General features: G+C 68.5%; 46 protein-coding genes and 1 pseudogene. 20 read left to right on the top strand and 27 right to left on the bottom strand.

Annotated features, from left to right (window positions below):
* Positions 1 to 512, bottom strand: a 512-nt coding sequence (locus tag DQP57_RS16815) for a hypothetical protein (protein ID WP_112633973.1), incomplete at its 3' end; no start/stop codon positions are given.
* Positions 513 to 531: 19 nt separating this feature from the next.
* Between DQP57_RS16815 and DQP57_RS16810 the strand changes: the two genes are divergently transcribed.
* Positions 532 to 1,506 carry a quinone oxidoreductase family protein gene (locus DQP57_RS16810; protein ID WP_112633972.1) on the top strand — a complete coding sequence of 325 codons (975 nt, stop codon included), beginning with the start codon at positions 532 to 534 and terminating at the stop codon, positions 1,504 to 1,506.
* A gap of 13 nt (positions 1,507 to 1,519) precedes the next feature.
* Here the strand turns inward: DQP57_RS16810 and DQP57_RS16805 are convergent, their stop codons facing one another.
* Positions 1,520 to 1,921, bottom strand: a complete 402-nt coding sequence (locus tag DQP57_RS16805; RefSeq protein WP_112633971.1) for a hypothetical protein — start codon at positions 1,919 to 1,921, stop codon at positions 1,520 to 1,522.
* Between the two features lie 89 nt (positions 1,922 to 2,010).
* Positions 2,011 to 2,937 (bottom strand): heme o synthase, encoded by a 927-nt coding sequence (locus tag DQP57_RS16800; RefSeq protein ID WP_112633970.1) that lies wholly within the window; start codon positions 2,935 to 2,937, stop codon positions 2,011 to 2,013.
* 256 nt (positions 2,938 to 3,193) lie between these two features.
* On the opposite strand from DQP57_RS16800, the gene tkt reads away from it, so the two are divergent.
* Genes tkt through DQP57_RS16765 form a run of 7 tightly spaced genes read left to right on the top strand, consistent with a single transcriptional unit; the run spans position 3,194 to position 11,019 of the window.
* Positions 3,194 to 5,293: a transketolase gene (gene tkt / locus DQP57_RS16795; protein ID WP_112633969.1), complete on the top strand. Its 2,100-nt coding sequence runs from the start codon at positions 3,194 to 3,196 to the stop codon at positions 5,291 to 5,293.
* 16 nt (positions 5,294 to 5,309) lie between these two features.
* Positions 5,310 to 6,428 (top strand): transaldolase, encoded by a 1,119-nt coding sequence (gene tal, locus DQP57_RS16790; protein ID WP_112633968.1) that lies wholly within the window; start codon positions 5,310 to 5,312, stop codon positions 6,426 to 6,428.
* The gene (gene zwf / locus DQP57_RS16785) at positions 6,425 to 7,969 is read left to right on the top strand and encodes a glucose-6-phosphate dehydrogenase (protein ID WP_112633967.1); all 1,545 of its coding nucleotides are present in this window, start codon (positions 6,425 to 6,427) and stop codon (positions 7,967 to 7,969) included. Before tal ends, zwf begins: the two co-directional genes overlap by 4 nt.
* Positions 7,966 to 8,877, top strand: coding sequence for a glucose-6-phosphate dehydrogenase assembly protein OpcA (gene opcA / locus DQP57_RS16780; RefSeq protein ID WP_112633977.1), 912 nt, complete (start codon positions 7,966 to 7,968; stop codon positions 8,875 to 8,877). The genes zwf and opcA overlap by 4 nt, the downstream gene beginning before the upstream one ends.
* The gene (gene pgl, locus DQP57_RS16775) at positions 8,874 to 9,629 is read left to right on the top strand and encodes a 6-phosphogluconolactonase (RefSeq protein WP_112633966.1); all 756 of its coding nucleotides are present in this window, start codon (positions 8,874 to 8,876) and stop codon (positions 9,627 to 9,629) included. Before opcA ends, pgl begins: the two co-directional genes overlap by 4 nt.
* Before the next feature lie 42 nt (positions 9,630 to 9,671).
* Positions 9,672 to 10,070, top strand: coding sequence for an ATPase (locus DQP57_RS16770; protein ID WP_112633965.1), 399 nt, complete (start codon positions 9,672 to 9,674; stop codon positions 10,068 to 10,070).
* A 19-nt stretch (positions 10,071 to 10,089) separates the two neighbouring features.
* Positions 10,090 to 11,019 carry a histone deacetylase family protein gene (locus tag DQP57_RS16765; protein ID WP_112633964.1) on the top strand — a complete coding sequence of 310 codons (930 nt, stop codon included), beginning with the start codon at positions 10,090 to 10,092 and terminating at the stop codon, positions 11,017 to 11,019.
* Between the two features lie 11 nt (positions 11,020 to 11,030).
* Here the strand turns inward: DQP57_RS16765 and DQP57_RS16760 are convergent, their stop codons facing one another.
* The 9 genes and pseudogenes from DQP57_RS16760 to DQP57_RS16720 form a co-directional block, all read right to left on the bottom strand.
* Positions 11,031 to 11,822, bottom strand: a complete 792-nt coding sequence (locus DQP57_RS16760; protein ID WP_112633963.1) for a DUF4239 domain-containing protein — start codon at positions 11,820 to 11,822, stop codon at positions 11,031 to 11,033.
* Between the two features lie 74 nt (positions 11,823 to 11,896).
* Entirely contained in the window at positions 11,897 to 14,704 is a 2,808-nt protein-coding gene (gene ppc / locus DQP57_RS16755) for a phosphoenolpyruvate carboxylase (RefSeq protein ID WP_112633962.1), read from the bottom strand.
* Between the two features lie 51 nt (positions 14,705 to 14,755).
* Positions 14,756 to 14,989, bottom strand: coding sequence for a preprotein translocase subunit SecG (gene secG, locus DQP57_RS16750; RefSeq protein WP_066864507.1), 234 nt, complete (start codon positions 14,987 to 14,989; stop codon positions 14,756 to 14,758).
* Between the two features lie 30 nt (positions 14,990 to 15,019).
* Complete coding sequence (tpiA, locus tag DQP57_RS16745) at positions 15,020 to 15,805, bottom strand: triose-phosphate isomerase (protein ID WP_112633961.1); 786 nt, start codon at positions 15,803 to 15,805, stop codon at positions 15,020 to 15,022.
* 16 nt (positions 15,806 to 15,821) lie between these two features.
* Positions 15,822 to 17,051, bottom strand: a complete 1,230-nt coding sequence (locus DQP57_RS16740) for a phosphoglycerate kinase (protein WP_112633960.1) — start codon at positions 17,049 to 17,051, stop codon at positions 15,822 to 15,824.
* A gap of 4 nt (positions 17,052 to 17,055) precedes the next feature.
* Positions 17,056 to 18,075 (bottom strand): type I glyceraldehyde-3-phosphate dehydrogenase, encoded by a 1,020-nt coding sequence (gene gap / locus DQP57_RS16735; protein WP_064950380.1) that lies wholly within the window; start codon positions 18,073 to 18,075, stop codon positions 17,056 to 17,058.
* 133 nt (positions 18,076 to 18,208) lie between these two features.
* A pseudogene (locus DQP57_RS16730) lies at positions 18,209 to 19,624 on the bottom strand (phytoene desaturase family protein); the annotation flags it as partial.
* Positions 19,621 to 21,378 (bottom strand): DUF3556 domain-containing protein, encoded by a 1,758-nt coding sequence (locus DQP57_RS16725; protein WP_112633959.1) that lies wholly within the window; start codon positions 21,376 to 21,378, stop codon positions 19,621 to 19,623. The pseudogene DQP57_RS16730 and the gene DQP57_RS16725, both read right to left, overlap by 4 nt.
* Before the next feature lie 147 nt (positions 21,379 to 21,525).
* Positions 21,526 to 22,005, bottom strand: a complete 480-nt coding sequence (locus DQP57_RS16720) for a hypothetical protein (protein WP_240631788.1) — start codon at positions 22,003 to 22,005, stop codon at positions 21,526 to 21,528.
* Between the two features lie 248 nt (positions 22,006 to 22,253).
* Here DQP57_RS16720 and DQP57_RS16715 point away from each other — a divergent pair, with 248 nt between their 5' ends.
* From DQP57_RS16715 to DQP57_RS16700, 4 genes are all read left to right on the top strand, one after another.
* Positions 22,254 to 22,994, top strand: coding sequence for a lysophospholipid acyltransferase family protein (locus tag DQP57_RS16715; RefSeq protein ID WP_240631789.1), 741 nt, complete (start codon positions 22,254 to 22,256; stop codon positions 22,992 to 22,994).
* A 3-nt stretch (positions 22,995 to 22,997) separates the two neighbouring features.
* A complete protein-coding gene (fadD12, locus tag DQP57_RS16710) occupies positions 22,998 to 24,629 on the top strand; it encodes an acyl-CoA ligase FadD12 (RefSeq protein WP_112633957.1) in 1,632 nt (543 codons plus the stop codon).
* Positions 24,629 to 25,900, top strand: a complete 1,272-nt coding sequence (locus tag DQP57_RS16705; RefSeq protein ID WP_112633956.1) for an alpha/beta hydrolase — start codon at positions 24,629 to 24,631, stop codon at positions 25,898 to 25,900. Before fadD12 ends, DQP57_RS16705 begins: the two co-directional genes overlap by 1 nt.
* Before the next feature lie 130 nt (positions 25,901 to 26,030).
* Positions 26,031 to 27,419, top strand: a complete 1,389-nt coding sequence (locus DQP57_RS16700) for an HNH endonuclease signature motif containing protein (protein ID WP_112633955.1) — start codon at positions 26,031 to 26,033, stop codon at positions 27,417 to 27,419.
* 38 nt (positions 27,420 to 27,457) lie between these two features.
* On the opposite strand, the gene DQP57_RS16695 is transcribed toward DQP57_RS16700, so the two are convergent.
* Together DQP57_RS16695 and DQP57_RS16690 are read right to left on the bottom strand one after the other, a co-directional pair.
* Positions 27,458 to 27,889 (bottom strand): PPOX class F420-dependent oxidoreductase, encoded by a 432-nt coding sequence (locus DQP57_RS16695; protein ID WP_112633954.1) that lies wholly within the window; start codon positions 27,887 to 27,889, stop codon positions 27,458 to 27,460.
* 127 nt (positions 27,890 to 28,016) lie between these two features.
* Entirely contained in the window at positions 28,017 to 28,817 is an 801-nt protein-coding gene (locus DQP57_RS16690) for an SOS response-associated peptidase (protein ID WP_112633953.1), read from the bottom strand.
* Positions 28,818 to 28,861: 44 nt separating this feature from the next.
* Here DQP57_RS16690 and aroA point away from each other — a divergent pair, with 44 nt between their 5' ends.
* Together aroA and rsgA are read left to right on the top strand one after the other, a co-directional pair.
* Entirely contained in the window at positions 28,862 to 30,181 is a 1,320-nt protein-coding gene (gene aroA, locus DQP57_RS16685) for a 3-phosphoshikimate 1-carboxyvinyltransferase (RefSeq protein ID WP_112633952.1), read from the top strand.
* Positions 30,178 to 31,173: a ribosome small subunit-dependent GTPase A gene (rsgA, locus tag DQP57_RS16680; RefSeq protein WP_112633951.1), complete on the top strand. Its 996-nt coding sequence runs from the start codon at positions 30,178 to 30,180 to the stop codon at positions 31,171 to 31,173. The genes aroA and rsgA overlap by 4 nt, the downstream gene beginning before the upstream one ends.
* Here rsgA and DQP57_RS16675 read toward each other — a convergent pair.
* Positions 31,157 to 31,633, bottom strand: coding sequence for a winged helix-turn-helix transcriptional regulator (locus DQP57_RS16675; RefSeq protein WP_112633950.1), 477 nt, complete (start codon positions 31,631 to 31,633; stop codon positions 31,157 to 31,159). The two genes, rsgA and DQP57_RS16675, sit on opposite strands and share 17 nt — an antisense overlap.
* Positions 31,634 to 31,729: 96 nt before the next feature.
* Between DQP57_RS16675 and DQP57_RS16670 the strand changes: the two genes are divergently transcribed.
* The 3 genes from DQP57_RS16670 to DQP57_RS16660 are packed head-to-tail and all read left to right on the top strand — an operon-like array spanning position 31,730 to position 34,511.
* Positions 31,730 to 32,917 (top strand): thiolase family protein, encoded by a 1,188-nt coding sequence (locus DQP57_RS16670; protein WP_112633949.1) that lies wholly within the window; start codon positions 31,730 to 31,732, stop codon positions 32,915 to 32,917.
* Between the two features lie 5 nt (positions 32,918 to 32,922).
* Positions 32,923 to 34,026 carry an NmrA family NAD(P)-binding protein gene (locus DQP57_RS16665; protein WP_112633948.1) on the top strand — a complete coding sequence of 368 codons (1,104 nt, stop codon included), beginning with the start codon at positions 32,923 to 32,925 and terminating at the stop codon, positions 34,024 to 34,026.
* The gene (locus tag DQP57_RS16660; protein ID WP_112633947.1) at positions 34,023 to 34,511 is read left to right on the top strand and encodes a DUF302 domain-containing protein; all 489 of its coding nucleotides are present in this window, start codon (positions 34,023 to 34,025) and stop codon (positions 34,509 to 34,511) included. The genes DQP57_RS16665 and DQP57_RS16660 overlap by 4 nt, the downstream gene beginning before the upstream one ends.
* Before the next feature lie 6 nt (positions 34,512 to 34,517).
* Here the strand turns inward: DQP57_RS16660 and DQP57_RS16655 are convergent, their stop codons facing one another.
* On the bottom strand, positions 34,518 to 35,657 hold the full coding sequence (locus DQP57_RS16655; protein ID WP_112633946.1) for a hypothetical protein: 1,140 nt from the start codon (positions 35,655 to 35,657) through the stop codon (positions 34,518 to 34,520).
* A gap of 159 nt (positions 35,658 to 35,816) precedes the next feature.
* Between DQP57_RS16655 and DQP57_RS16650 the strand changes: the two genes are divergently transcribed.
* Positions 35,817 to 36,422 carry a TetR family transcriptional regulator gene (locus DQP57_RS16650; protein ID WP_112633945.1) on the top strand — a complete coding sequence of 202 codons (606 nt, stop codon included), beginning with the start codon at positions 35,817 to 35,819 and terminating at the stop codon, positions 36,420 to 36,422.
* Positions 36,419 to 37,243 (top strand): hypothetical protein, encoded by an 825-nt coding sequence (locus DQP57_RS16645; protein ID WP_112633944.1) that lies wholly within the window; start codon positions 36,419 to 36,421, stop codon positions 37,241 to 37,243. The genes DQP57_RS16650 and DQP57_RS16645 overlap by 4 nt, the downstream gene beginning before the upstream one ends.
* A gap of 12 nt (positions 37,244 to 37,255) precedes the next feature.
* Here DQP57_RS16645 and DQP57_RS16640 read toward each other — a convergent pair whose 3' ends face one another.
* The 5 genes from DQP57_RS16640 to DQP57_RS16620 all read right to left on the bottom strand — a co-directional run bounded on the left by DQP57_RS16640 (position 37,256) and on the right by DQP57_RS16620 (position 42,771).
* A complete protein-coding gene (locus DQP57_RS16640) occupies positions 37,256 to 38,539 on the bottom strand; it encodes a fatty acid desaturase family protein (RefSeq protein WP_112633943.1) in 1,284 nt (427 codons plus the stop codon).
* Positions 38,540 to 38,623: 84 nt separating this feature from the next.
* Positions 38,624 to 39,784, bottom strand: a complete 1,161-nt coding sequence (locus DQP57_RS16635; RefSeq protein WP_112633975.1) for a ferredoxin reductase — start codon at positions 39,782 to 39,784, stop codon at positions 38,624 to 38,626.
* Between the two features lie 137 nt (positions 39,785 to 39,921).
* Positions 39,922 to 40,434: a DUF6912 family protein gene (locus tag DQP57_RS16630; protein ID WP_112633942.1), complete on the bottom strand. Its 513-nt coding sequence runs from the start codon at positions 40,432 to 40,434 to the stop codon at positions 39,922 to 39,924.
* A 16-nt stretch (positions 40,435 to 40,450) separates the two neighbouring features.
* Complete coding sequence (gene ppk2, locus DQP57_RS16625) at positions 40,451 to 41,308, bottom strand: polyphosphate kinase 2 (protein WP_112633941.1); 858 nt, start codon at positions 41,306 to 41,308, stop codon at positions 40,451 to 40,453.
* 41 nt (positions 41,309 to 41,349) lie between these two features.
* Positions 41,350 to 42,771 carry a WS/DGAT/MGAT family O-acyltransferase gene (locus tag DQP57_RS16620; protein WP_112633940.1) on the bottom strand — a complete coding sequence of 474 codons (1,422 nt, stop codon included), beginning with the start codon at positions 42,769 to 42,771 and terminating at the stop codon, positions 41,350 to 41,352.
* A 210-nt stretch (positions 42,772 to 42,981) separates the two neighbouring features.
* Here DQP57_RS16620 and DQP57_RS16615 point away from each other — a divergent pair, with 210 nt between their 5' ends.
* Positions 42,982 to 43,548 (top strand): Rv3235 family protein, encoded by a 567-nt coding sequence (locus DQP57_RS16615; RefSeq protein ID WP_240631787.1) that lies wholly within the window; start codon positions 42,982 to 42,984, stop codon positions 43,546 to 43,548.
* 15 nt (positions 43,549 to 43,563) lie between these two features.
* Here DQP57_RS16615 and DQP57_RS16610 read toward each other — a convergent pair whose 3' ends face one another.
* From DQP57_RS16610 to DQP57_RS16580, 6 genes are all read right to left on the bottom strand, one after another.
* Complete coding sequence (locus DQP57_RS16610) at positions 43,564 to 44,721, bottom strand: cation:proton antiporter (protein WP_112633939.1); 1,158 nt, start codon at positions 44,719 to 44,721, stop codon at positions 43,564 to 43,566.
* Between the two features lie 4 nt (positions 44,722 to 44,725).
* The gene (locus DQP57_RS16605) at positions 44,726 to 45,208 is read right to left on the bottom strand and encodes a cation:proton antiporter regulatory subunit (protein ID WP_112633938.1); all 483 of its coding nucleotides are present in this window, start codon (positions 45,206 to 45,208) and stop codon (positions 44,726 to 44,728) included.
* Between the two features lie 68 nt (positions 45,209 to 45,276).
* The gene (gene mddA, locus DQP57_RS16600; RefSeq protein WP_205869148.1) at positions 45,277 to 46,041 is read right to left on the bottom strand and encodes a methanethiol S-methyltransferase; all 765 of its coding nucleotides are present in this window, start codon (positions 46,039 to 46,041) and stop codon (positions 45,277 to 45,279) included.
* 184 nt (positions 46,042 to 46,225) lie between these two features.
* Positions 46,226 to 49,054, bottom strand: coding sequence for a preprotein translocase subunit SecA (gene secA / locus DQP57_RS16595; protein WP_112633936.1), 2,829 nt, complete (start codon positions 49,052 to 49,054; stop codon positions 46,226 to 46,228).
* A 221-nt stretch (positions 49,055 to 49,275) separates the two neighbouring features.
* Complete coding sequence (gene hpf / locus DQP57_RS16585) at positions 49,276 to 49,944, bottom strand: ribosome hibernation-promoting factor, HPF/YfiA family (RefSeq protein ID WP_112633934.1); 669 nt, start codon at positions 49,942 to 49,944, stop codon at positions 49,276 to 49,278.
* Positions 49,945 to 50,277: 333 nt separating this feature from the next.
* Positions 50,278 to 50,507: ComF family protein (locus tag DQP57_RS16580; protein WP_133259253.1), on the bottom strand; the 230-nt coding region annotated here is incomplete at its 5' end.

Raw genomic sequence — 50,507 nt, 5'->3', positions numbered from 1 at the left:
ACCAGGTCGAGCGCGGCCACCCTTTCGCCCGCCAGGTCCACGCGGGCGTAGAGCAGCTCCCCCGGGGATATACCGGCACGGCGCGCGGCCGATGCGAGCGCGGCGTGGCCGAGGTCCCACGCTTCGAACTCCGCCTCGACCGGCCAGGCGTGCGATTGCTTCCCGCCGAGAAAGATCAACGTCGTCCGACCCGTCGCGCCAGGTGCCGTCGGGACTCCGTCGTCCGCGAGATCGCGCAGATAGCGCTCATCGAAATTCCACGCGATCGCGGCGGGCGGGTTGAGCAGGTGGCGCACTTGGCGCGTCCAGGCCAGGAATTCGTCGCGGCGGCCCCGCTCGTGCGGCGCGGCCCGCAGGATCACCAGATCGGCCTGGGCGGCGTCCGGGTCGTCCCAGGACAGCCAGCGCGCGTGCAGCCCGCGCCGGCGCAGCGCGGCCACCAGGCCGGCGTCGTCGGCCGACCCCGCCAGCACGATGCGGGGATGGAAGACGTCCGGGCGAGCGAGTTTCATGCCCGGGCATGATAAGCGGATGCACGCTATCGAAGTCAGCGAGACCGGCGGCCCCGAGGTGCTGCGCTACGTCGAGGCGCCCCAGCCGGCTCCCGGGCCCGGCGAGGTACTGATCAAGGCCGAGGCCATCGGCGTCAACTACATCGACACCTATTTCCGCTCCGGGCAGTACCCGCGCGAGTTGCCGTTCGTCCTCGGTTCGGAGCTGGCCGGCACCGTCGAAGCCCTCGGCGACGGCGTGGACGGGTTCGGCGTCGGCGACCGGGTTGTCAGCGCCGCGGCGTCCGGCGGTTATGCCGAATATGCCACGGCCCCAGCGCAATTGACCGCCGAGGTGCCCGACGGTGTGAGCGCCGACGTGGCGGCCTCGGCGCTGCTGAAGGGCCTGACCGCCCACTACCTGCTCAAGTCGGTGTATCCGGTGCAGGCGGGTGACACGGTGCTGGTGCACGCCGGTGCCGGGGGCGTCGGCCTGATCCTGACGCAGTGGGCCAACCTGCTCGGGGCGCGGGTGATCACCACGGTCTCGACGCCGGAGAAGGAGCGGATGTCCCGGCGGGCGGGCGCCGACGAGGTGCTCCCCTACCCCGAGGACGCCGCGGCGTTCGGCGAGCGGATCCGCTCGCTGACCGACGGCGCCGGGGTGGCCGCGGTGTACGACGGCGTGGGCGCGAGCACCTTCGACGCGAGCCTGGCCAGCCTGGCCGTCCGGGGGACGCTGGCGCTGTTCGGCGCGGCCAGCGGGCCCGTTCCGCCGTTCGACCCGCAGCGCCTCAACGCCGCCGGTTCGGTGTTCTTGACCCGGCCGTCGCTGGCGCACTTCGTCCGCACCGGCCAGGAATTCAGTTGGCGGGCAGAGGAATTATTGACCGCGATCGCCGGCGGCGACATCACCGTCGAGGTCGGCGGCCGCTATCCGCTGGCCGACGCGGCGCGCGCCCACCAGGATCTGCAGGGCCGCAAGACGGCCGGCTCGATCGTGCTGCTGCCCTAGCTATTTCGAGCCGCTACGCGTGGGGACAGAAGATGCCCAGAAGCTGCTGGCAATTGTCTCTATTGATGAGGCCCGGCGGCGGTGGTGGTGGCGGTGCCGGCGGGTCGTCGCCGTCCCAGATGTTTTGGGCGACATTGCCCTGTCCGAACCAGACGTAGTAGTAGGTGTGGCAGACGTTGTTGTCCCAGACGACGGGGTTGGTGACATGGTTGCCGGTCGGCGGCAACGGTTGCCCGGGGCACCAGCGGCACGGCCCCTGGGGGTGGTCGTTGGGACAGCCGGGCCACGCGTCCAGCGGCATCGGCCCGGGTCGGGCTTCGGCGATACCCGTGGTGATCCCCATGTCGCAGAAGGACAGGCCGGCCGAAAGCAGCGTTGCGGCGGCCAACGTCCTGACGATGCGGTTAGTTGCCATGCCTGAAGTGTGATCCGGTGGACCGGCTACCGATCCCAGATAAGAAATCAGTTCTTGAGTTCGCCGGGCGACGTGAGTCGACGACCGGCTCAGAACAGGTGCGGCAGCCCGATGGCGGAGTCGATGGCCAACGCGCAGAACACCACCGCCAGATAGTTATTCGACTGCAGGAACAACCGCAGCGGCTTGACCGGCTCGCCGGCGCGGACCCCCGCGTAGAGCTGGTGGGCCATCGCCAGGAACCACACCCCGGCCGCCAGGGCGACCGCGGCGTACAGCCAGCCGGTCGCCAGCGCCAGCGCCAGCGTGGCCAGGACCGTCAGCCAGGTGTAGATCAGGATCTGCTTGGTCACCTGACGCTCGGTCGCCACGGCCGGCAGCATCGGCACGCCCGCCGCCTTGTAGTCGTCCTTGTAGCGCATCGCCAGCGCCCAGGTGTGCGGCGGCGTCCAGAAGAAGATGATCGCGAACATCACCAGCGCGGGCCAGCCGATGGTGCCCGTGACCGCCGACCAGCCGATCATCACCGGCATGCAGCCGGCCGCGCCGCCCCACACCACGTTCTGCGAGGTGCGGCGCTTGAGCAGCAGGGTGTAGACGAACACGTAGAACGCGATCGTCGCCAGGGCCAGCAGCCCGGACAACAGGTTGCTCGTCCACCACAGCCAGAAGAACGACGCCACCGTCAGCACCAGGCCGAACACCAGGGCATTGCGGGTGGGCACCGCCGCGCGGGCCAGCGGCCGGCGGGCCGTGCGCTTCATCACCTTGTCGATGTCGGCGTCGGCCACGCAGTTCAGCGTGTTGGCGCCGCCGGCGGCCAGCATCCCGCCGATCAGCGTGTTGACGATCAGCAGCGGGTTCACCGTGCCCCGCTGGGCCAGCAGCATGGCCGGGATCGCGGTCACGAGCAGCAGTTCGATGACCCGCGGCTTGGTCAGCGCGAGATAAGCCAGCACCGTGCCTTGTATCCGGCTTGGCAATCGGCTCGGCGCGACGCGCCCGCGAACGCTCACGCAATAACTCCTTGGGGTCGCAGCGGCGCGCAGCATCTACTACACACGATGGTAGACCGCGCTGTGGGGATGGCCCGCCCACGGGTCCGTTCCCGCAGCCTTTTCCCAGATTCGGCGAACTGAATGTTAGCGGGTTTCGACGGGCGCGTAATTTTCACATCTGCCGGCCGTGGGTACCCGAAATCCTGCGCTGCAAGAGCCGGCCCTCCCGCACTAGGGTGGGATTGATCAGCTCGATGACCCAAGGACTGAGTCTGTGACGACACTCGAAGAGATCTCCACGCTGACCCAACCGCACCTTCCCGACGACTGGTCCGAGCTCGACTCGGCCGCCGTCGACACCATTCGGGTGCTGGCCGCCGACGCGGTGCAGAAGGTCGGCAACGGCCATCCCGGGACGGCGATGAGCCTGGCGCCGCTGGCTTACACCCTGTTTCAGCGGACGATGCGCCACGATCCCAGCGACACCTACTGGCTGGGCCGCGACCGGTTCGTCCTGTCCTGCGGGCACAGCAGCCTGACGCTGTACCTGCAGCTGTACCTGGGCGGTTTCGGGCTGGAGCTGTCCGACATCGAGTCGCTGCGCACCTGGGGGTCCAAGACCCCCGGGCACCCGGAGTTCCGGCACACCAAGGGCGTTGAGATCACCACCGGCCCGCTGGGCCAGGGCCTGGCCTCCGCGGTGGGCATGGCGATGGCCGCGCGCTACGAGCGCGGGCTGTTCGATCCGGACGCCGCCCCGGGCACCAGCCCGTTCGACCACTTCATCTACGTGATCGCCTCCGACGGCGACATCGAGGAGGGCGTCACCTCCGAGGCCTCGTCGCTGGCGGCCGTCCAGCAGCTGGGCAACCTGATCGTCTTCTACGACCACAACGAGATCTCCATCGAGGACGACACCAACATCGCGCTGTGCGAGGACACCGCCGCGCGGTACCGCGCCTACGGCTGGCACGTGCAGGAGATCGAGGGCGGCGAGAACGTCGTCGCGATCGAGGAGGCCATCGCCAACGCCAAGGCCGCCACCGACCGGCCGTCGTTCATCTCGCTGCGCACCATCATCGGCTATCCCGCGCCCAAGCTGATGAACACCGGCAAGGCGCACGGCGCGGCCCTGGGCGACGAGGAAGTCGCCGCCGTCAAGAAGGTCCTCGGCTTCGACCCGGACAAGACGTTCGAGGTGCGCGACGACGTGATCGCCCACACCCGCAAGCTGGTGGACCGCGGCAAGGAGGCCCACGAGAAGTGGCAGGCCGACTTCGACGCCTGGGCGCAAGCGCAGCCCGAACGCAAGGCGCTGCTGGACCGGTTGACCGCCGAAGAGCTGCCCGACGGCTGGGACGCCGACCTGCCGCACTGGGAGCCCGGCTCCGACGCGGTGGCGACCCGCAAGGCCTCCAACGAGGTGCTCAACGCGATCGGGCCAAAACTACCGGAGCTGTGGGGCGGTTCGGCCGACCTGGCGGGCAGCAACAACACCACCATCAAGGGCGCTGATTCCTTTGGGCCGCCGTCGATTTCGACCAAGGACTACACGGCGCACTGGTATGGCCGCACCCTGCACTTCGGTGTGCGCGAGCACGCGATGGGCGCCATCCTGTCCGGCATCGTGCTGCACGGCCCGACCCGGGCGTACGGTGGCACGTTCCTGCAGTTCTCCGACTACATGCGCCCGGCCGTCCGGTTGGCCTCGTTGATGGACATCGACACCATCTACGTGTGGACCCACGACTCGATCGGTCTGGGCGAGGACGGCCCGACCCACCAGCCGATCGAGCACCTCGCGGCGTTGCGGGCCATTCCGAACCTCTCGGTGGTGCGCCCGGCCGATGCCAACGAGACCGCCTATGCCTGGCGCACCGTCCTGGCCCGCGGCAACGGCAGCGGCCCGGTCGGCCTGTGTCTGACCCGCCAGGGTGTGCCGGTGCTGGAGGGCACCAGCGCCGACGGCGTCGCCCGGGGCGGCTACATCCTGGGCTCGGACGGCGAGGAGGCCGGCCAGGATCCCGACGTGGTGCTGATCGCCACCGGCTCGGAGGTCCAGCTCGCGGTGGACGCACAGAAGCTGTTGGCGGACAAGGAGATTGTGGCGCGGGTGGTTTCCATGCCGTGCGTCGAATGGTTCGAGTCGCAGCCCGAGGACTACCGCGACAGCGTGCTGCCGCCGACCGTGTCGGCCCGGGTGGCCGTCGAGGCCGGCGTCGCGCAGTCCTGGCACAAGCTCGTCGGCGACACCGGCAGGATCGTCTCGATCGAGCACTACGGCGAATCCGCCGATTACAAAACGCTGTTCCGGGAATTCGGTTTCACGGCAGAAGCCGTCGCGGCCGCCGCGGAACAAGTAGTTGATAACTGAGAAAGGGCGTTTGGAGATGACTCAGAACCCCAACCTCGCGGCGCTGTCCGCCGCGGGAGTTTCCGTCTGGCTAGATGACCTGTCGCGCCAGCGGCTGCAGTCGGGCAACCTGCAGGAGCTGATCGACACGAAAAGCGTTGTCGGCGTGACCACCAACCCGTCGATCTTCCAGAAGGCGCTGGCCGAGGGCGACGCCTACGAGGGGCAGATCGCCGAGCTGGCCGAGCGCGGCGCCGATGTGGACGCCACCATCCGCACCGTCACCACGGACGACGTCCGCAAGGCGTGCGACGTGCTCAAGCGCGAGTGGGAGGCCTCCGACGGCGTCGACGGACGGGTGTCCATCGAGGTCGACCCGCGGCTGGCCGCCGAGACCGACAAGACGATCGCGCAGGCCGTCGAGCTGTGGAAGATCGTCGACCGGCCCAACCTGTTCATCAAGATCCCGGCGACCAAGGCCGGCATCCCGGCGATCACTGCCGTTCTTGCGGAAGGCATTTCGGTCAACGTCACGTTGATCTTCTCCGTCGAGCGGCACCGTCAGGTGATGGACGCCTACCTGGCCGGCCTGGAGAAGGCACGCGAGGCCGGGCATGACATCTCCAAGATCCACTCCGTCGCATCGTTTTTCGTGTCCCGGGTGGACACCGAGGTGGACAAGCGGCTGGAGAAGATCGGGTCGGACGACGCCAAGGCGCTGCTGGGCAAGGCCGGCGTGGCCAACGCGCGGCTGGCCTACGCGGCCTACCAGGAGGTCTTCGAGGGCGGCGACCGCTACCAGTCGCTCAAGGCCGACGGCGCCCGGGTGCAGCGTCCGCTGTGGGCGTCCACCGGTGTCAAGAACCCCGACTACTCCGACACCCTCTACGTCACCGAGCTGGTGGCGCCCAACACGGTGAACACCATGCCGGAGAAGACGATTGACGCCGTCGCCGACCACGGTGAGATCAAGGGCGACACGGTCAGCGGCACCGCCGGGGACGCCCAGGCGGTGTTCGACAAGCTGGACCAGATCGGCATCGATTTGACCGACGTCTTCAAGGTGCTCGAGGACGAGGGTGTGGAGAAGTTTGTGGATTCGTGGACCGAGCTGCTGGAAGAAACGCAGAAGCAGCTGGGTTCCGCCTCCAAATGAGCCCAGCCCGCACCGCGCAACTATGGCATAACCCGTTACGGGACAAGCGCGACAAGCGGCTGCCGCGGATCGCGGGGCCGTGCGGGATGGTGATCTTCGGCGTCACCGGCGACCTGGCCCGCAAGAAGGTCATGCCGGCCATCTACGACCTGGCCAATCGGGGTCTGCTGCCGCCGAGCTTCTCGCTGGTGGGCTTCGCCCGCCGCGATTGGAGCACCCAGGATTTCGGCAAGGTGGTGCACGAGGCCGTCAAGGAACACTGCCGCACCCCGTTCCGGCAGGAGAACTGGGACCGGCTGGCCGAGGGATTCCGTTTCGTGCCGGGCGCTTTCGACGACGACGAGGCGTTCGGGCGGCTGGCCGAGACCCTGGACAAGCTGGACGCCGAACGCGGCACCGGCGGCAACCACGCCTTCTATCTGGCGATCCCGCCGAAATCGTTCCCGGTGGTGTGCGAGCAGCTGCACAAGTCGGGCCTGGCTCGCCCGCAGGGCGATCGGTGGAGCCGGGTGGTGATCGAGAAGCCGTTCGGGCACGACCTGGAAAGCGCGCAGGCGCTGAACAAGTCCGTCAACGCGGTGTTTCCGGAGGAGTCGGTGTTCCGGATCGACCACTACCTGGGCAAGGAGACGGTCCGCAACATCCTGGCGCTGCGGTTCGCCAACCAGCTGTTCGACCCCATCTGGAACGCGCACTACGTCGACCATGTGCAGATCACCATGGCCGAGGACATCGGGCTGGGCGGGCGGGCCGGCTACTACGACGGCATCGGCGCGGCGCGCGACGTGATCCAGAACCACCTGATGCAGCTGCTCGCGCTGACCGCGATGGAGGAGCCGGTCAGCTTCAGCCCGTCGGCGCTGCAGGCCGAGAAGATCAAGGTGCTCTCGGCCACCCAGCTCGCCGAGCCCCTCGACGAGACTACCAGCCGCGGCCAGTACGCCGCGGGCTGGCAGGGCGGCGAGAAGGTCGTCGGGCTGCTCGACGAAGAGGGGTTCGCCAAGGATTCGATCACCGAGACGTTCGCCGCCATCACGCTCGAGGTGGACACCCGCCGCTGGGCGGGCGTGCCGTTCTACCTGCGAACCGGAAAGCGCCTGGGCCGCAGGGTGACCGAGATCGCCCTGGTCTTCAAGCGGGCGCCGCACCTGCCGTTCGATGCGACCATGACCGACGAGCTGGGCGCCAACGCCATGGTGATCCGGGTGCAGCCCGACGAGGGCGTCACGCTGCGGTTCGGCTCCAAGGTGCCGGGCACCGCGATGGAGGTCCGCGACGTCAACATGGACTTCTCCTACGGCTCGGCGTTCGCCGAGGAATCCCCGGAGGCCTACGAACAGTTGATCCTCGATGTGCTGCTCGGGGAGCCGTCCCTGTTTCCGGTCAACGAAGAGGTCGAACTGGCTTGGGACATACTCGATCCCGTGCTCACCAATTGGGCAGCGGGCGGTAAGCCCGAACCGTACGAGTCGGGCACCTGGGGCCCGGACTCGGCGTTCGAGATGCTGCGGCGCACCGGCCGGGAATGGCGGCGGCCGTGATCATCGACATGGAAGACACCACCACCACGGCGGTCAACAAGAGGCTCGACGAGCTGCGCGAACGGGTCGGCGCCGTCGCGATGGGCCGGGTGCTGACGCTGATCGTCGCGCCCGACAGCGAGGAGATCTTCGAAGAGTCGCTGCAGGCGGCCAACGACGCCAGCCATGAGCATCCCAGCCGGATCATCGTGACGATGCGGGGCAATCCGTACGCGGACAAGCCGCGCCTGGATGCGCAGCTGCGCGCCGGCGGCGACACCGGCGCCAGCGAAGTCGTGGTGCTGCGGCTGTCCGGCGCGCTGTCCGGACACGCCGCCAGCGTGGTCACCCCCTTCCTGCTGCCCGACATCCCGGTGGTGGTCTGGTGGCCCGACGTGGCGCCGGCGGTGCCCGCGCACGATCCGTTGGGGCGGTTGGCGATTCGTCGCATCACCGACGCGACCAACGGGGTGGACCCGTTGGCGGCCATCAAGAGCCGGCTGCCCGGCTACACCGCGGGCGACACCGACCTCGCCTGGGCGCGCATCACCTACTGGCGCGCGCTGCTCGCCTCGGCCGTCGACCTGGCGCCGCACGAACCGATCGAGTCGGCGCTGGTGTCCGGCCTGGCGACCGAGCCCGCCCTGGACGTGCTGGCCGGGTGGCTGGCCAGCCGGATCGACGGCCCGGTGCGGCGGGCGGTCGGCGAACTCAAGATCGAACTGGAGCGCAAGAGCGAAACGATCGTCTTGAGCCGGCCGCAGCAGGGAAGGACGGCCACGTTGAGCCGGACTTCCCGGCCGGACGCCCTACTCCCCTTGGCGCGCAGGGAAACCGGCGAGTGCCTCGCCGAAGATCTGCGCCGGCTGGACGCCGACGAGGTTTACCAATCAGCGCTCGAAGGCATCGAGAAAGTGCAATACGTGTGAGCACCAACATCGAAATTTTCCCGGACAGCCAGACCATGGTCGAGGCCGCCGCCGCGCGGCTGACCGACACCATCGCGAACGCCGTGGCGGCCCGTGGCCGAGCGCTCATCGTGCTCACCGGCGGCGGCAACGGCATCGGGCTGCTGCAGTCGCTGGTGGGGCGCGAGATCGACTGGGCACGCGTGCATCTGTTCTGGGGCGACGAACGCTACGTCCCCGAGGACGACGACGAGCGCAACGACAAACAGGCGCGGGCCGCGCTGCTCTCCCACGTCGACATCCCGTCGAGCCAGGTGCACCCGATGCCGGCCAGCGACGGCGAATTCGGCAACGATCTGGCCGCGGCGGCACTGGCCTACGAGCAGTTGCTGGCCGCCAACGCCGAACCGGGCGAACCCGTTCCGAATTTCGACGTGCACCTGCTGGGCATGGGACCCGAGGGCCACATCAACTCGCTGTTCCCCGACACCCCGGCCGTGCTCGAAACCACCCGGATGGTGGTGTCGGTCGACGACTCCCCCAAGCCGCCGCCGCAACGGATCACGTTGACGCTGCCCGCCATTGCGCGTTCCCGCGAAGTCTGGCTGCTGGTGTCCGGCGGCGGCAAGGCCGACGCGGTGGCCGCCGCCATCGGCGGGGCCGCACCGGTTTCGGTGCCGGCCGCCGGGGCGGTGGGGCTGGACACCACGCTGTGGCTGCTCGACGAGGACGCCGCGGCCAAGCTGCCGTCGCGGGCCGGGGAGCAGAGCTAGCCGTCGGCGTTCGGGCTCGCGCCCGCGCCCCGCCGGGTCATAATGACGGTCATGGCAGACAGAACCGCGCGCGGGGGACAAGAGCGAAGCCGGATCAAGACGCTCACCCAGGCCGCCTTGAACGCCGACAAGACCGTGGAGCAGGTCGAAGACGTCCTCGACGGGTTGAGCCACACCATGAAGGAGCTCAGCAGCTCCCTGTCGGCCCTCAACGCCACGGTGGAGCGTCTGGAACAGGGCCTGGATCACCTGGATGGCACCATGGCCAGCCTGGACGATCTGGCCAAGCGGTTGATCGTGCTGGTCGAGCCGGTGGAGGCCATCGTCGCGCGGGTCGACGACATGGTGCGGGTGGGCGAGACCATGATGTCCCCGCTGGCGATCACCGAGCACGCGGTGCGCGGCCTGGTGGACAGGCTGCGCAACCGGACCGTGCAGTAGGCGCCCGGCGGGACGTTCGATGGCCACGTTGCTGCTGCACCATTCCGCGTTCGCGGACCACCGGACCGCTCCCGGTCATCCGGAGCGGCCGGACCGCTACCGCGCGGTGGCGGCGGCGCTGAGCCGGCCACAGTTCGAGGCGCTGATGCGCCAGGAGGCAGAGCCGGCCGACCTCGCGACGACTCGGTACGTGCACTCGAACCGGTACGTGGACGCGCTGGAAGCCGCGCGGCCCGACGACGGCTACGTCTACCTCGACGGCGGCGACACCATGATGGAACCCTCGACCTGGCAGACCGCGCTGCGCGGGGTGGGCGCCACGCTGCAGGCCGTGGACGCGGTGCTGGCCGGTGATGCGCAGAACGCGTTCGTCGCGTGCCGGCCGCCGGGCCACCACGCCGAGACCGAGCGCGCGATGGGCTTCTGCCTGTTCAACAACATCAGCATCGGCGCGCGGCACGCGCAGAACAAACACGGCCTGACGCGGGTCGCCATCGTCGATTTCGACGTCCACCACGGCAACGGCACCCAGCAGATCTTCTACTCCGACCCCAGTGTGCTCTACGCGTCCACGCATCAGATGCCGCTGTTCCCCGGCACCGGCGCGGTACGAGAAACCGGCGTCGGCAACATCTTCAACGCGCCGCTTGCACCCGGTGACGGCGGGACCGAGCTGCGCGCGGCCTTTCAGGATCGGATACTGCCTGCGCTGCAAGGCTTTTCGCCCGAGCTGATCATCGTGTCCGCCGGCTTCGATGCCCACGAGCGCGATCCACTGGGCTCGCTGACCATGACGGCCGACGACTTCGCCTGGGTCACCCGGGAATTGATGACGTCGGCCGAAAGGCTATGCGACGGGCGGCTGGTCGCGGTGCTCGAAGGCGGTTATGACCTGCAGGGCCTCACCGAATCGGTCACCGCGCACGTCGGGGAGCTGCTGAAGGGCTGAACCCGTAACGCTCAGCGCGGGAAGTACCGGCTGTCGTTGTCGACCGAATCGAAGATGTCCAGCGCGTGCTGGAACGGCCCCGACGTGATCCGCTGATCGGTCGCATACGAGTGGTCGAGCTGGGACACGACGCACAGCAGCAGGCCCAGGAGCACCGCGACCGTGCTGGACACGATGACGTGACCGACGGTGCTGCCCAGCCGCAGTAAGCCCGTAAACGCAACCAGCACAACGGCTCCGAAGATCAACCCCGCCCACATCAGGGGCGGGATGCGTGGCTTGGTGCCGACGATGCGCTCGTTGCGGTCGGAGGCCAACTCGCTCAGCTGGTTGAGGAATTGCTGATTGATCGGCTTCGCCGCGACGTTGGGCTGCTGGCGCCCGACCGTGCGATACATCCGGGTGATCGCGGCGCGCGCCCCGTCGTTGCGCTGCTTGTTCCACTCCGGGCCCGCCACCGCGCCGGCGTACTTGCGCAACAGCTCCTGGATCTCGGTCCGTTCCGGTTCGGGCATGGCGACGGTTTGGCGGTACATCGTCGTCAGCGCCGACGCCTCACCGGAGACGACGACCTGCGTGGACGAGAAGTGCTCCCAGGTGGCCACCACGGTGAAGCCCAGCAGCGCGCCGTAGATGAAGCCGACGACGGTGAGAAACGAGGCGATCGCCGGGTTGTGCTCTTTGCCGTAGCGCCGGCTCGGCAGGATGCGATTGCCCAGCCAGATGAAGCCCACCGCGGTCGCGATCGCCACGGCGGTGACCGAAACCAGAAAGAGCCACAGGGGTAGTCCGGATCCGCTCACTGGTCTCCTCGGTCGACGTCGCGTCCATCAGGGTATTCGCGCCGGGGCCGCCCGGGGAGGCGAATCGCGGGTTATCAGCCGCTGTTTCGCAGCGCGCTGGCCAGCCCGTTCATCGTCAGCAAAATGCCGCGCTGCACCAATTCGTCGTCGTCGCCGGAGCGGTAGCGGCGCAGCAACTCCACCTGCAGGTGGTTGAGTGGCTCGAGGTAGGGGAAGCGGTTGAACACCGACCGCGCCAGCGCGGGGTTGTCGGCGAGCAGGTTGTCCTGACCGGTGATGAGCTTGTGCATGGCGATGGTTCGCCGGTGCTCGTCGACGATCTTGTCGAACACCCGGTGCCGCAGTTCCTCGTCGTCGACCAATCCGGCGTAGCGCGCGGCCAGCCCGAGGTCGCTTTTGGCCAGCACCTGAGCCAGGTTGGACAGCACGCTGCGGAAAAACGGCCAGCGCTGGTACAAGTCGTGCAGGGTGTTCACCCGCTGGCTTTCGCCGTCCGGGCCCGCGGCGATCCACTGCTCGAATGCCGAGCCGGTGCCATACCAGCCGGGCAGCATGACCCGCGACTGGCTCCACGCCAGCACCCACGGGATGGCGCGCAGGTCCGAGATGGACTGGGTGGGCTTGCGTGAGGTGGGGCGGCTGCCGATGTTCAGCGAGCCGATCTCGCTGACGGGCGTGGAGGCCATGAAGTAATCGACGAAACCCGGTGTCTCGTGCACTAATTCGGAGTAGGCGCGCTGCGCCAGCACGGCCACTTCGTCGAGCACCGCGTACGCCGGTTCGGCGGCGTCGCCCAGGCCCTCCACATCCAGCAGCGTGGATTCCAGCGTGGCGGCCAGCAGGCTCTCCAAATTGCGTTGCGCCGCTTGCGGTTCGGCGTACTTGGCGGCGATCACCTCGCCCTGTTCGGTGAGCCGCAGCGAACCGTTCACCGCGCCCGGCGGCTGCGCCAGGATGGCTTCGTAGCTCGGACCGCCGCCGCGGCCGACGGTGCCGCCGCGACCGTGGAAGAGCCGCAACCGGATTCCGGTCTTGCGGGCCACCTCGACCAGGGCCAGCTCGGCCCGGTACACCGCCCAGCTGGACGCCAGGTAGCCGCCGTCCTTGTTGGAATCGGAATACCCGAGCATCACTTCCTGGCTGTCGTCGCGGGCGGCCACCAGGGCGCGGTAGATCGGGAGTTCGAGCATGGCGTGCAGGATGGTGGCGCCGTTGTGCAGATCGTCGATGGTCTCGAACAGCGGTGAGATGCCGACCGGGCAGTACGGCGCGTCGCCGGACGCGTCGATCAGGCCCGCCTCTTTGAGCAGGATCGCGGCCTCGAGGATGTCGGAGACCGAACGGCACATGGAGATCACGTAATTGGGCACCGCCGACGGTCCGTAGCGCTTGATGGCATGCGCTGCCGCCCGCACCACGCCCAGCTCCTTGCGGGCCAGCTCCGACAGCTCGGCGCGCTCACCGACCAGCGGCCGGCGGGTGGCGAGCTCACCGGCCAGGAGCTCGACCCGCTCGTCTTCGGCCAGCGAACCGTAATCCGGGTGCACCCCGGACCACGCGAGCAGCTCGGCGACCACCTCCTCGTGCACGTCGGAGTTTTGCCGCATGTCCAGGCCGCACAGGTGAAACCCGAAGACTCGCACGCCTTCTCGCAGTAGCGCGACGCGGTCGTCGGCCAGCAGCGCGCTGCCGTGCGAGCGCAGTGACGCATCGATGGTGTCGAGGTCGGCCTGCAGTTCGCCCGGGGCGGCATAAGGCGGCAGCCCCAGGTCCAGCTCGTGCTGGGGTCGGCGGTCCAAGATCTCGGCGCCGGTCGCGGTGAGGCGGGCGCGGATCACCCGGACCGCGCGACGGTACGGCTCGTCGGCGCGGGCCTTCTCCCCGCAGCCCTGGGCCAGCTCGGTCAGCTCCGGGGTGACCGTGACCAGGCGCGCCGACATGGACAGCTCCTGCTCCAAGGCGGTCAGTTCGGCCAGGTAGTGCGCCAGCGCGGTGAACGCGGCGTTGCCCGTGGCCTGGCGCACCACGTCGGCCGTCACGTTCGGATTGCCGTCGCGGTCCCCGCCGATCCACGAGCCGGGCTCCACGATCGGCTGCGCGAGCAGGGCGGCGTCGGGCCAGCGCGACCGCAGGGCGTCGCGCACCTCCGCGTTGACCTGCGGGATCACCTTGAAGAAGGCGGCGGCATAGTAGCGCAGCCCGACCTCGATCTCGTCGGTGATCTGCAGCCGGGACAACCGGATGAGCGCGGTCTGCCACAGCGTGAGGACCTGGCGGCGTAACTCGCGTTCGATGTTGGCGCCGTCGTCGGTTTCTTCGTGCCCCTCGGCGTGCAGCCGCATCAGTTCGGTGATCCGGTGCTGGGTGACGAACACGGTGCGGCGGCGGGTCTCGGTGGGATGCGCGGTGATCACCGGCGCCACCACGGCACCCTGGAGCGCGCCGGCGACGGTGGCCGAATCCAGTTGCGCCCGATCGAGTTTGGCGTAGGTCGCGGCCAGACTGCTGTCCTGCGGCGCCTCGCCGGCGGCGACGTGAATCGCCCGGCGACGCTCCCGGTGGATGTCCTCGGCGACGTTGGCCAGCAAGGCGAAGTGGCTGAACGCCCGGATGACCGGGATCGCCTGGTGGATGTCGATGCCGTCGAACATGCGCGCCAGCTCGGCGCGGTCGATCTCGGAGCGGCGCACCCGAAACGATTCGACCCGGGCCCGCTCGACGAGCTCGAACACCTCGTTTCCGTTCTGCTCGCGCACCGTGTCACCCAGAATGGCGCCCAGCAGCCTGATGTCGGCCCGCATCGGCTCGGTCGCCTCGCGCCCCACCAGGGTGCGCTGCACGGCACCGATCGGTTCCAGCGTGCCCTCGGATGCCTCAGCCATAGCACTCAGTATCGACGGCGATGCCGGGGCCCGCCCGTCGAGCGTCCGGCGTCAGCGGTACTTGATCATCAGCGCCATGCCGATGATGCACACCAGCCAGATGGCGGTGATGAAATAGGTCAGCCGGTCCAGGTTCTTCTCCACCACCGTGGAACCCGACAGGCTGGACTGCACGCCGCCACCGAACAACGTGGACAGGCCGCCACCCTTGGCGCGGTGCAGCAGCACCAGCAGCACCACCAGGATGCTGGTGACGACCAGGGTGATCTGCAAAGCCAACTGCATGACGGCCAGCCTACCGGGGCGCGGCCGCGCTCAGGGCAGTGGCCCGCCGGCGGCGATGGCCGCCAGCGTGGCGAACTGCTCGCCGTCCAGGGAGGCGCCGCCGACCAAGCCGCCGTCGATGTCGTCGCGGGCGATCAGCTCGCCGATGTTCTTGGCGTTCACCGATCCGCCGTAGAGCACCCGCACCGAGTCGGCGATCTCCGAGGAGGCGAGGGACGCCAGCTGCTTGCGGATCGCCGCGCACACCTCTTGGGCGTCACCCGCGCTGGCCACCCGCCCGGTGCCGATCGCCCACACCGGTTCGTAGGCGATGACGACCTTGCCGATCTGTTCGGCGGACAGCCCGGCCAGCGATCCGCGCAGCTGCTCCTCGCAGTGCGGGACGTGGTTTCCCGCCTCCCGGACGTCGAGCTGCTCGCCGATGCAGACGATCGGGGTCAGTTCGTGCTTGAGCGCCGCGGCGGCCTTGGCGGCCACCACCGCGTCGTCCTCGTGGTGGTAGGTCCGTCGCTCGGAGTGCCCGACGACGACGAACGTGCAGCCCAGCTTGGCCAGGAACGCGCCGCTGATGTCGCCGGTGTAGGCACCCGAGTCGTGCTCGGACAGGTCCTGCCCGCCGTAGGTCAACCGCAGCTTGTCACCGTCGACCAGGGTCTGCACGCTGCGCAGATCCGTGAACGGCGGCAGCACCGTGACGTCCACCTTGTCGTAGTACTTGTCCGGCAACGCGAACGCGATCTTTTGCACCAGCGCGATGGCCTCGAAATGGTTGAGGTTCATCTTCCAGTTGCCGGCGATCAGCGGTTTGCGGCTCACGTCTCTGGGGACCTTTCTAGTTGGGGTCGGGCTGGGGTTGGCTCAACACCTCGATACCCGGAAGCGTCTTGCCCTCAAGGTATTCCAGCGACGCTCCCCCACCGGTCGAGATGTGCGAGAAGTCGCCCTCCGGGATGCCCAGCGCGCGCACCGCGGCCGCGGAGTCCCCGCCGCCCACCACGCTGAACGCGCCCTTGCCGGTGGCCGCGGCGATCGCCTCGGCGACGCCCTTGGTGCCCGCGGCGAAGGCCGGGAATTCGAACACGCCCATCGGCCCGTTCCAGAACACGGTTTCGGCGTTGGACAGCAACGTGGTGAAGCGTTTGACCGAGCCCGGCCCGATGTCCAGGCCCATCTGGTCGTCTCCGATGGCGTCGGCCGCGACGGTCTGCGGCGTCGCGTCGGCGGCGAACTTGTCACCCACCACGATGTCGACCGGCAGCCGCAGCACGTCGTGGTAGGTGTCCAGCAGCCGGCGGCAGGTGTCCACCATCTCGGTCTCCAGCAGCGACTTGCCGACCGAGAAACCTTGGGCGGCAAGGAAGGTGAAGCACATGCCGCCGCCGATGACGATGCTGTCGGCCTTGGTGGCCAGCGATTCGATGACACCGAGCTTGTCGGACACCTTCGACCCGCCGAGCACCACCGCATACGGGCGTTTGGTGGAGCTGGTCAGCTGCTCCAGCACCGCGATCTCCTCGGCCACCAGCGTGCCGGCGTAGTGCGGCAGCAGGGTGGCGATGTCGTACACCGAGGCCTGCTTGCGGTGCACCACGCCGAAGCCGTCGGAGACGAAAGCCCCTGTCGGCCCGACCAACTCGGCCAACTGCCGGGCCAGCGCCAGGCGCTCACCGTCGTCCTTGCTGGTTTCGCGGACGTCGAAGCGGATGTTCTCGAGCAGCAGGACGTCGCCGTCGGTCAGGCCCTCGGCGCGGGCCAAGGCGTCGGTGCCCACGACGTCGCCGGCCAGCTGGACGTGCCGGCCGAGCTGCTCACCGAGCGCCGCGGCCACGGGCGCCAGCGAGAGCTTCGGGTCGGCTCCGCCCTTGGGCCGGCCGAGGTGCGCGGTGACGACCACCTTGGCGCCGGCCTCGACCAGCGCCCGCAGCGTCGGCACCGAGGCGGTGATGCGGCCGGCGTCGGTGATCTTCCCGTCGTCGAGCGGCACGTTCAGATCGGAGCGCACCAGCACGCCGCGTCCGGAAACCCCTTCGGCGAGAAGGTCTTTCAGAGTCTGGACGGCCACGGGTTTACAGCGACTTGCCGACCAGGGCGACCAGGTCGACGAGGCGGTTGGAGTAGCCCCATTCGTTGTCGTACCAGGAGACGACCTTGGCTTGGTCGTCGATCACCTTGGTCAGGCCGGAGTCGAAGATCGAGCTGTGCGGGTCGGTGACGATGTCGCTGGACACGATCGGCGCGTCGTAGTACTTCAGGATGCCCTTCATGGGTCCCTCGGCGGCGGCCTTCATCGCGGCGTTGATTTCGTCGGCGGTGGCCGACTTCTTCAGCTCGGCGGTCAGGTCGGTGACCGAGCCGGTGGGGATCGGCACCCGCAGCGCGTACCCGTCCAGCTTGCCCTTCAGCTCGGGCAGCACCAGGCCGATGGCCTTGGCCGCGCCGGTGGAGGTCGGCACGATGTTCAGCGCGGCGGCGCGGGCCCGGCGCAGGTCCTTGTGCGGGCCGTCCTGCAGGTTCTGGTCCTGGGTGTAGGCGTGGATGGTGGTCATCAGACCCTTGACGATGCCGAACTCGTCGTTGAGCACCTTGGCGATCGGGCCGAGGCAGTTCGTGGTGCACGACGCGTTAGAGATGATGTTCTGGCTGCCGTCGTACTTGTCGTCGTTGACGCCCAGCACGATGGTGATGTCCTCATCCGTGGCGGGCGCGGAGATGATCACCTTCTTGGCGCCGGCGTCCAGGTGGCCCTTGGCCTTGGCGGCGTTGGTGAAGATGCCGGTGGACTCGACGACGACGTCGACGCCCAGGTCGCCCCAGGGCAGCGCGGCCGGGCCTTCCTTGACCTCGAGCGCCTTGATCTTCTTGCTGCCGACGACGATGGTGTCGTCGCCTTCGAGGCTGACGTCGTGCGGCAGGCGGCCCAGGATGGAGTCGAATTTCAGCAGGTGCGCCAGGCTGGCGTTGTCGGTGAGGTCGTTGACCGCGACCACCTCGATGTCAGCGGTGCCCTGCTCCTGTTGAGCCAGCAAGGCCCGGTAGAAGTTCCGCCCGATGCGACCGAAGCCGTTGATACCTACTCGGACCGTCACTTGTCTCTCCTGTCGTCTTTCTTTCCTGTGTCCGCTGATTTGCGCTCGTCGCCAGCCTAGATCAGTGGCGCCTACCATTGCCGCGCTGGTATATCCCCCGTGACGTCGGCCACACGCGGTCCGGGCTAGCGCCACGCTTGCGCAGCCAAGCCAGCGCCGCCCCGGTGGCGTAGTAGCCACAGAGCCCGTGGATCCCGGCTCCCGGCGGTGTCGATTGCGAGCACAAATAGACGCCGGGCGCCCCGGTCGCATACGGGTTGGCGGAGACGCGGGGCCGCAGGATGACCTGGAGCCCGTCGTTGGCGCCGCCGAGGATGTCCCCGCCGATGTAGTTGGGGTTGTAGGCCGCCAGGTCCGCGGTGCCGGTGCTGACGGTCGCGACGACGCGGTCGCGGAACCCCGGGGCGAAGCGTTCGATCTGCTCGACGATGACCGCGGTGGCGTCGCCGGTGTAGCCGAACGGCACGTGGGCGTAGGCCCAGACCGGATTGACGCCGCCCGCGGAGCGCGACGGGTCGGCCAGGTACTGCTGCCCGACGAGGACGAACGGGCGCCGCGCCATGGTGCCCAGCGCGCGTTGGCGTTCGGTGTCGGCGATCTCGGCGAAGCCGCCGCCGAGGTGGACGCTGCCGGCGCGCCTGCAGTCGGGGTTGGTCCAGGGGATGTCGCCCTGGACGGCGAAGTCGACCTTGAACGCCGAGGACCCCTGGCGATAGCGCCGGTAGGACCGCGCGATGCGGGCGGGCATGGCGTCGCCGTAGAGCCGCAGCGCCGCGGCGGGGCTCAGGTCCAGCATGACGAGGTCGGCGTCCGGGATGTCGCGGCGGCCGGTGACGGTCACGCCGGTGGCGATGCTGCCCCCGTGCGCCTGCAGGGCCGCGGCCAGGGCGCGGGTGATCGACCCGGAGCCGCCCTGCGCGACCGGCCAGCCGTAGCGGTGCCCGCTGGCCAGGAAGAGCAGCCCCAGGGACGCGGTCAGTGGACGGTCCAGGCGGGTGTAGATGTGGGCGGCGGCCCCGCCGAACAGCGCGCGGGCCTGCTCGGTGCGAAACCAGCGGGCCAGCACGGTGGCCGGCAGCAGGGCGCGGGGCCCGAAACGGGCCAGGCGGACGGGGTGGCGGGGGACGTGCAGCACCGGGCGCAGCAGATCCTGCGCCAGGTCATCGAATCCGGTGGCGAGGTCCCCGACGGCGCGGCGCCACCGGCCGGCGTCGCGGCCCATGCCGGCCACCGTCTGATCGATCGACCGATACAGCACCCCCGCGGTGCCGTCGTCGAGCGGATGCGCGCAGTCGATCTCCGGCCACTTCCACACCAGCCCATAGCGCGGCAGGTCGATCTCTTTCCAGAACGGCGAACCGACGCCGAACGGGTGGGTGGCCGAGCAGACGTCATGGATCACCCCGGGCACCGTCAGCTCGGCCGAGCGCGCTCCCCCGCCGACGGTCTCGCGCGCCTCCAGCACCTGCACGTCGACACCCTCGCGGGCGAGCCGGATGGCCGCGGCCAGGCCGTTGGGCCCGGCGCCCACGACGACCGCGGTGGTCACCGGGCGCCGCCATCGATGACGTGGACGGGGTAGTCGTCGCCGGGCTCGGGCCAGGGTTGACGGCTCAGCATGCCCGCGACGTCGACGTAGCCCTCTTCGATCAGCCCGGTCTTGGCGTCGACGATGCGGTAGGCCTGCGTTTGGCGCTGGATCGGCTGGGCTTCCAGGATGATCACCCGCACCTCGCCCTCGTCGAAGTCGCAGCGCCGCTGCACCGCGGCCAGCAGCTGTTCGTTGTGCAGGTGGCCTTCGCCGAAGTTCCACCCGATCAGCGGCCCGGCGATAATTTCGCCGTCGCGCAGCAGGTAGTCGGCCTCGTCGGCCCCGTCGGGCAGGGCGCGGGGCACCAGGCCGCCCAGCGCGCGGCCGTGGGTGTGCATGGACCGCCACCCCATCAACTTGTCGATCATGAGTTCGGCGGTCTGCGGATCATAAAGGCGGGCAAGCTGATTGGGCGCCAGCGCCGACGCCTTGGTGATGTTCGCCTCGATCTTGTCCTCGGCGCCCTTGCGCAGGCACCAAGTGCTGGTGGCCCAGTTGCCCGCGTAGTAGCGCATCGCCGGAAGAAACGAAACCTGTTGCGGGAACATGTTTCCCACGATCGGCACCACCGCCAGCGCGGCGATGAGGATGATCAGCAGCAGCGGCGAGCGCAGCCCGGTGGCCGTGATGCCGGCGTAGTGGCCGAACAGGTAGAAGAGCGAAAAGATGAAAAAGACGTTCCACTCCAGGGGAACCCCCATCGGAATGGTGGACGTGATGTTGAGGTGGAACAGCACCATGAAGCCGATCAGGAACCACGCCCACCGGTGACCGTCGGCGAAGAACACCAGGACCAGCGGAACCAGAAATTCGGCCGTCGTCCCGCCGACATGGGCCATCACCTTCGGTATCCACGACGGTCGCAGGTCGTTGACCGGGTCGAGGTAGAGCCGGCGCTTGAACCAGTTGAACGCCCGGCCGCGCAGCAGCGGGCTGTTGCTCATCATCACCGCCACGACGTACGGGAAGTGGTGGTTGAGCTTGGACGTGGCCGCGCCCCACCACAGCGCCAGCATGATGATCTTGAATGCGGCGATCTGGTCGGTGAACCCGAAGAAGAACACCAGCAGCGTCAGCCCGTAGTGCTCACCGCGCGCCGCCAGGAAGACGGTCTTGTCCCGCAGGCCCAGCAGCGCGAGCGCGACGATGGCGGGCACCACCAGCCGGGGATCGATCAGGCCGACGTCGCCCGCCGGGGTGACCGGGCCGCCCCGCCCCGGCGAGAGCAGCGCCCAGACGCCGGAGCCCAGCACGACGAGATACAGCGCCACGTCGACGACAGTGCGGTTGTCCCCGCGGGTGAACGGGACCTTGTCCGGCCAGGCCGGCAGCCGAATGGTGTTGGGCCGCAACCAATACAAGAACCCGCCGAACGGCGGCCAGAACCGCGCGGTCAGCGGCCCCGATCCGCAGCCCAGGCCCAGGATCTCGAACAGCAGCGTGAAGATGACCAGCTTCTGGTACACGATCGGCTGCGTCCACCAGTCGGCGAGGTGGCCCAGACCGCCCAGCCCCGGCGTCAGGGAAATCACCGCGGCGGCGCCGGCGACGTACCCGGCGATCTTGAAGACGTAGAACAGATAGACCGCGTACGGCGAGCCGAAGCCGTGTTCGACCCAATGCCGGGTCATGATCTGGCGCCTGGTCGACCGCGGCAGGCCGGGCCACGTGTGCGGGTCGACGTCGGGAAACTCCGGAGCCATGAATCCCATGGGCGGCCTCGTTCCTGTCTAGAAACCAGCTGGCCCATAGAATGTATCGGCACCGCCACGCGGGGGCGCCGACGTGTGCGCCCCGGCGCCGCGCGCCGGCCGCCCGGTCACCGCCGCATGACGAGAAGTGTTGCGGGGAGCCGTGTTTCAGCGCACGCCCGGCGCGGGCCGGCGAACCAGGGGGCGTGCCTGCGGGGAAGCCGCGCCCGGCGCCCGGCCGACGAATCGGCGCCGCAGCTTCTCGATCAGCGTGTCCAGCGTCCGCCGATCCTGCTCGGCGATGCGCGCCAGGCGGCGGTAGTTCGCCACGGCGTCGAGGTCGCCCTTGGCCTCGGCGGAGCCGATTTTGCGCTGGTACTCGTCGATGCGCTGATCGATGAGGCCGCGCCGGCCGGCGAGCAGGCGCACGAAGTAGTCGGCCTGCAGCTCGTCCGCGGTGTCCGGCGCGGCCGCGGCGAGAGCACCGGCGGCCGGCGCGGATCGGGACGGTTCTTGGTTCTGGCGACCCGATTCCGCGCGCGCCGGGGCGGCGTGGGTACGCCGCCCGCGCCTGTCCCGGGTGCTGGCCGATCTGTGGGTGGTGCTCGAGCGGGCACTCCGCTCGTGGGACAGACCGGCTACGTCCATCGGGTCCCCTTTACTCGAGGATTACTTAGGGCGCCGTAACAATAGCGCCCCGACCCGTCCCAAACCACATGTCCGGTTGCGCAAAGACGAAACACCGTGACAGCAACGCCAGCCCCGGTCGCTACCATCGAGGGACTCGACTCGGCGGAGCGGCCTGGTGCGAGCGTCAAGGAGGGAACGTGACCGACAACGGCAACCCCGAGGGCGGGGATATCGGCAAATTCGACCCCGGCTTGACCCAGCGCCTGATGGCGGTGATGCGCCCGGTGCTGAAGACCTACTTCCGGTCGGAGGTACACGGCCTGGAGTCGTTCCCGCCGGGCGGAGCGCTGGTGGTCGGTAACCACTCGGGCGGCATGTTCCCCATGGACGTGCCGATCTTCAGCGTCCACTTCTACGACAAACTCGGCTACGACCGGCCGGTCTACACGCTGAGCCACGACATCCTGATGACCGGGCCCACCGCGGATCTGTTCCGGCGCACCGGATACATCCGGGCCAATCGGGAGAACGCGGCCGCGGCGCTGCGTTCGGGTGGGGTGGTGATCGTGTTCCCCGGCGGCGACTACGACGCCTACCGGCCCACCCTCTCCGAGAACGTCATCGACTTCAACGGCCGCAAGGGCTACATCCGCACCGCGATCGACGCGGGCGTCCCCATCGTGCCGGCGGTGTCCATCGGCGGGCAGGAGACCCAGCTCTACCTGACCCGCGGCACCTGGCTGGCCGAGCGGCTGGGCATTAAACGCTTGCTGCGCAGCGCGATTCTGCCGGTGTCGTTCGGCTTTCCCTTCGGCCTGAGCGCGGTCATCCCGCCGAACCTGCCGCTGCCCACCAAGATCGTGACGCAGGTGCTCCCGCCGATCGACATCGCCAAGCAGTTCGGCGACGACCCGGACGTCGACGAGGTCGACGAGCATGTCCGGTCGGTGATGCAGCAGGCCCTGACCGAGCTCGCCGCCAAGCGCCGCTTCCCGATCCTGGGCTGAGCCATGGCGAACCCGTTGAGCGAGACCCTCGGCCTGGTCAGCACGCTGAGCCGCGCCGGCATGATCGCGCCGATGCGACCCGACCGCTACTTCAAGATGGCGGCGGCCATGCGCCGCGAAGGCATGGGCATGACCGTGGGCTTCGCCAGCGCCGCGCAGCGCTGCCCGGACCGTCCCGGCCTCATCGACGAGCTCGGCGCGCTGACCTGGCGCGAGCTCGACGAGCGGATCAACGCGTTCGCCGCCGCGTTGCAACGGTTGCCCGCGGGCCAGCCGAAAGTCGTGGGCATCATGTGCCGCAACCACCGCGGCTTCGTCGAGGCGGTGGTGGCCACCAACCGGATCGGGTCCGACGTCGTGCTGCTCAACACGTCGTTCGCCGGGCCCGCGCTGGCCGAGGTGGTCAACCGCGAGGGCGTCGACGTCGTGGTCTACGACGAGGAATTCACCCCGACGGTGGACCGCGCGCTGGCCGACAGGCCGGACGCCGGCCGCATCGTGGCCTGGACCGACGGCGAACACGAACTCACCGTTGAGAAGCTGATCGCCGATCACGCCGGGCAACGGCCCCAGCGCTCGGGCCGCAAGGGCCGGATGATCCTGCTGACCTCCGGCACCACCGGAACACCCAAGGGCGCCAACCAAACCGGCGGCAACGCCGGGATCGGCACGCTCAAGGCGATCTTGGACCGCACCCCGTGGCGGGCCGAGGAGAACATCGTCATCGTGGCGCCGATGTTCCACGCCTGGGGGTTCTCCCAGTTGATCTTCGCGGCGTCGATGGCGTGCACGGTGATCACCCGGCGCAAGTTCGACCCCGAGGCCACGCTGGACCTCATCGACCGCCACCGGGCGACCGGGCTCGCCGTGGTGCCGGTGATGTTCGACCGCATCATGGAGCTGCCGCCCGAGGTGCGACGCCGTTACAGCTGCCGGTCCCTGAGATTCGCGGCGGCATCGGGTTCGCGGATGCGACCGGACGTGGTCATCGCGTTCATGGACGCGTTCGGCGACGTGATCTACAACAACTACAACGCCACCGAGGCCGGCATGATCGCCACGGCCACGCCGGAGGACCTGCGGGCCGCACCGGACACGGCGGGCCGGCCCGCGGGGGGAACCGAAATCCGGATCCTGGACCCCGAATTCAACGAGCTGCCCACCGGTGAGGTCGGCAGCATCTACGTGCGCAACAACACCCAGTTCGACGGCTACACCTCGGGCAGTACCAAGGACTTTCACGCTGGATTCATGTCGTCGGGCGACGTGGGATACCTCGACGAGGCGGGACGCCTGTTCGTCGTCGGCCGCGATGACGAAATGATCGTCTCCGGGGGCGAGAACGTCTACCCGATCGAAGTGGAGAAGACGCTGGCGGCACATCCCGACGTCGCGGAGGCGGCGGTGATCGGCGTGGACGACGAACAGTACGGGCAGCGGCTGGCGGCCTTCGTGGTGCTCGAGACCGGCGCCACGCTCGACGCGGGCGCCGCGCCCGAGGCGCTCAAGCAGCACGTGCGGGAGAACCTGGCCAACTACAAGATCCCCCGCGAGATCACGGTGCTGGACGAACTTCCCCGCGGCAGCACCGGCAAGATCCTGCGCGCCGACCTGCAAGCGCGGGTGACCGGCTGATGCGGCTCGCCCGGACCCTCCGGAAACCCCGGCCGCTCGCGCGGGCCGCGCTCGAATTGGCCAACGCCGCCAACGGATTACGCCCGCTGGCCCGCAAAGGATACAGCACCGTTCTGGTCTTCTGGTTCGGCTGGCCGGCCTCCGAGGTGCCGGGCGTGTACTTCTCCGCCTCGCTGCTCGATGCGCTGCGGCGGGGGCGCCGCGGCGACTTCGCGGGACGGCGCGGCAAGGCCGCGCTGGGCCTGACGGCGGCGTCGTGGGCGCTGCTGGCGGTGATCAAGTACCGGGGCGTCACCACCCCGGGCCCGGTGCTCGAGGCCGGGCTGCGCGAGGAACTCGGCGACGACTACGAAGAGGCGCTGGACAAACTGCCCGAGACGCAGCCGCGGCGCAGCGGTCGCCGCTCCCTGCCGCTGGGCAACACCGTGGCGCGCCGCCGGTACGTCGAGAAGACCAACGTGGTGTCCTACGGTCCGCACGGCCGCGCCAACCTCGCCGACATCTGGCGCCGCCACGACCTGCCGCGCGACGGCAAGGCGCCCGTGCTGCTGCAGGTGCCCGGCGGCGCCTGGGTGATCGGAATGCGCCGCCCCCAGGCCTATCCGCTGATGAGCCACCTAGCCGCGCGCGGTTGGGTGTGCGTGTCGATCGGCTACCGGGTGTCGCCGCGGCACACCTGGCCCGACCACATCGTCGACGTCAAACGCGCGCTGGCGTGGGTCAAGGAGAACATCTCCCGCTACGGCGGGGATCCCAACTTCGTGGCGATCACCGGCGGATCGGCGGGCGGCCACCTGTGTTCGCTGGCGGCGCTGACCCCCAACGACCCGAAGTTCCAGCCCGGCTTCGAGGACGCCGACACCTCGGTGGTGGCCGCGGTACCGGTGTACGGGCGCTACGACTGGTTCTCCACCGAGGGCGAAGGCCGGCGCGAATTCGTGGACCTGCTCGAAAAGTTCGTCGTCAAAAAGAAATTCACCACCCACCGCGACGTCTACGTCGACGCCTCGCCGATCCGGCGGCTGCGCGCCGACGCGCCGCCGTTCTTCGTCCTGCACGGCCACGACGATTCGCTCATCCCGGTCGGCGAGGCCGAGGAGTTCGTCGAGGAACTGCGCGCGGTGTCCAAGAATCCGGTCGCCTACGCCGAATTGCCGCACGCCCAGCATGCTTTCGACATCTTCAGCTCGCCGCGGGCGCACCGGTCCGCGGAGGCCGTGGCGCGGTTCCTGTCGTGGGTGTACGCGACGAGCCCGCCCGAGCGCGCCTGAGAGAGCTCTGCCACCTCCCGCGGGCACGATTACGAATACCGAAGACGTATACCGAAATCTCCTGTGCCACTGTAGTTTCAGTGGTCACAGGGCGGCGTTTTTTGTCGGTGGGTGCCGATAGTTTGGCGGTGTGACTGATCAGCAGGATATCGACGCGGCGTTCGACGCGCTCGATGCCGCCTGGGATCGAGTCTGCGCGCTCAACGTCGACGCGCTGAATCCGCGCCAACAGCTGGCGGTACTGGAGCGCTGCGAAAGGCAGCGCCGACGCATCCCCGCCGTCGAGCATCCGCTGATCAATTCCCTTGCCCGCCAGGCGCCGTCTGTCGAACTCGGCGGCACCGTGGTCCATGCCCTCGCCGAGGCCACCCTGATCAGCCGCACCGAAGCCTCCCGGCGCCTCAAGGAGGCACGCGATCTGGGCCCACGCCACGGCCTGACCGGCGAACCGATCCCACCGGCGCTGCCGGCCACCGCCGCCGCCCAACGCGACGGAACACTTGGGCCTGGGCAGGTCGCGGTGATCCGTAAGTTCTGCCACGCCCTGCCCGGCTGGATAGACATGCCCACCCGCGAGCACGCCGAAGCCCGGTTAGCCCAGGAGGGCAGCCGGTTTCGCCCCGAACAACTGGCCGCGCTGGCCGCCACCCTCGCCGACTGCCTCAACCCCGACGGCACCTACACCGACGAGGACCGCGCCCGCCAGCGCGGCCTGAGCCTGGGCAACCAGCAATCCGACGGCATGTCGGCGCTGCGCGGCTGGCTGACCCCCGAAGCCCGCGCCACCCTGGAAGCGGTGTTGGCCAAACTCGCCGCGCCGGGCATGTGCAACCCGCTGGACGAAAGCCCGTGCGTGGACGGCGCACCTTCCCAGGAAGCCATCGAGCGCGACCCGCGGTCGGCGGCCCAGCGCAACCACGACGGCCTCAACGCCGCACTGCGGGCGCTGCTGGCCTCCGGAGAGTTGGGTCAGCACAACGGATTACCGGCCTCCATCATCGTCACCACCACCCTGGCCGAGCTGGAGTCCGCCGCCGGGCGCGGCCTGACCGGCGGGGGCACCCTGCTACCGATGAGCGACGTGATCCGCCTGGCCCGCCACGCCCATCGCTACCTGGCGATCTTCGACAAAGGCAACGCCCTGGCCCTCTATCACACCAAACGCCTGGCCTCACCCGGGCAGCGAGTAGTCTTGTACGCCAAGGACCGCGGCTGCTCACACCCGGGCTGCACCGTGCCCGGCTACTACTGCGAAGTCCACCACGTCACCGACTACGCCACGTGCCACACCACCGACGGCAACGACCTCACCTTCGCCTGCGGCCCCCATCACCGACTGCTCAAACCCGGCGGCTGGACCACCCGCAAAACCGCCCGCGGCGACACCCACTGGAAACCACCACCCGAACTCGACCGGGGACAACCGCGCACCAACACCTTCCATCACCCCGAGAAGCTTCTCCGCGATGGAGACGACGACGAGGCGGATAGCTCAAACGGTCCCATTTCCGGACTCTGAAAGGCGATCTCCAGAAGGCCGGGTGGCGAACTCAACGTTCACGCCGCCCATGGGCCCACGCCGCCGACTTTCTCGATCGTGATGTGAGTCAGGTAGCCGGCGGGTGCGTCAGGCGGCGGGAACCCGGTGCCGGGGCCGAAGATGGTCGTGGCGATCTCGTCGAGAATCTCGGGAGCACCGCCCTCCTCGACGCGCGCGGTGCCCCTGATCGACAGATAGGGCGTCTGTGGCCCGCTGCGGTCGGCGGACGCGATAGTCACGGCCACGCGGGGATCACGCCGGATGTTGCGAACCTTCTGATGCTCCTGCAGATGAGCGACGACCAATTCATCACCGCCGTCGGCTGTACTACGCACCGTCACCCAGACCAGGCTGACCTGCGGGCTGCCGTCGCGATTGATCGTGACAAGCGTGGCCGGGTCGGAACCGATGAGTTGGCGTGCGCTGTCGCTGAGTTTCGTAATGTTCATGGCGTTCTCCTGATTCGTCGCGTTCCGGACATCTCGGGTCTGTATCCATACGACCTATCCATACGACGAAGAGGCGGCGCGGAATCCGACAGCCCGAAGCCCGACGCGAAATCGCGCCAGCAGAGCGCTACAGGATCGTCATCTGCTCGGGTTCCGGCTCGGCCGGCTCGAGCAGCTGCGGGCCGTTGTTGCGGACGTTGTTGACCAACGTCGACACCTCACGCATCCGGATGGCCCCCACGTCGGGCGTGCGGTCCAGTAGGTCCTGATCGATCTCGGCGTCCGGGTCGAGCCACCGGTCCCAGTCGCGTTCGGGCACCACCAGCGGCATCCGATCGTGGATCGTCGCCAACTCGCCGGGCGCATCGGTGGTGATGATCGTGCAGCTCAGCAGCGGCGAGGCGTCCTTGGCCGGTTTCCAGACCGACCACAGGCCCGCCATGAACAGCGGCTCCCCGTCTTCGCGGTACATGAAGAACGGCGTCTTGCGGGTCTTTTTGCCGGCCGCGTCGGCGGAGTTGACCCGCCATTCGTAGTAGCCATCCATCGGGATCAGGCAGCGCTTGGACTTCGCACTGGTCCGGAAGGCGGGCGAAGTGGTGACCTTGTCCGCGCGGGCGTTGATCAGCATCGGCCCCTTGGTCTCCGGCGCACCGTCGGAACCGGCCTTGGCCCACGGCGGCACCAACCCCCAGCGCATCAGCCGCACCCGCCGCGTCGGCTGGTCGTCGGGCTCGGAATGCCGGCTGACCACGGTCGCGATGGTCGAGGTCGGGGCCACATTGTAGTTGGGGCTCGTCGAGTAGTTGGGGCTCGTCGAGTAGTTGGGGCCCGTCGATCCGCCGTCGACGCCGGTGGCCTCGTCGATCGCCTTGATCTTCTGGGCCAGCAAGGCGGGATCGGTGGTGACCGCGAACCTTCCGCACATAACACCCATGGTGGCAGAAACCGATGACAGGCGATGATGGACCAGTGAGTACGTGGCAGGCCCCCGTGGCGGCGCAACCGGTGCGCGCGACCGTGACCGTTCCGGGGTCGAAATCGCAGACCAACCGCGCCCTGGTGCTGGCGGCGCTGGCGGCCGCCCAGGGGCAAGGCACCCCGACCATCGCCGGGGCGCTGCGCAGCCGCGACACCGACCTGATGATCGGGGCGCTGCGCACGCTGGGCCTGGACCTCGACGGCGACGGGGACGGCGACGGGGACGGCGACGGGACCGAATTGACGGTCAGCGGCCGGGTGTCGCCCGAACCGATGGCACAGGTCGATTGCGGACTGGCCGGCACCGTGCTGAGGTTCGTGCCGCCGCTGGCGGCGCTGGCCGAGTCGATCGTCGAGTTCGACGGCGACGAGCAGGCCCGGGCACGGCCCATCGTCCCGCTGCTCGACGCGCTGCGTGGGCTAGGCGTGCGGATCGACGGCTCCGGTCTGCCGTTCCGGGTGCTGGGCACGGGCTCGGTCGTCGGCGGGACCGTGACCATCGACGCGTCGGCCTCGTCGCAATTCGTGTCGGGGCTGCTGTTGTGCGCGGCATCGTTCGCCGAGGGGTTGACCGTCCAGCACACCGGTGGAGAGCTGCCGTCGGCGCCGCACATCGCCATGACGGTGACGATGCTGCGCCAGGCCGGCGTCGACGTCGACGACTCCGTCCCCAACCGGTGGCAGGTGCGCCCCGGGCCGGTCGCGGCGCGGCACTGGGAGGTGGAGCCGGACCTGACGAACGCCGTGCCCTTCCTGGCCGCGGCGGTGGTCACCGGCGGCGCGGTGCGCATCGCCGGCTGGCCGTCGAGCAGTGTGCAGCCCGCCGACAACATCCTGAGCGTGTTGAGCAACCTCAATACCGCTGTGACGCATAATGATTCGTTCCTGGAGGCGCGGGGGTCCGGCGACTACGACGGTTTCGATGTCGACCTGCGCGCGCTCGGCGAGCTGACGCCGTCGGTGGCCGCCCTGGCGGCGCTGGCGACCCCTGGATCGGTGTCGCGCCTGTCCGGCATCGCGCATCTGCGCGGGCATGAGACCGACCGGCTGACCGCGCTGCGCAAGGAGATCAACCGGCTGGGCGGCGACTGCACCGAAAGCCCCGACGGCCTGGTGATCACCGCGACCCCGTTGAAGTCCGGAACCTGGCGCGCCTACGCCGACCACCGGATGGCGATGGCCGGCGCGATCATCGGGCTGCGGGTGCCCGGGGTCGAGGTCGACGACATCGGCTCCACCGGCAAGACGCTGCCCGAGTTCCCGCGGCTGTGGGCCCGGATGCTGGAGCCCGGGGAAGAGCACGGCATGTGAGGCCCGGCGACTACGACGAGTCCGACGTCAAGATCCGCTCCGGCCGGGGCTCGCGACCGCGGACCAAGACCCGTCCCGAACACGCCGACGCCGAGGCGGGCATGGTGGTCAGCGTCGACCGCGGCCGCTGGGGATGCGTGCTGGGCGGCGACGTCGATCGCCGGGTCACCGCCATGCGGGCCCGCGAGCTGGGCCGCACCCCGATCGTGGTGGGCGACGACGTCGACGTGGTGGGTGACCTGTCCGGTCGCCCGGACACGCTGGCCCGCATCGTGCGTCGCGGGGAACGCCGAACGGTGTTGCGGCGCACCGCCGATGACACCGATCCGACCGAACGGGTGGTGGTCGCCAACGCCGACCAGCTGCTGATCGTGGTCGCGCTCGCCGACCCGCCGCCCCGCACCGGCCTGGTGGACCGAACGCTGATCGCCGCCTACGCCGGCGGGCTCACGCCGATCCTGTGCCTGACCAAGACCGATCTCGCCCCGCCGGAGCCGTTCGCCCGGCAATTCGTCGATCTGGACCTGACGGTGGTCGAGGCCGGCCGCGACGATCCCCTGCCCGCGGTGGCGGACCTGCTCGCGGGCAAGATCACCGTGCTGCTCGGGCATTCCGGCGTCGGCAAGTCCACCCTGGTGAACCGCCTGGTGCCCGACGCGGACCGCGCCGTCGGCGACGTGACCGACATCGGCAGGGGACGGCACACCTCGACGCAGTCGGTGGCGCTGCCGTTGACCGAGCCGCTGGGCACCACCGGCTGGGTGATCGACACACCGGGCATCCGATCCTTCGGGCTCGCCCACATCCGGCCCGACGACGTCATGATGGCCTTTTCCGACCTGGCCGAGGCCATCGCCGACTGCCCGCGCGGCTGCGGGCACATGGGTCCGCCTGCCGACCCCGAGTGCGCGCTGGACACCCTCACCGGGCCCGCCGTCCGCCGCGTCGCCGCGGCGCGCCGGCTGCTGGCCGCACTCAGCCAGACTCCTTAGCCACGCGCATGCCGAGCTCGTCGGGCGGAACCAAATGCCCTTCCGCACAACGGATTTCGACGCTTACCTCGGCGCCGCATCCCAGATGGGTCAGCCGCAGCCGGTTGCGGCCCGGCAGATGGCGCCTCCCCCACTCGAACATCGCCCACACCACCGGCATGAACTCGATGCCGGCCTGCGTGAGCACGTACTCGTCGCGACTGCGCTGCCCGGGTTCGCGATAGGGCTGGCGCCGTAACAGCCCCAGCTCGACCAGTTCGCTCAGCCGCGCCGAGGTGGCGGCCTTGGTGATGCCCACCCGGCGGGCGAAGTCGTCGAATCGGGTGGTGCCGTAGTACGCCTCGCGCATGATCAGCATCGCGGATTTGGTTCCGACGACCGCCATGGTCTTCTCGATCGCGCACTGGCCCACCGCCGACCAGGCGTCGCGGTCGGCCAGCGGTCCTTGCAGCAGTGTCATCTAAATCACCTCCGCACCTGGGTTGCTTTCAGCATACCGAGGTGTTTATCTGAGTATAGCGGTCTATACCTAGATCCCCCGGACTCGAGGACAATCATGAATCGCGACGCCGTCATCGTCGGAGCCGTCCGCACCCCCATCGGCAAGGGCAAGGCCAGCGGCGCGCTGCACGGGGTGCTGCCCGCCGATCTGCTGGCGCACAGCCTGCGCGAGCTGGTGGCACGCACCGGCGTCGATCCGGCCCAGGTCGACGATGTCATCGCCGGCGCGGTCACCCAGGTCGGCGACCAGGCGGCCAACATCGCCCGTAATGCCCTGCTGGGCGCCGGGTTCCCGGAATCGGTGCCCGGAGTCACGATCGACCGCCAATGCGGCAGCAGCCAGCAGGCCATCAGCTTCGCCGCGCAGGGCGTGATCGCCGGGGCGTACGACATCGTCATCGCCGGTGGCGTGGAATCGATGAGCCGCGTGCCGATGGGCTCCCAGGTGTCCCCAGGCAGCAACCCGATGGGCGAGGGCATGACCCGCCGCTACCCCGACGGCCTGGTGCCGCAGGGCATCAGCGCCGAACTGATCGCGGCGAAGTGGGGCTTTCCCCGCGCACAGCTCGACGAGTTCTCCGCCGGCAGCCATGAGAAGGCCGCCCGCGCCACCAAGGAGGGGCTTTTCGACAACGAGCTCATTCCGATCGCCGGGCTGACCACCGACGAGATCATCCGCCCCGGCACGACGGTCGAGACGCTGGCCAGGTTGTCACCGGCGTTCTACAGCGACGCGGCCAAAGCCCGCTTCCCGCAGATCAATTGGGAGATCACCCCGGGGAACTCGTCGCCGCTGTCCGACGGCAGCGCCGCGGTGCTGATCACCAGCGGCGAGGCCGCCAAGAAGCTGGGGTTGCGTCCGCTGGCCCGGATCCACACCACCACCGTGGTGGGCTCCGACCCGCTCTACATGCTGACCGGCGTCATCCCGGCCACCGAGAAGGTGTTGTCCAAGGCGGGTCTGACGCTCGCCGACATCGACCTGTTCGAGGTGAACGAGGCGTTCGCGCCCGTGGTGCTCGCCTGGGCCAAGGACGTAGACGGGGAGCAGACGGGCATCCTTGAGCGCACCAATGTGAATGGCGGTGCCATCGCTATCGGTCACCCTCTCGGGGCTAGTGGTGCGCGCATCATGACAACACTTGTGAACGCGCTGGAGCAGCGCGGCGGTCGGTATGGCCTGCAGACGATGTGCGAGGGCGGCGGCATGGCCAACGCGACGATCATCGAGCGGCTGGGTTGACGGCGATGTCGTCGCCCAGCATCTCGAGCGTCTTTGTCATCGGCGGCACCGGCGCCCAGGGCATGCCCATCATCCGCGCCCTGGTCGCCGACCAGAGATACTCCGTTCGATTCCTCAGCCGCGACCCCGACTCCCGCCGAGCGAAAGAGCTGCTCGCGCTCGACAACGTGTCCGTATTGGAAGGCTCATTCGCCGACGAAGCGAAGCTGCGGGAGGGTTTCCGCGGTTGTGATGCGGCATTCGTCAACATCGACGGGTTCAACACCGGCGAGAAGACCGAGATGTATTGGGCGATCCGCAGTTACGAGATAGCTCTCGAAGAGGGAGTCAAGTTCTTCGTCTATGGAAACCTCGACTACGGGCTCAAGAAGTCGGGATACGACTCCCGCTTCCGCACCGGCCACTATGACGGCAAGGGCCGGGTGGGTGAATGGATCCTGTTCCAGAATCAGGTAAACGGTGACAAGGTAAACGGTGATCGGATGGGCGCGGCGGTCTTCACCACGGGTCCCTACATCGAGATGGTGATCTCGCCCGGGACGCCGATGACGCCCGCCGTCGAGGACGGTGTCGTGACGTGGCGGGTCCCGCTTGGCGAGGGTGCGGTGCCCCATGTGGCTCTCGAAGATTGCGGATATTACGTCCGTTGGCTGTTCGACCATCCCGAGCGCGCGAACGGCATCGATCTCGAAGTCGCCGTGGACCATATCGCCTATGCGGATCTCGCCGCGGCGTTCGAAAAGGTCACCGGACATCCGGCGCGGTACATCGACACCGATTTAGACACCTATTGGCGGGACGGCCCCCTCAGCGGGGCGGCGGATGCCCCTGCCGGATACAACGCAGACCCCAGCGACAAGAGCACCATGAATGTCCGGGACAACTACACGGGATTCTGGAATCTGTGGAAATACGGAGTGGTCAAACGCGATTACGGTCTGCTCGATCAAATTCACCCGCACCGGATCCGCAGAGCCGAGGAATGGTTCCGCCGAGAAGACCAGCTCGGAAGATCGCTGGGGAAAGGCAGCCTCTGGGAGAGGGTGCAACCGCAGAACCGGACTCCGATCCTGAAGATCGGCGAGGATATGAGGAGGGGGAAATTATGACCGAGACCCCGTTCGACGGCGTGCGGGTGCGCTACGACAGCACCAAGGGCTACGACGAACTGCGCACCGCGTTGCTCGCCGACATCGGTGAGCGGCCGGTGCCCATCAACGACATCGCGACGGGCACCGGCGACTGGGAGTCGTTTCGGGAGCGCGTCGAATCCCACGTCGGGCCAAGCGGATTCATGTTGTTCGGCACGGTCGACCACGGCGCCTGGATCACCAAGGCCGGCATCGACCGCAAGGCCGTGCGCGTCATCCTCGGCAACCCCTTGATCGCCATCACCATGCTGCGCCACGACGTGACGGCGGGCCTGTTCGCCCCGGTCGAGTTGCTGTTGCTCGAGGAGGACGACGGCCGCAGCAGCCTGACCTACGTCAAGCCGTCGTCGCTGATGGCCGTCTCGCCCAATCCCGAATTGCTCAGCGCCGCGGAGGAACTCGACGCGAAGCTGGCGGCGTTGGCCGAGAAGGTGACCGCCTGACCGGCGTTACCTCGTGCCGGTCAGCTGTTTTCGCCGGATGAGCGCCGACGGACGGACCGGCCGCACGGTCACCGACAGCGTCAGTGCGACGGCGAGCAGGTAGCACGCCACCGCGTAGACCAGGCTGCCGGTGGGTGTTCCGTCGGACGTGAGGCCGTGCGAGGCCTTCCCGTGGGCCGGCAGGGCCGACAACCACAAACCCCCGAGCACGATCAGGAATGCGAACCCGAAGGTCGCGACGAAGGTGTTGCGCGCGCCGGGCGTGAACGCGGTGTCGCGCCACTGGCGCAACAGGATAGGGACCGCCACCACGGTGAACGCGCCGAGAATGATGAAGTACAGCGCCCGGCGCAGTGCGCTGTCGGGATGCTGGCCACCGGCCAGCAGGATCGGGACATTGGCGACGACCATCCCCACCGGCACCAGCACCGCGACCCCAAAGGTGCGGCCCGTCAAAGAAATTCGGCCCAGATATCGCCCGCGCTCGATCGGGCGGGTGACCAACAGTTGACTGAACAGCGCGACGCAGGCCGGCCCCACGGTCGCGAACAGCACGACGCTGCCCATCGGCACCGAGGCCAGCATCGGATGGTTGATCGCGTTGTCGGTGTTCCACGCCCACCAGCGCAGCTGCGGACCCAGCTGGTCGAAGATTTCGTAGAAGCAATTGTGTACGAATCCCACGCACACCGCACCGACGATCGCGCCCCAGTCCCGAAAGACGCCCAGGCTGCGCACCACCTCGTAGGCCAAGGTCATCATCGCGGGATAGAGCGCCACGATGTAGAGCGGCAGCCGGTCGTACATGAACTGGACCGTGAAGACGTTGGGCACGAACACCGCACCGATGGAGCCGTCGACGCCGAACACCGTGGGAAAGTACAGCGGCGGCTCGACGATGAGCAGGTAGATCACCGTCGCGAACCAGATCACCACGTTGGCGGGTTCGCGATCGCGGCGCAGTCGGTGGATCGCCCACCACAGCGCCAGCACGGCGCCCGCGACGACCAGCAGTTCAATCACCGGCAGCGTCCAATTCGCCAGTCCGAACGGGTTTCTCAGGGTCACCCACGGCGAGGCGTGCTCGCAGCTGAAGCCCAAACGGTTGGCGATGCGTTCGATGTCGTCGCTGCATTGACCGCTCATCGTTGGGCGTCCTGTCGTCACGCGCACACGCACGGCCACGTACGCGCTTACCGGAAGCTTGACGATACATGTCCAGCAAGCGGGCGCCCGGCCCCGACGAGCGCCACTCACTGACGCCCGTCATTGACGATCGTCAGTCAATGGGCGTACGGTGCCCGCATGGAGTCACGCGCGCCGTCCGCGACCGGATCGCCGGGGGGGAGCGTGCGCGAGGCCCGCAGGCTCCAGACCCGTGCGCGCCTGTTCGACGCGGCGCTGGCCGAGATCTCGCGGCGCGGTGTGGCCGCCGCCGACGTCAGCGCGATCGTCGCCGCTGCGGACGTGGCACGGGGGACGTTCTACTTCCACTTCCCCACCAAGGAGCACGTTCTCATCGAGGCGGAGCGCGTCGAGGAGACCCGCATCATCAGCGAACTCGGCGACGCCAAGGGGGATCTGGCGTCGGTGCTCTCCCAGCTTGTGCATCACGTACTGAGCGCCGAAACCCGCTTGGGCGAAGCGGTTTTCCGGGACATGCTCGGACTGCATTTCTCCTCGGCCCGCCCGGTCGAAGACGAGCTTGCCCAGCACCCGCTCGGACAACATCTGGTGGGCGTCATCGCTCGAGCGCAGGACGCGGGGCGGGTCGACCCCGACGTGGACGCGGCCGAACTCGCAACGTTCTTTCTCACCGGACTTTTCGCGCTGCTGGCCACCGGGGCCCACGATGCCGCGTTGTTAAACCGTTACGTGACAACGATTGTCAAGGGAATGGAGAAGCGATGAATCGCACCGGCATCGAAGGCTATCGGGACTTTTTGGCCCAACGCGACGGCGAGGCCGATCTGCTCAACAGGCGGCTGGCCAATCGCGAGCAGTTCTTCGGCGACCTGGAATCCAATCCCATCCGGTCGGCCCATCCCGCCGACCGCGCCACCTTCCTGCGCAACCTGCGACGGCGGCGACCCGAACCCGGTCTGGACGACAAGATGCTCTTCCTGCTGGCCACCGCGAAGCTGAACCAGGCGGAGCGATTCGGCGTGGGCCTGGGCGAGACCTACGGGCGCAACAGCGACGAGAGCGTGCCGCCCGAGCGCGTCTACCTCGAGCTGGAAGAGCACTACCACACCCGGCTGCTGGCCTACGCTCTCGACGCGTTCGACCTGACCTTCCAGGTTGTCCCGCCGCCCTTCGTCATCCGCCAGTTCGTCAAAGCGAACGTATTCCTGCCCGAACGGCTCGGCTTCCTGTTCGTCGGAGCCGCGGAGATGGCGGGCTGCATCCTGTTCGACGAATTACGCCGCGCCGGCAGCAGACTTTTCGCCGACGAGCCGCTCGTCGCCGAACGAATTGAGTTGCTCTACAGCGAGATCCTGACCGACGAGATCGGCCACGTCGGCTATTGCGCGTCGCGTTGCACGGCCGCCGAGCGGGCGGTCATGCGCCGAATCTATCCCCTCATCGGGCGGCTGTTCGCCCGCCAAACCGCGGAAATCAGCCTGCTCCTCGATCCGAAGGCGTTGCACGCACGCCTGGATCGCCCCTTCGATGTCGAGGAACTCACCGCCGGCCTGACCAACGAGACCTATCTGGTCACGCACCCGTGACGCAGTCGGCAGTTAGGCCGCCAGGTCGTCCTCGGCGCGGCGCGCGGCGGCGGCCCGCTTTTCCCGTCGCCAACCGCGCACGGCGGCAATCGCGGACTTGAGGCCGCGACGGCGCCCGGTGGCCGGGTCCGTGCCCAGGAAACCGGGCTCGAGCTCGGCGAACATCCGCTCGCTGCGGGTCTCGGGCGCGTTGTCGGCGTCGTCGCGCAGGTACTTGTTCGGCAGCGAGAGCTTGGCCAGCGTGCGCCACGTCTTGGCGTACTGGAACAGGAAAGAGCCTGTGGTGTAAGGCAAGTCGTACTTGTCGCACACCTGGCGCACCCGCACCGAGATCTCGTGCAGACGGTTGCTCGGCAGGTCCGGATACAGGTGGTGCTCGATCTGGTGGCACAGGTTGCCGCTCATGAACCGCAGCGCGGGGCCGGCCTCGAAGTTGGCGCTGCCCAGCATCTGGCGCAGGTACCACTGCCCCTTGGTCTCGCCGATCATGTCGGTCTTGGTGAATTTCTCTGCGCCGTCGGGGAAATGGCCGCAGAAGATCACCGCGTTGGCCCACACGTTGCGGATCACGTTGGCAAGCGCGTTGGCCTTCAGCGTGGACATGTAGGTGGCACCGGGCGACAAGGAGGTCAGCGCCGGGAAGGCGACGTAGTCCTTGAGCACCTGCCGACCGGCCTTGGCCAGGAACTCGTCGACCCGTTGCCGGGCCTCGTCGTTGTCCATGCGGCGCTTGGCGATCTTGCCGAGCTCCACATGCTGCAGGCCGACGCCCCACTCGAAGAGCAGCGCGAGCAGGGTGTTGTACACCAGGTTGAACAGGTTGAAGCGCTTCCAGCGCTGGTCGCGGGTGACACGCAGCAGGCCGTAGCCCACGTCGTCGTCCATCCCGAGGATGTTGGTGTATTTGTGGTGCACGAAGTTGTGCGTGTAGCGCCAGTGCTTGGACGACCCGCTCATGTCCCACTCCCACGTTGAGGAGTGAATCTCGGGGTCGTTCATCCAGTCCCACTGGCCGTGCATGACGTTGTGGCCGATCTCCATGTTCTCGACGATCTTGGCCACGCCCAGGGTCACGGTCCCCGCCCACCAGGCCGAGCGCCGCGAGCTGGCGGCCAGCAGCAGCCGGCCGGTCACCTCGAGCGCGCGCTGGGCCGCGATGGTGCGGCGGATGTAGCGAGCGTCCCGCTCGCCGCGCGAGTCTTCCACGTCCTGGCGAATGGCATCGAGCTCAACGGCCAGGTTTTCGATGTCGGCGTCCGTCAGATGGGCGAATACGTCGACGTCGGTGATCGCCATCGTCTTTTTCTCCCTGCGGTCGTGTGTGCTGACTTACCTACGCTATCGTAACCTACGAAGCCGTAGGTTACCTATGAGTAGCCTTTAAATGTCGAGCACGCAATCGCCGGACGCGGCGGACACGCAGGTCTGCACCCGGGTCCCCGGGTCGTGTTCCTGGCCGGTCCGCAGGTCGCGGACGTGACCCTCGACGAGGCCGACCACGCACGATTGGCAGATGCCCATGCGGCAGCCGAAGGGCATCTGCACGCCGGCGCTCTCGCCCGCGTCCATCAACGATGTCGCGGCGTCGGCGTCGACGGTGCGTCCGCTGCGGGCGAAGGTGACGGCGCCGCCGGCGCCGGTCGGTGCGGCCCGAGACACCGCGAACCGTTCGAGGTGCAAGTGCTCGCCGATGCCCGCGGCCGACCATGCCCGCTCGGCCTCGCCGAGCATGCCTTCCGGACCGCAGGCCCAGGTCTGCCGTTCGCGCCAGTCCGGCACCTCGTGGTCCAGCACGGACAGGTCGAGCCGGCCCTGGGTGCGCGTCTCGCGCAGCCGCATCCGGTAGCCCGGGTGCTCGGCGGCCAGGGCGGCCAGCTCCGCGCGAAACATCACGTCGGATTCGGTGGGTGCGGAGTGCAGGTGGACGACGTCACCAATCTGGTTGCGGCGCACCAAGGTTCGCAGCATGGACATCACCGGCGTGATCCCGGAGCCCGCGGTGAGGAACAGGATCGATGGCGGCGCGGGGTCGGGCAGCACGAAGTTGCCCTGCGGGGCGGCCAGCCGCACGATCGTGCCCGGCTCGACGCCGGCCACCAGGTGCGACGACAGGAACCCCTCGGGCATCGCCTTGACCGTGATGGTCACGGTGCGCGCCGAACCGGATGCCGAGCGCGGGCTCTTACCGGCCGGGGCCGAGGTGAGCGAATACGACCGCCAACGCCAGCGCCCGTCCATCAGCAGTCCGATGCCGATGTACTGGCCCGGCTGGTAGTCGAAGTTGAAGCCCCAGCCCGGCTTGATGACCAGGGTCGCGGAGTCCTCGGTCTCGCGGCGCACCTGCAGGATCCGGCCCCGCAGTTCGCGCGCCGACCACAGCGGATTGGCCAGATGCAGGTAGTCGTCGGGCAACAGCGGTGTGGTGATGCGGGCGGCGAGCTTGCGCAGCGCATGCCAACCGGGATGCCGGTCCGCGCCGGCGACAACAGGTCGCGTGGTGTCGACGACGTTGCCCGTGATCGATGGGTTACGTCTGCCCAGGGGAAGCTCCTGCTCACTACGCGGCGTGTGACTGACGCTCACATTGTGATCGATTCTGTGCGCTTCACGAAACCTACGGTACCGTAACCTACGGTGTCGTAGCTAGCGCTGCGGCGCCGACTGCCTCACATTCGCCGTCACATCAGCTCCAGCAGAAATGGCAGCTCCTGGTTGGCGTACCAGGCCAGATCGTGGTCCTGGGCATCGCCGACGATCAGGTCGGCATCCTCGTCACCCAGGTCGGCGGCGTCGACGGCCTCGATCGCCTTCGCCACCGCCGGTTCGGCCGCGGCGTTGTCGACGTACGCGGCGATCACCTGGTCGATCCGAACCGGGCCGGCCAGCCTGACCACGGCGTCGTCGAGGTCGGGGCGGTAGGTGACGTCCTCGACGTCGGCGGCCAGCACCGCGCGGCGCGGCGGCAGCGACTCCGACGGCGCCTCGGCCCCCTGGGCCGCCAGCAGGCGCAGGGACGCCAGCGCCGCCTCGCGCAGTGCCACGTCGGCGAGCTCGTCGTCGTCGCCCTCGGCGTAGGCCTCGCGCAGTCTCGGTGTCAGTGCGAACGCCGTGCCATTGACGGGCCACAGCGAGCCGTCGGCGACGAGTTGCTGCAACATCGGCACCGTGGCGGGGATATAGACGACGGTCATGGCGCGCCTCGATCGCCTAGATCAGCGTGGCCGCATGGTCGGCGACGTACGTCGACAGCTCACGCGGCGGGCGCTGGTAGTTGCCACTGACGACGGGACGCCGGGGCAGCTTGACCTTGGGCGTCTCGACATCGCGGTAGGGAATCGTGGACAGCAAATGGGCCATCATGTTCAGTCGCGCGTGTTTCTTGATATCGGATTCGACGACGTACCACGGGCTCTCCGGGGTGTCGGTGTGCACCATCATCTCGTCCTTGGCGCGTGAGTAATCCTCCCACCGGTATACCGATTCCAGGTCGATCGGGGACAGCTTCCAGCGCCGGACCGGGTCGTTCAGCCGCGCCTTGAACCGCCGCAGCTGTTCGGCCTCGGAAACCGAGAACCAGTACTTGCGCAGCAATATCCCGTCGTCGATGAGCATCTGCTCGAAGATCGGCGTCTGCCGCATGAACAGCGCATACTCCTGCGGTGTGCAGAAGCCCATGACCTTCTCGATGCCCGCGCGGTTGTACCAGGACCGGTCGAACAGCACGATCTCGCCCTTGGTGGGCAGATGGGCGATGTAGCGCTGGTAATACCACTGGCCGCGTTCCCGATCCGAGGGCACCGGCAGCGCGGCGATGCGTGCGATCCGTGGGCTGAGGTACTCGGTAATCCGTTTGATGGCACCGCCCTTGCCCGCGGCGTCGCGGCCCTCGAAGAGCACCACCACCCGCGCCCCGAAATAGCGCACCCATTCCTGCAGCTTCACCAATTCCGTTTGCAGCCTGAACAATTCGGCTTCGTAGACCTCGTCGGAGATCTTGGCTACGGCCGGGGAAGCCGACTTTTTGTTCGGCTTCGACGGTGGGCCGTCGCGTTTCGTGGTGCTCACAGCAACGAATGATAGCCCCACGCAGTGGTTTTCACCGCAGACTAGGACCGGGAAGCCTCCAGCAGTTCGTCGAGCGCTTGGTTCAGCAGGCCGGGCAGCAGCTCGACATCGCTCATGGCTTCGCGGTCGGCGTTGATCCCGTAGTACAGCTCGCCGTTGTAGGACGTCACCCCGATGGCCAGCGCCTGGTTGTGCAGCAGCGGTGGCACCGCGTAGGTCTCGAGCAATTTGGTGCCGGCGATGTACATCTGCGACTGGGCGCCGGGCGCGTTGGTGATCAGCAGGTTGAACGTGCGCTTGGAGAAACTCGGGAAACTGGTCGCCACCCGAATCCCCATGGCGTGCAACGTCGGTGGGGCGAAGCCCGACAGCGTGACGATGGTCCTGGCGTCCACCAGATGCGCGGCGGTCGGGTTCGACTCGGTGGCGTGCGCGATCTGGGAGAGCCGCACCACGGCGTTGGGCTCCCCCACCGGCAGGTCGACGAGGAACGGCGTCACCTGGCTGATCGCCTGACCGGGACCGCTGGCGTCGAGGTCGCCGTCGCCGTATACCGGCAGCGGCGCCATCGCCCGCACGGTCGCGGTCGGCGACACCGCCACCCCGCGCGACATCAGCCAGTTACCCAGGGCGCCGGCGATCACGGCGAGCACCACGTCGTTGACGTCGCAGTCGTAGCGCGCGCGCACGGCGCGGTAGTCGTCGAGGCTGCCGCGGGCGACGGTGAAGCGCCGATGCCGTGACACGGTGGCGTTGAGCGGGCTGCTGGGCGCGGTTCCCCGGGCCACGGTGCGCACGAAGTCGACGGCCCGGCGACCGGCGGTCAGCAGCTCGCCGTGATTGGTCACCAGCCCACCGATCATCGAGCCGACGGCCTGCAGCTGGGCGCCGGGCCCGGTGACCCATTCGCTGACCGCGCCCAACATCAACCGGGTGTTGCCGGGGTCGCGCTCCGGTACCCAGATGTCCTCGGGAAACGGTGGCGGGCGTTTCGTCCGGTCGGCGATGACGTGGTTGATCTCCAGCGCGGACATGCCGTTGATCAGCGCCTGATGCGACTTGGTGTACAGGGCGACCCGGTTCTGGGACAGGCCTTCGACCAGGTACATCTCCCAGAGCGGGCGCGACTTGTCCAGCGGCCGCGCGGCCAGGCGCGCGATCAGCTCGTGCAGCTGCTCATCGCTGCCCGGCGAGGGCAACGCCGAACGCCGCACGTGATAGGTGATGTCGAAGTCGTTGTCGTCGAGCCACACCGGCCGGGCCGTGCCGACCCGCACCTCGCGCACCTTCTGCCGGTAGCGCGGTATCTGTGGCAGCCGCTGCTCGACGGTGGCCAGCAGCGTTTCGTAGCTCAAGCCCGATCGGGGGCGGCGCAGGATCGCCAGCGATCCGACATACATGGGGGTGGCGGAGTTCTCCAGCCGATAGAAGGACGCGTCCGGCGGGGACAAGCGACTCACCATGCGGCGCTGTCCTCCTGGTCGGTTCGTCGCCCGTGCACGGGGAGCCCTGGGCCGTGGGGGCCCCGTCCCGCCCACGGTAACCGGGTGGCGGTGCGGTAACTCAGCGTGGGTACGCGTGCGGTCGAGTTGTGCCATGATGACCACTGACTAACCACTGTCTGCCCCTCTCCAGCAGGCTGCCGGTCCGGCCGAAGACTTGGAGAGTGCGCGTTGAACACCAGTCCTGTTGCGAATCCAGCTGACGCTTTCACCGTCATACCAGTCGTCGACTACGAGCCGCCGACGCAGGACGTGTCGCACCCCGCCCCGCCGTGCCGGCCCTCCTCGCGCCCGCCGTTGCGCCGACGGAGCAGCCATGCGCCGCGGGCCTATACCGGGCAGCCCAGCCGCTCGGCCGCACCGGAGCGCGGCACGGTCATGTCCCCACGGATGCGCCAGGCGGCCGTCTTCGCCGACGCCGCGCTGCGCCGGGTGCTGGAGGTCATCGACCGCCGCCGTCCGGCCACCCAGCTCAATGGGCTGCTCGCGCCGAGCCTGGTGGATTCGGTAGCCGCGGTGGCACGTTCGGCCGCGGCCCAGGCGGGTGGTCGGCGCGGCGCCGCGGTGCTGCGCCGTATGCGGCTGCAGCCAGCCGGGCACCGGGACCCCGACTCGGCGGCCGAAGTCTTCGGTTCCTTCAGCCGCGGAAACCGGAGCCACGCCATCGCCTGCCGGGTCGAACAGGTCGACGCGGCGGGCGCAACCCGGTGGATGGTGGTCGCCCTGCACATCGGCTAACCGGACGGGCCGGGCTCAGTTCGCCGGTGCGGCGCCGGTCGCCCTCGGGCCGCCGGTGTAGCGGGTGAGCACGGGGCCCATGATCGCCATGATGAACACGTAGGACGTCGCCAGCGCGGCGACGGCGGGCAGCGACTTGCCGGCCAGGCCGATGATGATCAACGAGAATTCGCCGCGGGCGATCAGGGCGGTGCCGGCGCGCAGCTGCCCGCGCCGCGCCACGCCGTCGTGCCGGGCGGCGAAGACCCCCGTGGCCACCTTCGTCGCCGCGGTCACCGCGGCCAGGATCAGCGCCGCCGGCAGCATGGGAACCAATTCGTGCGGATCCACCGAGAAGCCGATGGCCAGGAAGAAGATGGCGGCGAACAGATCGCGCAGCGGACCCAGCACTCGGCGGGCCCGCTCGGCCGTCTCGCCGGTCAGGGTGAGGCCCACCAGGAAGGCGCCGACCGCCGCCGAGGCGTGCAGCGACTCGGCCATGGCCGCCACGATCAGGGTGATGCCCAGCACCCGCAGCATGAGCTGTTCGGAGTCGGGATGCTGCACCAGCCGCTCCACGTGGTGGCCCCAGCGGTAGGAGGCGGCGAACGCGGCCAGCAACGCGCCCACCGCCACGACCATGCCGCCGACGGCGTGCAGCCACCCGCCGCCGGATGCCAGGACCGCGAACAGCGGCAGGTAGGCGGCCATCGCGAAATCCTCGAGCACCAGCACCGACAGCACGGCCGGCGTCTCCCGGTTACCGAGCCGGTGCAGGTCCTCGAGCAGCCGCGCGATGACGCCCGACGAGGAGATGTAGGTGACGCCGGCCAGGCACAGGATGGCCACGCCGTCCAACCCCAGCAGCCAGCCCGCGATCGCGCCGGGCGCCGAGTTGAGGACGATGTCGACGGCCGCCGACGGCAGGTGGTGGCGCATGCTGGAAGAGAATTCGGCCACCGAGAATTCGCAGCCCAGGGTCAGCAGCAGCAAGACCACGCCGATGGGTGCGCTGGTCGTGATGAACTGCCCGCCGGCCGCCAGCGGGAGAATGCCACCGTTGCCCAGGGCCAGGCCGGCCAGCAGGTACACCGGGATGGGCGACAACGCGAATCGGCGTGCGGCGGCGCCTAATACGGCCAGAGTGGCCAGGAGGGCGCCGAGCTGTAAGAGCAGCGTCCCCGAAATCTGCACCGGCTCAGCCTTTGTCGATAATCTTCTCGACGCCCGCGATTCCGTCTTCGGTGCCGATGACTATCAGAACGTCTTGGACGTGCAGCATCTCGGAGGGGCCGGGCGAGGCGAGCACCTCCTCGTTGCGCACGATCGCCACGATGGACGCCCCGGTGCGGGTGCGGGCCCTGGTGTCGCCTAGCGGGTGATCGACGAACGGGCTGCCGGCCAGGATGTGCACCTGGCCCGTCTCGAGCCCGGGGATCTCCCGGGCCAGCTCAGTGAACCGTTCGGCGATCCGTGGGGCGCCCAGGATCTGGGCCACGGCTTCGGCCTCCTGGTCGGTGAGGTGCAGCAGCGGCCTGGCCTCGTCCGGATCTTCGCGGGCATAGACGACGACGTCGAAATCGCCGCTGCGCCGCGCGATGATGCCGATGCGGTCACCCTTCTGGTCGGTGTATTCGTAGCGAAGACCGACCCCGGGGAGCAGCACCTCCTTGACGTCCATACCGTCAATCCTGACAGGTCGCCCGTCGCCGGTGTCGCCGGGCGGAAATGTTCATAGCCGGCCCGAAACTAGTGCAGCTCGGCCGGTTGGGTGGGGCCACCGCGCGACCGGCGCCCCAGCGGCACCAGCATGGGCACCTGGCGGCGGTAGTCGCGGTAGTCGTCGCCCAGCGCGGCCACCAGGTCGCGCTCTTCGAAGTGGGTGGCGACCAGGATGTAGCCCGTCATCGCGATGGAGAAGAGCAGATGTCCGGCCGTCATGGTGGGCACCGCCCAGAACGCGATGACGAAGCCCAGCATCAGCGGGTGCCGCACCAGGCGGTAAAAGAACCGGACGCGAAATTCGAGGTTGGTGTAAGGCCTTGCGCGCCAAGCCAAATACACCTGCCGGAGCCCGAACAGGTCGAAATGGTTGATCATGAACGTCGACGCCAGCGCGATGGCCCAGCCGAGCCAGAACAGCGTCCACAGCGCCAGGCGCCCGGCGGGAAGCCCTACCTCCCAGATGACGGCCGGCATCGTTCGCCATTGCCAGTAGAGCAGCACCAGCACGACGTTGGACAGCATCACGTAGGTGCTGCGCTCGATCGCCGGCGGCACCAACCGCGTCCACCGGGCCTTGAACCCCGGCCGCGCCATGACGCTGTGCTGGACGCCGAACACCCCGAGCAGCACCATGTTGACCAACACCGCCTGGCCGATGGGCGCCGAGAGCCCGTGATCGACCGTTCGCGGCACCCAGAAGTTGCCCAGGAACGCGACGAGATACAGGAATACGGCGAGAAAGAGCAGATAAGCGGCCGCGCCGTAGCCGACCGTCAGGTAACGCTTCATTCGCTGATTGTGCGCCTCAACGGCCCGGAAGAACATGGGGCGATTGCCTCATTGTTCCCGGCCGCACCAAGCGCGGTTGAGTCCGCGCGGTTGGGTGCCGAGCGTGAAGCTAGTCGCACGCTCGGCGCCGAGCGTGAAGGTAACTTCACGCTCGCGGGGAGGGCCCGCGCGAGGCGCGGCCCGATTAGCGGCGCTTGACCGACTTGGGCGGCTTGGCGCCGCGACCCTGTTGTCGCGCCGCGGCGCGGCGTTCGCGCCGGCTGGCGCCGCCGGGGACCCCGGCCGGCGCCTTGCCATCGCCGCCGTTGCGCTGCACCGCCGCCGAACCGTCCTCTGACGGACCCGAGTACGTCATCGCCGGCGCTTCGTTGTCAATCCCCTTGGCGCGCAACTGCGTTGGGGCCTCTTCGCGCACGGCCGTCGCGGCGCCGCCCTGCTTGCCGGCCGCGGCGGTGGCGAATTCGGCCAGCCCCTCCGGGGTTTCCACCGGGGCGACCTGCGGGCTGGGCACCGCCTCGACGGTGACGTTGAACAGGAACCCGACGGACTCCTCCTTCATGCCATCGAGCATCGCCATGAACATGTCGTAGCCCTCGCGCTGGTACTCGACCAGCGGGTCGCGCTGGGCCATCGCGCGCAGCCCGATGCCCTCCTTGAGGTAGTCCATCTCGTAGAGGTGCTCGCGCCACTTGCGGTCGATGACGTTGAGCAGCACGTTGCGTTCCAGCTGACGCATCGCGCCCTCGCCTGCGATCTCCTCGAGCTCGGCTTCCCTTATGGCATAAGCGTTTTCGGCATCCTTGAGCAGCGCCTCGAGCAGCTCCTCGCGGGTGAGGTCGTCGCGGTCGGAGTCCGCGTCGCGGTGGGTCAGCGGCGCATGGTCGATGCCCACCGGGTACAGCGTCTTCAGCGCCGTCCACAGGGCTTCGAGGTCCCAGTCCTCGGCGTAGCCCTCGGCGGTCGCTCCGTTGACGTAGGCGGTGACCACGTCGCGGACCATGTCCAGCGCCTGCTCCTTGAGGTTCTCGCCCTCCAGGATGCGGCGGCGCTCGGCGTAGATCACCTTGCGCTGCTGGTTCATCACCTCGTCGTACTTCAGGACGTTCTTGCGGACCTCGAAGTTCTGCTGCTCCACCTGGGTCTGGGCGCTCTTGATCGCCCGGGTGACCATCTTGGCCTCGATGGGCACGTCGTCGGGCAGGTTCAGCCGGTTGAGCATCGCCTCCAGCGCGGCGCCGTTGAACCGGCGCATGAGTTCATCGCCCAGCGACAGGTAGAACCGCGACTCGCCCGGGTCGCCCTGCCGGCCGGAACGGCCGCGCAGCTGGTTGTCGATGCGGCGGGACTCGTGGCGCTCGGTGCCCAGCACGTACAGGCCGCCGGCCTCGATCACGTCGGCGGCCTCGGCGCTGACCTCCTCCTTGACCTTGGGGAGCTCCTCGTGCCAGGCGGACTCGTACTCGTCCGGCGTCTCGACCGGGTCGAGGCCGCGCTCGCGCAGCCGCTGGTCAGTGAGGAAGTCGGCGTTGCCGCCCAGCACGATGTCGGTACCACGGCCGGCCATGTTGGTGGCCACAGTGACCCCGCCGCGGCGGCCGGCGACGGCGACGATGCCGGCCTCCTGCTCGTGGAACTTCGCGTTGAGCACGTTGTGCGGCACGCGGCGCTTCTGGAACTGGCGCGACAGGTACTCCGAGCGCTCGACGCTGGTGGTACCGATCAGGACGGGCTGGCCCTTCTCGTAGCGCTCGACGACGTCGTCGACCACGGCGATGTATTTGGCTTCCTCGGTCTTGTAGATCAGGTCGGACTGGTCGGCGCGGATCATCGGCTTGTTAGTGGGGATGGGCACCACGCCGAGCTTGTAGATCTCGTGCAGCTCGGCCGCCTCGGTCTGGGCGGTACCGGTCATGCCGGCCAGCTTGTCGTAGAGGCGGAAGTAGTTCTGCAGCGTGATGGTGGCCAGCGTTTGGTTCTCGGCCTTGATCTCGACGTGCTCCTTGGCCTCGATGGCCTGGTGCATGCCCTCGTTGTAACGGCGGCCGTAGAGCACGCGGCCGGTGAACTCGTCGACGATCAGGACCTCGCCGTCGCGCACGATGTAGTCCTTGTCGCGGTTGAACAGCTCCTTGGCCTTCAGCGCGTTGTTGAGGTAGCTGACCAGCGGCGAGTTGGCGGCCTCGTAGAGGTTGTCGATGCCGAGCTGGTCCTCGACGAACTCCACGCCCAGCTCGTGCACGCCCACCGTGCGCTTGCGCAGGTCCACCTCGTAGTGGACGTCCTTCTCCATCAGCGGCGCCAGCCGGGCGAACTCGAGGTACCAGTTGGAGGCGCCGTCGGCGGGGCCGGAGATGATCAGCGGGGTGCGGGCCTCGTCGATCAGGATGGAGTCGACCTCGTCGACGATGGCGAAGTTGTGTCCGCGCTGGACCAGATCGTCGAGCGAATGCGCCATGTTGTCGCGCAGGTAGTCAAAGCCGAATTCGTTGTTGGTGCCGTAGGTGATGTCGGCGGCGTACGCGACCCGGCGCTCGTCGGGGGTCATCTGCGCGAGGATCACGCCGACGTCCAGGCCGAGGAAGCGGTGCACGCGGCCCATCCACTCGCTGTCGCGTTTGGCCAGGTAGTCGTTGACGGTGACGATGTGCACGCCCTTGCCGCCGATGCCGTTGAGGTAGGCCGGCAGCACCGAGGTCAGGGTCTTGCCCTCACCGGTCTTCATCTCGGCGACGTTGCCGAAGTGCAGCGCCGCGCCGCCCATCAGCTGCACATCGAAGGGTCGCTGGTCGAGCACCCGCCAGGCCGCTTCGCGGGCCACCGCGAAAGCCTCGGGCAGCAGGTCGTCGAGGCTTTCGCCGTCGGCGTGCCGCTTCTTGAACTCGTCGGTCTTGGCCCGCAACTCGGCGTCGGTGAGCTTCTCGATCTCGTCGGACAAGGTGTTGACGTAGTCAGACACCCGCTTGAGACGCTTGAGCATGCGACCTTCGCCAAGGCGCAGCAACTTCGACAGCACGGTGTTGTCCCCTTTTGGGATGTGCCCCTGTTGGTAGGAGTCTTTTCTTGAGCGACTCCCATGGTAGGCGACGAGCTCTTGAGTACCGCCGTACCGGCGATCGCAAGCGCGGCAACGCCGGGCGCCGCGGGTCGCCGCCCGAAGACCCCGCGGCGATCGCAAGCGCGGCAACGCCGGGCACCGCGGGTCGACGCCCGAGGACCCCGTTCAGGAGAGCCTGATCAGCCCAGTCGGATCAAGCCGTAGTCGTAGGCGTGCCGCCGGTAGACCACGCACGGCCGTTCGGTCTGCTTGTCGTGGAACAGGAAGAAGTCGTGTCCGACCAGCTCCATCTCGTAGAGCGCGTCGTCGACCGTCATCGGCGTCGCCGGGTGTTCCTTGGTCCGCACGATCCGTCCGGGCTCGTGGCCGGGTTCCGCGCCGTCGGGCTCGGCCGGCGCGGGCTGCGGCGCGCTGTCCAGCGGGACCGGGGGCGGCACCGCGGTGGCGGCGGCCAGCGACACCGGCGTCTTGTCCCCGTAGTGAACCTTGCGACGGTCCTTGACGCGGCGCAGCCGGTTCTCCAGCTTGTCGACCGCGGACTCGAACGCGGCGTAGAAGCTGTTGGCGCAGGCCTCCGCGCGGGTCACCGGGCCCCGGCCGCGGGCGGTGATTTCCACGCGCTGACAGGATTTGCGCTGACGCCGGTTGGGCGCGTGCTTGAGCTCGACATCGAAGAGATAGATGGAGCGGTCGAACCGCTCGAGCCGGGCGAGTTTTTGCGAGACGTACAGACGGTAATGATCGGGGACTTCAACGTTGCGGCCCTTGAACACAACATCGGCGGTGGTTGTCGGTGGGGCTTGCTCATCGGTGATGGGCGGTTGGTCCAGAATCTGACCGGAATCCACGGATAGCCTTGACATACGTGACAACTCGTTTCTCTTTTCACGTCGCACGCGCCCTGCGTGCCCGGCTGCTTGATGCGCCGACGAGGTGAGAGCGGTTCGAGACTGGCTACCGCCGCAGGCTGCCCGCCGGAGCAAGGTGTCGAATACTCACCCCTTCCCGCGGATGGGTCCCACCTGGAAATTCGCGACCAGTGAGTCAGACCGATGAGTCGTTCTTCGTTGTTGTCGACGTTAGCTCGTGTTCGCCTGCCGATGCCACTAATTTGGTCCAGCTGTTGCGAGTTCTTCACAAGCTCTTGGCTGGTTCATGGGTTGCGCGCAGCCGCGGCCGGTTCAGACCGCGGCGATCGCCAGCACCGCGGCGACCCGAACCCCGGCGGCGTGCAGGACGCGCACCGATTCGCGCGCCGTCGCGCCGGTGGTGACGATGTCGTCGACGAGCATGACTTCGGTGTGCGGCGGTCGACCGCGCAGCACCACCCGGCCGGCGATGTTGCGTTCGCGCGCCGCGGTGCCCAGCCCCACCGAGTCACGCGTCAGCGCCCGGAGCCGCAACGCGGGGA

It is taken from the genome of Mycobacterium colombiense (assembly GCF_003284935.1).
Classification (GTDB): Bacteria; Actinomycetota; Actinomycetes; order Mycobacteriales; family Mycobacteriaceae; genus Mycobacterium; species Mycobacterium arosiense_A.
Note: the sequence above shows the minus strand (reverse complement) of the source record. Positions and strands in the feature narration are given on the sequence as shown.

Coding starts and splice junctions, on each gene's coding strand:
- DQP57_RS16810 (WP_112633972.1), top strand. CDS start 532: ATGCACGCTATCGAAGTCAGCGAGACCGGCGGCCCCGAGGTGCTGCGC.
- DQP57_RS16805 (WP_112633971.1), bottom strand. CDS start 1,921: ATGGCAACTAACCGCATCGTCAGGACGTTGGCCGCCGCAACGCTGCTT.
- tal (WP_112633968.1), top strand. CDS start 5,310: ATGACTCAGAACCCCAACCTCGCGGCGCTGTCCGCCGCGGGAGTTTCC.
- zwf (WP_112633967.1), top strand. CDS start 6,425: ATGAGCCCAGCCCGCACCGCGCAACTATGGCATAACCCGTTACGGGAC.
- DQP57_RS16770 (WP_112633965.1), top strand. CDS start 9,672: ATGACGGTCATGGCAGACAGAACCGCGCGCGGGGGACAAGAGCGAAGC.
- DQP57_RS16765 (WP_112633964.1), top strand. CDS start 10,090: ATGGCCACGTTGCTGCTGCACCATTCCGCGTTCGCGGACCACCGGACC.
- ppc (WP_112633962.1), bottom strand. CDS start 14,704: ATGGCTGAGGCATCCGAGGGCACGCTGGAACCGATCGGTGCCGTGCAG.
- secG (WP_066864507.1), bottom strand. CDS start 14,989: ATGCAGTTGGCTTTGCAGATCACCCTGGTCGTCACCAGCATCCTGGTG.
- DQP57_RS16725 (WP_112633959.1), bottom strand. CDS start 21,378: ATGGGATTCATGGCTCCGGAGTTTCCCGACGTCGACCCGCACACGTGG.
- DQP57_RS16720 (WP_240631788.1), bottom strand. CDS start 22,005: ATGGACGTAGCCGGTCTGTCCCACGAGCGGAGTGCCCGCTCGAGCACC.
- DQP57_RS16715 (WP_240631789.1), top strand. CDS start 22,254: ATGGCGGTGATGCGCCCGGTGCTGAAGACCTACTTCCGGTCGGAGGTA.
- fadD12 (WP_112633957.1), top strand. CDS start 22,998: ATGGCGAACCCGTTGAGCGAGACCCTCGGCCTGGTCAGCACGCTGAGC.
- DQP57_RS16705 (WP_112633956.1), top strand. CDS start 24,629: ATGCGGCTCGCCCGGACCCTCCGGAAACCCCGGCCGCTCGCGCGGGCC.
- DQP57_RS16695 (WP_112633954.1), bottom strand. CDS start 27,889: ATGAACATTACGAAACTCAGCGACAGCGCACGCCAACTCATCGGTTCC.
- DQP57_RS16690 (WP_112633953.1), bottom strand. CDS start 28,817: ATGTGCGGAAGGTTCGCGGTCACCACCGATCCCGCCTTGCTGGCCCAG.
- DQP57_RS16675 (WP_112633950.1), bottom strand. CDS start 31,633: ATGACACTGCTGCAAGGACCGCTGGCCGACCGCGACGCCTGGTCGGCG.
- DQP57_RS16670 (WP_112633949.1), top strand. CDS start 31,730: ATGAATCGCGACGCCGTCATCGTCGGAGCCGTCCGCACCCCCATCGGC.
- DQP57_RS16665 (WP_112633948.1), top strand. CDS start 32,923: ATGTCGTCGCCCAGCATCTCGAGCGTCTTTGTCATCGGCGGCACCGGC.
- DQP57_RS16660 (WP_112633947.1), top strand. CDS start 34,023: ATGACCGAGACCCCGTTCGACGGCGTGCGGGTGCGCTACGACAGCACC.
- DQP57_RS16655 (WP_112633946.1), bottom strand. CDS start 35,657: ATGAGCGGTCAATGCAGCGACGACATCGAACGCATCGCCAACCGTTTG.
- DQP57_RS16650 (WP_112633945.1), top strand. CDS start 35,817: ATGGAGTCACGCGCGCCGTCCGCGACCGGATCGCCGGGGGGGAGCGTG.
- DQP57_RS16645 (WP_112633944.1), top strand. CDS start 36,419: ATGAATCGCACCGGCATCGAAGGCTATCGGGACTTTTTGGCCCAACGC.
- DQP57_RS16640 (WP_112633943.1), bottom strand. CDS start 38,539: ATGGCGATCACCGACGTCGACGTATTCGCCCATCTGACGGACGCCGAC.
- DQP57_RS16630 (WP_112633942.1), bottom strand. CDS start 40,434: ATGACCGTCGTCTATATCCCCGCCACGGTGCCGATGTTGCAGCAACTC.
- DQP57_RS16620 (WP_112633940.1), bottom strand. CDS start 42,771: ATGGTGAGTCGCTTGTCCCCGCCGGACGCGTCCTTCTATCGGCTGGAG.
- DQP57_RS16605 (WP_112633938.1), bottom strand. CDS start 45,208: ATGGACGTCAAGGAGGTGCTGCTCCCCGGGGTCGGTCTTCGCTACGAA.
- mddA (WP_205869148.1), bottom strand. CDS start 46,041: ATGAAGCGTTACCTGACGGTCGGCTACGGCGCGGCCGCTTATCTGCTC.